This is a genomic window from Streptomyces sp. NPDC001515, assembly GCF_053597115.1.
The window spans coordinates 1-54,772 of record NZ_JBSFHN010000006.1 but is presented as its reverse complement, the minus strand read 5'-3'; the positions used below and the strand labels follow the sequence as shown (position 1 = coordinate 54,772).

General features: G+C 72.4%; 55 protein-coding genes and 1 riboswitch (1 of these 56 cut by a window edge). Of the genes, 33 read left to right on the top strand and 22 right to left on the bottom strand.

Annotation, left to right across the window (positions count from 1 at the left end; all coding sequences use genetic code 11):
- The 3 genes from rsgA to ACWCXC_RS09050 form a co-directional block, all read right to left on the bottom strand.
- Positions 1–229 carry the 5' end (the start) of a ribosome small subunit-dependent GTPase A gene (gene rsgA / locus ACWCXC_RS09060; protein ID WP_450887673.1) on the bottom strand. Its footprint begins 788 nt before the window's first position, so only the first 229 of its 1,017 coding nucleotides appear in the window; its start codon is at positions 227–229; the stop codon falls past the left edge of the window.
- A 3-nt stretch (positions 230–232) separates the two neighbouring features.
- Positions 233–1,561 (bottom strand): 3-phosphoshikimate 1-carboxyvinyltransferase, encoded by a 1,329-nt coding sequence (gene aroA, locus ACWCXC_RS09055; protein WP_450684248.1) that lies wholly within the window; start codon positions 1,559–1,561, stop codon positions 233–235.
- A gap of 107 nt (positions 1,562–1,668) precedes the next feature.
- Positions 1,669–2,382 carry a M50 family metallopeptidase gene (locus ACWCXC_RS09050; RefSeq protein ID WP_450887670.1) on the bottom strand — a complete coding sequence of 238 codons (714 nt, stop codon included), beginning with the start codon at positions 2,380–2,382 and terminating at the stop codon, positions 1,669–1,671.
- Between the two features lie 65 nt (positions 2,383–2,447).
- Here ACWCXC_RS09050 and ACWCXC_RS09045 point away from each other — a divergent pair, with 65 nt between their 5' ends.
- The 9 genes from ACWCXC_RS09045 to ACWCXC_RS09005 all read left to right on the top strand — a co-directional run bounded on the left by ACWCXC_RS09045 (position 2,448) and on the right by ACWCXC_RS09005 (position 10,663).
- Positions 2,448–3,263 carry an SOS response-associated peptidase gene (locus ACWCXC_RS09045; RefSeq protein WP_450685017.1) on the top strand — a complete coding sequence of 272 codons (816 nt, stop codon included), beginning with the start codon at positions 2,448–2,450 and terminating at the stop codon, positions 3,261–3,263.
- Positions 3,264–3,313: 50 nt separating this feature from the next.
- Positions 3,314–3,964, top strand: coding sequence for an alpha/beta hydrolase family protein (locus ACWCXC_RS09040; RefSeq protein WP_450685018.1), 651 nt, complete (start codon positions 3,314–3,316; stop codon positions 3,962–3,964).
- A 273-nt stretch (positions 3,965–4,237) separates the two neighbouring features.
- Positions 4,238–4,894, top strand: coding sequence for a sigma-70 family RNA polymerase sigma factor (locus tag ACWCXC_RS09035; protein ID WP_383635423.1), 657 nt, complete (start codon positions 4,238–4,240; stop codon positions 4,892–4,894).
- Positions 4,891–5,211: a mycothiol system anti-sigma-R factor gene (gene rsrA, locus ACWCXC_RS09030; RefSeq protein WP_450685019.1), complete on the top strand. Its 321-nt coding sequence runs from the start codon at positions 4,891–4,893 to the stop codon at positions 5,209–5,211. The genes ACWCXC_RS09035 and rsrA overlap by 4 nt, the downstream gene beginning before the upstream one ends.
- Positions 5,212–5,313: 102 nt before the next feature.
- Entirely contained in the window at positions 5,314–6,663 is a 1,350-nt protein-coding gene (locus ACWCXC_RS09025) for an HD-GYP domain-containing protein (protein WP_450887667.1), read from the top strand.
- Positions 6,660–7,928: an HD-GYP domain-containing protein gene (locus ACWCXC_RS09020; protein ID WP_450887665.1), complete on the top strand. Its 1,269-nt coding sequence runs from the start codon at positions 6,660–6,662 to the stop codon at positions 7,926–7,928. Before ACWCXC_RS09025 ends, ACWCXC_RS09020 begins: the two co-directional genes overlap by 4 nt.
- Positions 7,929–8,019: 91 nt before the next feature.
- On the top strand, positions 8,020–9,012 hold the full coding sequence (locus ACWCXC_RS09015) for a tetratricopeptide repeat protein (RefSeq protein WP_450685022.1): 993 nt from the start codon (positions 8,020–8,022) through the stop codon (positions 9,010–9,012).
- A 70-nt stretch (positions 9,013–9,082) separates the two neighbouring features.
- Positions 9,083–9,724, top strand: coding sequence for a peptide deformylase (def, locus tag ACWCXC_RS09010; RefSeq protein ID WP_450685044.1), 642 nt, complete (start codon positions 9,083–9,085; stop codon positions 9,722–9,724).
- A 207-nt stretch (positions 9,725–9,931) separates the two neighbouring features.
- Positions 9,932–10,663 carry a D-Ala-D-Ala carboxypeptidase family metallohydrolase gene (locus ACWCXC_RS09005; protein ID WP_450685023.1) on the top strand — a complete coding sequence of 244 codons (732 nt, stop codon included), beginning with the start codon at positions 9,932–9,934 and terminating at the stop codon, positions 10,661–10,663.
- Between the two features lie 53 nt (positions 10,664–10,716).
- Here ACWCXC_RS09005 and ACWCXC_RS09000 read toward each other — a convergent pair whose 3' ends face one another.
- On the bottom strand, positions 10,717–11,691 hold the full coding sequence (locus ACWCXC_RS09000; protein ID WP_450685024.1) for a helix-turn-helix domain-containing protein: 975 nt from the start codon (positions 11,689–11,691) through the stop codon (positions 10,717–10,719).
- A gap of 81 nt (positions 11,692–11,772) precedes the next feature.
- Here ACWCXC_RS09000 and ACWCXC_RS08995 point away from each other — a divergent pair, with 81 nt between their 5' ends.
- On the top strand, positions 11,773–11,985 hold the full coding sequence (locus ACWCXC_RS08995) for a hypothetical protein (RefSeq protein WP_450685025.1): 213 nt from the start codon (positions 11,773–11,775) through the stop codon (positions 11,983–11,985).
- On the opposite strand, the gene ACWCXC_RS08990 is transcribed toward ACWCXC_RS08995, so the two are convergent.
- The 6 genes from ACWCXC_RS08990 to ACWCXC_RS08965 form a co-directional block, all read right to left on the bottom strand.
- On the bottom strand, positions 11,982–12,998 hold the full coding sequence (locus ACWCXC_RS08990) for a ribonucleotide-diphosphate reductase subunit beta (protein WP_450685026.1): 1,017 nt from the start codon (positions 12,996–12,998) through the stop codon (positions 11,982–11,984). The genes ACWCXC_RS08995 and ACWCXC_RS08990 overlap by 4 nt on opposite strands.
- On the bottom strand, positions 12,998–15,379 hold the full coding sequence (locus tag ACWCXC_RS08985) for a ribonucleoside-diphosphate reductase subunit alpha (protein ID WP_450887662.1): 2,382 nt from the start codon (positions 15,377–15,379) through the stop codon (positions 12,998–13,000). The genes ACWCXC_RS08990 and ACWCXC_RS08985 overlap by 1 nt, the downstream gene beginning before the upstream one ends.
- A 141-nt stretch (positions 15,380–15,520) precedes the next feature.
- Positions 15,521–15,643, bottom strand: a riboswitch (cobalamin riboswitch).
- A gap of 54 nt (positions 15,644–15,697) precedes the next feature.
- Entirely contained in the window at positions 15,698–16,210 is a 513-nt protein-coding gene (locus tag ACWCXC_RS08980; RefSeq protein ID WP_450887660.1) for a GNAT family N-acetyltransferase, read from the bottom strand.
- A gap of 112 nt (positions 16,211–16,322) precedes the next feature.
- Positions 16,323–17,951: a monocarboxylate uptake permease MctP gene (gene mctP / locus ACWCXC_RS08975; protein WP_450887658.1), complete on the bottom strand. Its 1,629-nt coding sequence runs from the start codon at positions 17,949–17,951 to the stop codon at positions 16,323–16,325.
- Positions 17,948–18,202, bottom strand: coding sequence for a DUF3311 domain-containing protein (locus ACWCXC_RS08970; RefSeq protein WP_450887656.1), 255 nt, complete (start codon positions 18,200–18,202; stop codon positions 17,948–17,950). Before ACWCXC_RS08970 ends, mctP begins: the two co-directional genes overlap by 4 nt.
- A 260-nt stretch (positions 18,203–18,462) precedes the next feature.
- Positions 18,463–19,233 carry a GntR family transcriptional regulator gene (locus ACWCXC_RS08965; RefSeq protein ID WP_450685045.1) on the bottom strand — a complete coding sequence of 257 codons (771 nt, stop codon included), beginning with the start codon at positions 19,231–19,233 and terminating at the stop codon, positions 18,463–18,465.
- 282 nt (positions 19,234–19,515) lie between these two features.
- On the opposite strand from ACWCXC_RS08965, the gene ACWCXC_RS08960 reads away from it, so the two are divergent.
- The 4 genes from ACWCXC_RS08960 (at position 19,516) to ACWCXC_RS08945 (ending at position 24,352) form a co-directional block, all read left to right on the top strand.
- Entirely contained in the window at positions 19,516–20,817 is a 1,302-nt protein-coding gene (locus ACWCXC_RS08960) for a sugar ABC transporter substrate-binding protein (RefSeq protein WP_383634829.1), read from the top strand.
- 135 nt (positions 20,818–20,952) lie between these two features.
- Complete coding sequence (locus ACWCXC_RS08955) at positions 20,953–21,948, top strand: carbohydrate ABC transporter permease (protein ID WP_450685031.1); 996 nt, start codon at positions 20,953–20,955, stop codon at positions 21,946–21,948.
- Positions 21,945–22,802, top strand: coding sequence for a carbohydrate ABC transporter permease (locus ACWCXC_RS08950; protein ID WP_450685032.1), 858 nt, complete (start codon positions 21,945–21,947; stop codon positions 22,800–22,802). Before ACWCXC_RS08955 ends, ACWCXC_RS08950 begins: the two co-directional genes overlap by 4 nt.
- A gap of 8 nt (positions 22,803–22,810) precedes the next feature.
- The gene (locus ACWCXC_RS08945) at positions 22,811–24,352 is read left to right on the top strand and encodes a glycoside hydrolase family 3 protein (RefSeq protein WP_450685033.1); all 1,542 of its coding nucleotides are present in this window, start codon (positions 22,811–22,813) and stop codon (positions 24,350–24,352) included.
- A gap of 74 nt (positions 24,353–24,426) precedes the next feature.
- Here ACWCXC_RS08945 and nagB read toward each other — a convergent pair whose 3' ends face one another.
- On the bottom strand, positions 24,427–25,212 hold the full coding sequence (nagB, locus tag ACWCXC_RS08940; protein ID WP_450887843.1) for a glucosamine-6-phosphate deaminase: 786 nt from the start codon (positions 25,210–25,212) through the stop codon (positions 24,427–24,429).
- Positions 25,213–25,494: 282 nt separating this feature from the next.
- Between nagB and ACWCXC_RS08935 the strand changes: the two genes are divergently transcribed.
- Both ACWCXC_RS08935 and ACWCXC_RS08930 read left to right on the top strand, forming a co-directional pair.
- A complete protein-coding gene (locus ACWCXC_RS08935) occupies positions 25,495–26,565 on the top strand; it encodes an SIS domain-containing protein (protein ID WP_450887652.1) in 1,071 nt (356 codons plus the stop codon).
- Between the two features lie 365 nt (positions 26,566–26,930).
- Complete coding sequence (locus tag ACWCXC_RS08930) at positions 26,931–28,397, top strand: sensor histidine kinase (RefSeq protein ID WP_450685047.1); 1,467 nt, start codon at positions 26,931–26,933, stop codon at positions 28,395–28,397.
- A 179-nt stretch (positions 28,398–28,576) separates the two neighbouring features.
- Here the strand turns inward: ACWCXC_RS08930 and ACWCXC_RS08925 are convergent, their stop codons facing one another.
- Positions 28,577–28,834, bottom strand: coding sequence for a WhiB family transcriptional regulator (locus ACWCXC_RS08925; RefSeq protein WP_003953983.1), 258 nt, complete (start codon positions 28,832–28,834; stop codon positions 28,577–28,579).
- Between the two features lie 320 nt (positions 28,835–29,154).
- Positions 29,155–30,123, bottom strand: a complete 969-nt coding sequence (locus ACWCXC_RS08920; RefSeq protein ID WP_450685035.1) for a diacylglycerol/lipid kinase family protein — start codon at positions 30,121–30,123, stop codon at positions 29,155–29,157.
- Between the two features lie 234 nt (positions 30,124–30,357).
- Between ACWCXC_RS08920 and ACWCXC_RS08915 the strand changes: the two genes are divergently transcribed.
- On the top strand, positions 30,358–30,747 hold the full coding sequence (locus tag ACWCXC_RS08915; RefSeq protein WP_450685048.1) for a hypothetical protein: 390 nt from the start codon (positions 30,358–30,360) through the stop codon (positions 30,745–30,747).
- A gap of 10 nt (positions 30,748–30,757) precedes the next feature.
- Here the strand turns inward: ACWCXC_RS08915 and ACWCXC_RS08910 are convergent, their stop codons facing one another.
- The 3 genes from ACWCXC_RS08910 to ACWCXC_RS08900 form a co-directional block, all read right to left on the bottom strand.
- Positions 30,758–31,738: an RNA polymerase sigma factor SigF gene (locus ACWCXC_RS08910; protein WP_450685036.1), complete on the bottom strand. Its 981-nt coding sequence runs from the start codon at positions 31,736–31,738 to the stop codon at positions 30,758–30,760.
- Complete coding sequence (locus tag ACWCXC_RS08905) at positions 31,735–32,148, bottom strand: ATP-binding protein (RefSeq protein ID WP_383634845.1); 414 nt, start codon at positions 32,146–32,148, stop codon at positions 31,735–31,737. The genes ACWCXC_RS08910 and ACWCXC_RS08905 overlap by 4 nt, the downstream gene beginning before the upstream one ends.
- Positions 32,149–32,380: 232 nt before the next feature.
- A complete protein-coding gene (locus ACWCXC_RS08900; protein WP_450685037.1) occupies positions 32,381–32,641 on the bottom strand; it encodes a UBP-type zinc finger domain-containing protein in 261 nt (86 codons plus the stop codon).
- 35 nt (positions 32,642–32,676) lie between these two features.
- Between ACWCXC_RS08900 and ACWCXC_RS08895 the strand changes: the two genes are divergently transcribed.
- Positions 32,677–34,275: a Na+/H+ antiporter gene (locus ACWCXC_RS08895; protein WP_450685038.1), complete on the top strand. Its 1,599-nt coding sequence runs from the start codon at positions 32,677–32,679 to the stop codon at positions 34,273–34,275.
- Here ACWCXC_RS08895 and ACWCXC_RS08890 read toward each other — a convergent pair.
- The 4 genes from ACWCXC_RS08890 to ACWCXC_RS08875 form a co-directional block, all read right to left on the bottom strand.
- Complete coding sequence (locus ACWCXC_RS08890) at positions 34,254–35,210, bottom strand: 1-aminocyclopropane-1-carboxylate deaminase/D-cysteine desulfhydrase (RefSeq protein WP_450887648.1); 957 nt, start codon at positions 35,208–35,210, stop codon at positions 34,254–34,256. The genes ACWCXC_RS08895 and ACWCXC_RS08890 overlap by 22 nt on opposite strands.
- A gap of 40 nt (positions 35,211–35,250) precedes the next feature.
- Positions 35,251–35,841: an N-acetylmuramoyl-L-alanine amidase gene (locus ACWCXC_RS08885; RefSeq protein WP_450685040.1), complete on the bottom strand. Its 591-nt coding sequence runs from the start codon at positions 35,839–35,841 to the stop codon at positions 35,251–35,253.
- Positions 35,842–35,990: 149 nt separating this feature from the next.
- Positions 35,991–37,187: a globin domain-containing protein gene (locus tag ACWCXC_RS08880; protein ID WP_450685041.1), complete on the bottom strand. Its 1,197-nt coding sequence runs from the start codon at positions 37,185–37,187 to the stop codon at positions 35,991–35,993.
- Between the two features lie 93 nt (positions 37,188–37,280).
- Positions 37,281–37,736, bottom strand: coding sequence for an RrF2 family transcriptional regulator (locus ACWCXC_RS08875; protein WP_450685042.1), 456 nt, complete (start codon positions 37,734–37,736; stop codon positions 37,281–37,283).
- 179 nt (positions 37,737–37,915) lie between these two features.
- Between ACWCXC_RS08875 and ACWCXC_RS08870 the strand changes: the two genes are divergently transcribed.
- From ACWCXC_RS08870 to ACWCXC_RS08850, 5 genes are all read left to right on the top strand, one after another.
- Positions 37,916–39,322 carry a family 2B encapsulin nanocompartment shell protein gene (locus ACWCXC_RS08870; RefSeq protein WP_450685043.1) on the top strand — a complete coding sequence of 469 codons (1,407 nt, stop codon included), beginning with the start codon at positions 37,916–37,918 and terminating at the stop codon, positions 39,320–39,322.
- Positions 39,323–39,479: 157 nt separating this feature from the next.
- Complete coding sequence (locus ACWCXC_RS08865; RefSeq protein ID WP_450887645.1) at positions 39,480–40,523, top strand: family 2 encapsulin nanocompartment cargo protein polyprenyl transferase; 1,044 nt, start codon at positions 39,480–39,482, stop codon at positions 40,521–40,523.
- A 406-nt stretch (positions 40,524–40,929) separates the two neighbouring features.
- Positions 40,930–41,598, top strand: coding sequence for a DUF6304 family protein (locus ACWCXC_RS08860; RefSeq protein WP_450682716.1), 669 nt, complete (start codon positions 40,930–40,932; stop codon positions 41,596–41,598).
- 173 nt (positions 41,599–41,771) lie between these two features.
- Positions 41,772–42,752 carry a DUF1648 domain-containing protein gene (locus ACWCXC_RS08855; RefSeq protein ID WP_450682717.1) on the top strand — a complete coding sequence of 327 codons (981 nt, stop codon included), beginning with the start codon at positions 41,772–41,774 and terminating at the stop codon, positions 42,750–42,752.
- A 2-nt stretch (positions 42,753–42,754) separates the two neighbouring features.
- Entirely contained in the window at positions 42,755–43,114 is a 360-nt protein-coding gene (locus ACWCXC_RS08850) for a GntR family transcriptional regulator (RefSeq protein ID WP_450682718.1), read from the top strand.
- A gap of 97 nt (positions 43,115–43,211) precedes the next feature.
- On the opposite strand, the gene snpA is transcribed toward ACWCXC_RS08850, so the two are convergent.
- Positions 43,212–43,886 carry a snapalysin gene (snpA, locus tag ACWCXC_RS08845; protein WP_450682719.1) on the bottom strand — a complete coding sequence of 225 codons (675 nt, stop codon included), beginning with the start codon at positions 43,884–43,886 and terminating at the stop codon, positions 43,212–43,214.
- 279 nt (positions 43,887–44,165) lie between these two features.
- Here snpA and ACWCXC_RS08840 point away from each other — a divergent pair, with 279 nt between their 5' ends.
- The 6 genes from ACWCXC_RS08840 to ACWCXC_RS08815 all read left to right on the top strand — a co-directional run bounded on the left by ACWCXC_RS08840 (position 44,166) and on the right by ACWCXC_RS08815 (position 49,647).
- Positions 44,166–45,119, top strand: coding sequence for a LysR family transcriptional regulator (locus tag ACWCXC_RS08840; protein WP_450682720.1), 954 nt, complete (start codon positions 44,166–44,168; stop codon positions 45,117–45,119).
- A 102-nt stretch (positions 45,120–45,221) separates the two neighbouring features.
- Complete coding sequence (locus ACWCXC_RS08835) at positions 45,222–46,223, top strand: NAD-dependent epimerase/dehydratase family protein (RefSeq protein WP_450682792.1); 1,002 nt, start codon at positions 45,222–45,224, stop codon at positions 46,221–46,223.
- A 71-nt stretch (positions 46,224–46,294) separates the two neighbouring features.
- Positions 46,295–47,674 carry a choice-of-anchor A family protein gene (locus ACWCXC_RS08830; protein ID WP_450887642.1) on the top strand — a complete coding sequence of 460 codons (1,380 nt, stop codon included), beginning with the start codon at positions 46,295–46,297 and terminating at the stop codon, positions 47,672–47,674.
- Between the two features lie 18 nt (positions 47,675–47,692).
- Entirely contained in the window at positions 47,693–48,037 is a 345-nt protein-coding gene (locus ACWCXC_RS08825; RefSeq protein ID WP_450887640.1) for a DUF952 domain-containing protein, read from the top strand.
- Positions 48,034–48,969, top strand: a complete 936-nt coding sequence (locus ACWCXC_RS08820) for an SDR family oxidoreductase (protein WP_450887638.1) — start codon at positions 48,034–48,036, stop codon at positions 48,967–48,969. Before ACWCXC_RS08825 ends, ACWCXC_RS08820 begins: the two co-directional genes overlap by 4 nt.
- Before the next feature lie 54 nt (positions 48,970–49,023).
- Positions 49,024–49,647 (top strand): nucleotidyltransferase domain-containing protein, encoded by a 624-nt coding sequence (locus ACWCXC_RS08815; protein ID WP_450887636.1) that lies wholly within the window; start codon positions 49,024–49,026, stop codon positions 49,645–49,647.
- 19 nt (positions 49,648–49,666) lie between these two features.
- Here the strand turns inward: ACWCXC_RS08815 and ACWCXC_RS08810 are convergent, their stop codons facing one another.
- Positions 49,667–50,302, bottom strand: a complete 636-nt coding sequence (locus ACWCXC_RS08810) for a TetR/AcrR family transcriptional regulator (protein ID WP_450682725.1) — start codon at positions 50,300–50,302, stop codon at positions 49,667–49,669.
- A 112-nt stretch (positions 50,303–50,414) separates the two neighbouring features.
- Here ACWCXC_RS08810 and ACWCXC_RS08805 point away from each other — a divergent pair, with 112 nt between their 5' ends.
- From ACWCXC_RS08805 to ACWCXC_RS08790, 4 genes are all read left to right on the top strand, one after another.
- Positions 50,415–51,881, top strand: a complete 1,467-nt coding sequence (locus ACWCXC_RS08805; protein WP_450887633.1) for an MFS transporter — start codon at positions 50,415–50,417, stop codon at positions 51,879–51,881.
- Between the two features lie 161 nt (positions 51,882–52,042).
- The gene (locus ACWCXC_RS08800; RefSeq protein WP_450887631.1) at positions 52,043–52,744 is read left to right on the top strand and encodes a VanZ family protein; all 702 of its coding nucleotides are present in this window, start codon (positions 52,043–52,045) and stop codon (positions 52,742–52,744) included.
- 9 nt (positions 52,745–52,753) lie between these two features.
- Positions 52,754–53,449 carry a response regulator transcription factor gene (locus tag ACWCXC_RS08795; protein WP_450887629.1) on the top strand — a complete coding sequence of 232 codons (696 nt, stop codon included), beginning with the start codon at positions 52,754–52,756 and terminating at the stop codon, positions 53,447–53,449.
- Entirely contained in the window at positions 53,442–54,575 is a 1,134-nt protein-coding gene (locus ACWCXC_RS08790; RefSeq protein WP_450887627.1) for a sensor histidine kinase, read from the top strand. The genes ACWCXC_RS08795 and ACWCXC_RS08790 overlap by 8 nt, the downstream gene beginning before the upstream one ends.
- The last annotated feature ends 197 nt before the right edge of the window (positions 54,576–54,772 follow it).

Here is a 54,772-nt window from a genome sequence, read left to right as displayed (position 1 = left end):
AGACGGTGTCGCCCACCACCGCGGCCTTGCGGCCCAGTTCGCGGGCCTTCATCGCCATGACCGTGCGGCCGTCGACCAGGCAGGTCAGCCGGCCGCGGTCCACGGTCAGGACCATGCCGTCCTCGGCGTCCTCGTGCTTGGGACGGATGTTCGTCCGCGGCCGGTTGCCCTTGCGGTTGGGGCGGACGCGGACGTCGTCCTCGTCGGGGTTCTTGCCGTAGCGGCGCATCTCTCAGGCCCCGAGCATTCCGGTCCACATCTGCGGGAAGTCGGGCAGGGTCTTGGCGGTCGTCGCCACGTTCTCGATCTCCACTCCGGGGACGGCAAGGCCGATGATCGACCCCGCGGTGGCCATCCGGTGGTCGTCGTACGTATGGAAGGTACCGCCGTGCAGCGGCCGGGGCCGGATGCGGAGGCCGTCCGCGGTCTCGGTGACGTCGCCGCCGAGCTCGTTGATCTCCTTGGTGAGGGCGGCCAGCCGGTCCGTCTCGTGGAGCCGCAGATGGGCCACGCCGCTCAGGGTGGACGGGGAGTCGGCCAGGGCGGCGACGGCGGCGATGCCCGGGGTCAGCTCGCCCACCTCGCCGAGGTCGACGTCGATGCCGTGGATCCGGCCCGATCCGGTGAAGGTCAGACCGTGCTCGGTCAGCTCGCAGGAGCCGCCCATCGCGGTGAAGATCTCGCGCAGCGCGTCACCGGGCTGGGTGGTGCGCAGCGGCCAGTCGGGGACGGTGACCCGGCCCCCGGTGACCAGCGCCGCGGCCAGGAACGGCTGGGCGTTGGACAGGTCCGGCTCGATGGTCAGATCGCGGCCCAGCAGCGCCGAGGGGGAGACCCGCCAGACGTTCGGCTCGCCGCCGGTCTCCGGCTCGTCGACCTGGGCGCCGACGGCCCGCAGCATGTCGACGGTCATCCGGATGTGGGGCAGGGAGGGCAGCCGCTCGCCGGTGTGGCGGACCTCGACGCCCTGGTTGAAGCGCGGCGCCGACAGCAGCAGCGCCGAGACGAACTGGGATGACGAGGAGGCGTCGATCGCCACCGGTCCGCCGTCCAGCGCCCCGCCGCCGTGCACGGTCATCGGCAGCCGGCCCCGGCCGTCGTCGTCGATCCGGGCGCCGAGGCCCCGCAGGGCGTCGATGACCCCGGTCAGCGGGCGCTCGTGGGAGCGGGGGTCGCCGTCGAAGCGGACCGGGCCGTTCGCCAGCGTCGCCACCGGCGGCAGGAAGCGCATCACCGTGCCGGCGTTGCCGACGTCGACGGTGACCGCGCCGCGCAGACCGGCCGGGATGACCCGCCATGCCTCGCCGGAGCCGCCGCCGGACGAGCTGGAGGACACCGTCTCCTCGATGCCGACGCCCATCGCGCGCAGCGCGTCGGCCATCAGCAGGGTGTCGCGCGAGCGCAGCGGGCGGCGCAGCCACCCCGGTTCGGCGGCGAGCGCGGCCAGCACCAGCGCGCGGTTGGTGACCGACTTCGATCCGGGCACGGTGACGGTGGCGTCGACGGGGCCGCTCGCGTGAGGGGCGGGCCACAGGGCAGGGTGCACGGAACTTTCGGTCATGGCCTCACTTTAGTGGCTCCGAACGAACCTCGATTTCGATCAAATGCGATGAAATCCGGACGTAACCCTGACGTGGCAGGGAGCCGCCGCGCGTCCCTCGTACCGGTTCACAGCCCCAGCAGCCAGCGCCCGCCGCCGATCAGCGAGCAGAGGGACACCGCGTGGAACAGGAACAGCCACAGTGCCGCCGGAACGTCCGTCAGCCGGGAGAGCTGGTCCGCGTCCGAGTCCGGGGCGCCGCCGCGCCGCCGCTTGGACTGGAGCTCGAAGGGCGGCCGCACCCCGCCCATCAGCAGGAACCACACCACGCTGTACGCGAACAGCGACTGCCAGGCCGCGGAGGCCAGCCACGACATCAGCAGGAAGAGCGAACCGGTGAAGATCACCGCCAGCGCCCCGTACACATTGCGGATCATCACCAGCATCACCGCGAGCAGCGCCGTGGCCAGCCAGAGCAGCAGGGTGATCCGTCCGTTCACCAGCAGCCAGGCCCCGCCCAGTCCGAGGAGCGAGGGTGCGGTGTAGCCCGCCGCGGCCGTCAGGACCATGCCGATGCCGGTCGGCCTGCCCCGGCTCACCGTCAGCCCGCTGGTGTCCGAGTGCAGCCGGATGCCCGAGAGCTGCCGCCCGGTGAGCAGGGCGATCAGTCCGTGGCCGCCCTCGTGGGCGATGGTGATCGTGGTGCGCGTGAGCCGCCATATGACATTCGGTACGACGGCGGACATCGCCGCCGCGGCCGTCACCACCACCAGCCACTGCTCCGGGGCGGGCTGGGTGCCGAAGACGCGGTCCCACAGGTGACCGAGGTCGGTGCTGTCCATGGTGCGGGCGGCTCCTTGCGCTGTTGGCGTCCGGGCGGGGTGGCGGTCGTGGCAGTCTGGCACTTATGTGCGGACGGTATGCAGCGAGTCGGCGGCCCGAGGACCTGACCGGACTCTTCCAGGTGGAGAAGTGGGAGCCGGCCGAGGAGCTGGAACCCGATTACAACGTGGCGCCGACCAAGGAGGTCTACGCCGTACTGGAGCGTCCTCTCAAAGACGCCGACGACCCCCGTCCGGTTCGCCAGCTGCGCGCCCTGAGGTGGGGGCTCGTCCCCTCCTGGGCCAAGAACCCCGACGGCGCCGCCCGGATGATCAACGCACGCGCCGAGACGCTCCACGAGAAGCCGTCCTTCCGCCGCCCCTTCTCCGCCCGGCGCTGCATCCTGCCCGCCGACGGCTATTACGAGTGGGTGACCGGCGCCGAGGAACGGCAGCTGGAGGAGAAGGGCCGCAGGAAGCGCCCCCGCAAGCAGCCGTACTTCGTGACCCCCGCCGACGGTTCGGTCTTCGCCATGGCCGGGCTGTACGAGTTCTGGCGCGACCGGACCCTGCCGGACGACCACCCCCGGGCCTGGTGGGTCACCTGCTCGGTCATCACGACCGAGGCCGAGACCACCCCGCTCGCCGTCGCCCCCGCCGACGGCCCGTCCGCCCTCGCCGACATCCACCCCCGGATGCCGCTCATGCTCACCCCCGACCGCTGGGACGCCTGGCTGGACCCCGCCCGCACCGACACGGACGAACTGCGCGGACTGCTCACGCCCCCGCCCGGCGGCCTGATGCGCGCCTACCCGGTGCCCACCGCCGTCAGCAACGTCCGCAACAACGGCCCCGAACTCCTGGAGGAACTGGCCGCCCCCGAGGTGGGCACCCTCTTCTGAACGACGCGCCGGACCCCGGCCCGCCGACCCCGGCTTGGTTGGATGGGCGGGTGAAAGCCTCCGAGACACAGCCCCGCACCGAGACGGTCGAGACCGAGGCCGGGGCCGCCCGGATCACCTGGGTGCCCGCCGCACGCCCCCGCCTGGTCCTCGCGCTCGGCCACGGCGTCGGCGGCGGCATCGAGGCCCGCGATCTGAGGGCCCTGGCCGCCGCCCTCCCCGCGCACGGGGTGACCGTCGCCCTGGTGGAGCAGCCCTGGCGGGTCGCCGGGAAGAAGCTCGCGCCGGCCCCCAAGACCCTGGACACCGCTTGGCGCGGGCTCTGGCCGGCGCTGGCCGCCCCCGGGCTCCCCGTCGTCGCGGGCGGCCGCAGCGCCGGGGCCCGGGTCGCCTGCCGCACCGCGGCCGGGCTCGGCGCCCGCGCGGTCCTCGCCCTGAGCTTCCCGCTGCACCCGCCCGGCCGCCCCGAGAAGACCCGCGCCGACGAACTCCTCGGCACCGGCCTGCCCACGCTCGTCGTCCAGGGCGGCAACGACCCGTTCGGCCGTCCCGGCGAATTCCCGCCGGGCGACTACCGGACGGCCGAGGTGCCGTACGGCGACCACGGCTTCGCCGTCCCGAAGAAATCCGGTCTGACCGAGGCTCAGACGATGGAGGTGCTCACCACCGCGGTGGCCGACTGGCTGGCCGGAATCGAGTGATCCACACCTCGGGAATGCCGGGTGGACGACCGCTGTTGTTCCGGACGTCGGTACACCAACGTCGTATGTGGAGAGGGAGTCCGTCGCATGGGTTCGACCATCTGCCCGCGCCGCTCGAACGCCGCTGACCTGGAGTGGACGGTGCTGCATGCGGCCAGGACCACTCCCGAGCGGACCCGGAGCGGCTCGAATCGACCCGCCGCCGCGGACCAAGGTCGACTATTCTCCGATGCGAGCGGCCCCGGTCTCGCGGCCGCCACAGCGTTGGAGGAGGTGGGTCCGGTCACAGGGACCGACACAGGGACCGACGACGGCCGCCCGCAGGAGACGACCGCCGAGCGGAACGCGCGCTTCGAGCGCGACGCGCTGGGCTTCCTCGACCAGATGTACTCGGCCGCGCTGCGCATGACGCGCAACCCCGCGGACGCCGAGGACCTGGTCCAGGAGACCTACGCGAAGGCTTACGGTTCCTTCCACCAGTTCCGTGAGGGCACCAACCTCAAGGCGTGGATGTACCGCATCCTCACCAACACCTTCATCAACTCGTACCGCAAGAAGCAGCGCGAACCCCAGCGCAGCGCCGCCGAGGAGATCGAGGACTGGCAGCTGGCGCGTGCCGAGTCGCACATGTCGACCGGTCTGCGGTCCGCCGAGTCCCAGGCGCTCGACCACCTTCCCGACTCCGACGTGAAGGCCGCGCTGCAGGCGATCCCCGAGGAGTTCCGCATCGCGGTCTATCTCGCCGATGTAGAGGGCTTTGCCTACAAGGAGATCGCGGACATCATGGGAACCCCCATCGGTACGGTGATGTCCCGACTGCACCGGGGCCGCCGTCAACTGCGCGGCATGCTGGAGGACTACGCCCGTGACCGCGGGCTCGTCCCGGCCGGCGCGGGTGAGTCGGACGATCGGAAAGGCTCGGGCTCATGAGCTGTGGAGAGCCGCACGAGACGGAGTGCGCAGAGGTCCTCGACCACCTCTACGAGTTCCTGGACCGGGAGATGCCGGACAGTGACTGCACCAAGTTCGAGGTGCACTTCGGCGAGTGCTCGCCCTGCCTGGAGAAGTACGGCCTGGAGCAGGCCGTGAAGAAGCTCGTCAAGCGCTGCTGCGGCCAGGACGACGTCCCGGCCGATCTGCGCTCGAAGGTGATGGGGCGGATCGAGCTGATCCGGTCCGGGCAGGTGGTGCCCGACCAGGACGTCGCGGTGGCCGACAGCGAACGGCCGACCGCCGCCAAGGACTGAGCATCACCCGAACGTGCTAATCGCCGGCGACTCCGCTCGGCCGCCGGCCCCCGCTCGTTAGCCTGGCGCCTCCATTGGCGACCTGGGGGGCGGGCGGATCGCGTGAGAGCCACACGGCGCGCGGCGTGGACGCACATCCTGGCCGTCGCCCTCCTCGCCTCCGGGTGCGCCCTGCCCGCGCTGCTCCCCGGCGCGGGCACCCCCTGGGCCACCGTCGGACTGCTGGCCGGGCTCTACCTCCTGTGCGAGCTGCCCGGCCGCCTCCCCTTCTCCGGCGGCGCAGTGCCGGTCACCGCCGGATCGTTCTTCCCGCTGCTGCTCGCCGCCGCCTTCCTGCTGCCGCCCGCCGCCGCCGCGCTCGTCGCGGTCCCCGGCTCCCTGGCCGGCCGCGTCGAGAAGACCCCGGCCGCCGCCCGCCGCGTCTGGCGGGCGGCGCAGCTCGCCGTCTCCGTCTGGGCGGCCTCGGCCGTGCACGCCCTGCTCGGCGGGGGCGGCGCTCTGCCCGGCGCCCTGCTCCCCGCCTCTGCCGCGGCGGCCGTCTTCAGCCTCGTCCTGACCGCCCTGGACGGCTCGATCCTGGTCGTCGCCGAACACCTGCCGCCGGCCCGCGCCTGGAGCGGACTGCTGCCGCGCGCCCTGGGCCCGCACCTGGTCCACGGACTCGCCGGACTGATGATGGCGGTCCTCTGGACCAGCTCCTACGGGCCGCCGGCCGCGCTCTTCGTCCTGCTTCCCATGTACCTCTCCTGCTGGGTCTTCGCCCAGTACCACCGGGAGGAAGCCGCGCACCGGGCGACGATCCGGGCCCTGGTGCAGGCCGTCGACATCAAGGACACCTACACCCGGGGCCACGGCGAACGCGTCGGCCGCGCGTCCGTCCTGATCGCCCGGGAGCTGGGCATGGCCCGCGACCGCGTCGAGCTGCTGCGCTTCGCCGGGATCCTGCACGACGTCGGCAAGCTCGGCGTGCCCACCCGGGTGCTGCGCAAGGACGGCCCGCTCACCCCCCAGGAGCGCCGGGTGATCGAACTGCACCCGGAGTACGGCCACGAGATCGTCCGGGGCATCGGCTTCCTCGGCGAGGCGCGCGCCGCGATCCTCCACCACCACGAACGGCTCGACGGCAGCGGCTACCCCTACGGGCTGTCCGGCCGGCGGATCCCCGAGTTCGCCCGCGTCGTCGCCGTCGCCGATGCCTTCGACGCCATGACCTCGACCCGGTCCTACCGGCCGGGCCGGCCGGTCCCGGCCGCCCTGGAGGAACTCAAACGGTGTGCCGGCACCCAGTTCGACCCGCAGATGGTCCGGGCGCTCGCGCGCGGCCTGGAACGGCACGGCTGGGCGCCCGACGCGGTCACCGGCGACGAACTCCCCGGCCCCCGGCACGCGGCGCGCCGTGTCCGCCCGGACGCCCCGGCGGACCTGCCGCCGTCCCGGACGTCCGAGCGGTGAGCGCCGCCCTGTGCGTACGGGGCGCGGCCCTCGCGCTCTGTCTCGCCGCGCTCGCGCACACCCTCTGGAACGGCGTCCACCAGCCGGGCCACGCCCTCGCCTTCGGGGTGCTCATCACCGTCGGCGAGCTGGCCCGGTGGGGCGCCCTGCCGCAGGAGCGGGAGCCCGCGCCGCTCGGGGCCGCCGGCGCCCTCGCGTACGCGCTGCTCGGCCGCAGCGGCGGGGAGCCCACCGGCCACGGCGCGCTCCAGGTGATCGCCGTCCTCGTCGCGGCCCAGCTCGTCGCCTCCGTCCCGCACATCGCACGCGGCAGCGGGCCGGGACCCGACCGGGCGGCCCGCAGGATTCTCACCGTGGCCTTCGCCGCGGTCTGCTTCCAGCCGCTCCACCACTCCGGCCGCTCGGCGTCCTGGTTCGGCGACGGACCGTCCTACGCGGCCTTCCTGCTGGTGCTGCTCGGACTCACCGCCCTGTGCGACGCGGTGCTCGGTGCCCTGCTCGTACGCTCCCGCGCGGTGCCGCGAGGGTCGCGCGCCGCGGGCGCCACCCCCCTCCCGTACGGCCCGCTGCTCCGCGAGGAACTGCGCGGGCTGCTGGGCATCGGCTCGGCGGTCTGCGCCACGGGCGCGGTGATGGCGCTCGGGGTGGCCGCCGCCGGGCTGTGGGCGCTGCCCGTGCTGTGCGTTCCCCTGCTGCTCACCCAGGTGTCGTTCCGCCGCTTCACGGCGGTGCGCACCACCTATCGGCAGACCATCGCCTCGCTGGCCCGCGCCACCGAGATCGCCGGATACACCCCGCACGGCCACGCCCTCCGGGTGGCCGGGCTCTGCACGGCCGTGGGGCGGGAGATGGGGCTCCGCGGCAGCGAGCTGACCGTCCTGGAGTACGCGGCCCTGATGCACGACATCGGCCAGCTCTCGCTCGTCGACCCGGTCCCGGACGGGGCGACCGCGCTGCTGCCCACCGCCGAGCAGCGCCGGATCGCCCTGCTCGGCGGGGCGGTGGTGCGGCAGACCGGGGTGGACCCGCGGGTGGCCGTGGTCGTGGAGCGGCAGGCCGACCCCTACCGCGAGCAGCCGCTGTCCGCCAGGATCGTCCGGGCGGTGAACGCATACGACGACCTGAGCGGGGAAGGTCTCAGCGGGCCGCTCGGCGCGCTGGAACAGCTCAGGCTCGGGACGGGCCGCGACTACCAGCCCCAGGTCGTGGAATCGCTCGCCCGGGTTCTCGCCAGGGGCGGTCTGACCCCTGTCCCACCTGGGTAACCCATGGGTAATGAGCGGGTGCCCTGCCGGGCATGGTTGGATGCGAAGAGAGCGGAAAAACGAGGGTGTCCAGTCGGGACAGGCGGGAATCGTGAGGATCTTCGGGAAGGTACGGCATCGGCCCTCCGCCTCTTGGCGGCAGGCCACGGACCGCGCGTTCACGCTGATCGGCGACGGCCGGTACGAGGACGCGGGCGCGCTGCTGACACGCGCGGCGGACCTGGAGCCCTGGCTCTCCGAGTCGTGGTTCAACCTGGCGCTGCTGCACAAGTTCCGGCACGACTGGGAGCAGGCCCGTGCCGCGGGCCTGCGGGCCGTCGCGCTGCTGGACAAGGAGTCCGGGGCCCCGGACTGGTGGAACGTGGGCATCGCCGCCACCGCCCTCCAGGACTGGCCGCTGGCCCGCCGCGCCTGGCAGGCGTACGGGCTGCGGGTGCCCGGCGGCGGGCAGCAGTCGCCCGCCTCGGCGAACGAGCCGGTCGGGATGGACCTGGGCAGCGCCGCCGTGCGGCTGTCGCCGGAGGGCGAGGCCGAGGTGGTCTGGGGCCGCCGGCTGGACCCGGCCCGGATCGAGGTGCTGTCGATCCCGCTGCCGTCCTCCGGCCGCCGCTGGGGCGAGGTCGTCCTGCACGACGGGGTGCCGCACGGCGAGCGGATCACCGCCGCCGGGCCCGCGTACCCCGTCTTCGACGAGATCGAGCTGTGGGCGCCGTCGCCCGTGCCGACCTGGGTGGTGCTGCTGGAGGCGGCGACCGAGGCGGACCGGGACGCGCTGGAGCAGCTGGCCTCCGACGCCGGATTCGCCGCCGAGGACTGGTCCTCCTCCGTCCGGCTGCTCTGCCGGTCCTGCTCGGAGAGCCGGATGGAGAGCGACGAGGGCGACGGCGAGCACCTGGACCCGCACGACCACAGCGAGCCGGGCCACCCCGGCCCGCTCGGCCACCGCACGGCCGGCGAGCTGTGGGTGCCGGAGCGCGAATGCGGTCTGGCGGCCCCCGCCGGGCTGGTGCGCGGGCTGCTGGACGGCTGGGTCGCCGACAGCCCGGACAGCCGTGAGTGGCGGGATCTCGAAGAAGTCTGCTGACGGGTGCCCGTAGGCTGTACGGGCACCGGGTTCCGGTGCCGGTGCCGGGTGAGAAAGGCGTATGGCGGAGATGGCGCAGCAGGAGACGGACGAGCGGACCACCGGTGTCGACGAGGAGGGCTTCCTCATCGACACCGAGGACTGCGAGGCGCGGGAGACGGCCCACCGCGAGCGCGGTACGTCCCGTCCGATCACGGTGGTGGGCAACCCGGTCCTGCACAAGGAGTGCAAGGACGTGACCGTGTTCGACGAGGAGCTGGCCCGGCTCATCGACGACATGTTCGCGAGCCAGCGGACGGCGGAGGGCGTGGGCCTGGCCGCCAACCAGATCGGCGTCGACCTGAAGGTCTTCGTCTACGACTGCCCCGACGACGACGGGGTGCGGCACACCGGGGCCATCTGCAACCCGGTGCTGGAGGAGCTGGCGCCCGAGCAGCGCGTCCTGGACGACTCCAACGAGGGCTGCCTCTCGGTCCCGAGCGCGTACGCCTCGCTGGCGCGCCCGGACTACGCCGTGGTGCGCGGCCAGGACGCCGAGGGCAATCCGGTGCGGGTGCGGGGCAACGGCTACTTCGCCCGCTGCCTCCAGCACGAGACGGACCACCTCTACGGGTACCTGTACATCGACCGGCTCTCCAAGCGCGACCGCAAGGACGCGCTGCGGCAGATGGCGGAGAACACCCCGCGCTACGAGACCGTCCCGAACGACTGAGACCGTGTGAACGGCTGGGACCGTGGTGAACGTCCGTGACCACGGTGAACGGCCGGTCGCGTCCGCAGGCCCCGTCCCGGAACCCCGGGGCGGGGCCTGCGGCCTCCCACTCGACGGTCAACTTCCGTTCCTACGCGCGTAGTTGACGCGCGTTGACTCCTCCGACAGGCTTTCCCCCCACAGAGTCTCCACCAGAGGGAGCCCCCCATGCTCAGACGTTCCGCACGCCTCCTGCTCGGCCTTGTCATGATCATGGCATCCGCTGTGGGCGGGGTGGTGGTCACCGCCTCGTCGGCCCAGGCCGACGGCTGCTACACCTGGACCCGGACCCTGGCGCCGGGCGCCACCGGCAACGATGTCGTCCAGCTCCAGATCCGGGTGGCCGGATACCCCGGCTACAACTCCGTGCTCGCCATCGACGGCTCCTACGGGCCCGCCACCACGGCCGCCGTCAAGCGCTTCCAGGCCGCCTACGGACTGGCCGCCGACGGCATCGCCGGACCCGCCACGCAGTCCAAGATCTACGCCCTCCAGGACAACGACTGCACCCCCGCCCACTTCACGTACGCCGAGCTCAACCGGTGCAACAGCACCTGGTCGGGCGGGGCCGTCGCGGCCGGGACGGCCAAGGCCAACGCGCTGAGCACCATGTGGAAGCTGGAGGCGCTGCGGCACGCGCTCGGCGACCGCCCCATCACCATCAACAGCGGCTTCCGCTCGTACTCCTGCAACAGCGCGGTGGGGGGTGCCTCCAACAGCCGCCATCTGTACGGTGACGCGGCCGACCTCGGCGGGATCGCGTTCTGCACCCTCGCCAAGCAGGCCCGCTACCACGGCTTCCGGGGCATCCTCGGCCCCGGCTACCCCGACCACAACGACCACGTCCACGTGAACCAGGGCCCGACGCACTTCTGGTCGGCGCCCAACTGCGGCATCTGACACCGCGGAGGGGCCCGCCGGGCGTCCGGCGGGCCCCTCCCGTGCGTCCGCGCTCAGGCCGCCTCGGTCAGACCGTCCGGGCCGCGGAAGGTCCTGCGGTACGCCTGCGGGGTGGTCCCGAGCGAGCGGACGAACTGGTGGCGCAGGGCCGCCGCGTTCCCGAAGCCCGTCCGCCCGGCGATCGTGTCCATCGTCTCGTCGGTGGTCTCCAGCAGGTGCTGCGCCAGCAGGACCCGCTGGCGCAGCAGCCAGCGGTAGGGGGTCGTACCGGTCTCCTGCTGGAAGCGGCGGGCGAAGGTGCGCGGGGACATGTGGGCGTGGGCGGCCAGCTGGTCCACGGTCATCTCCCGGTCCAGATGGCGCTCCATCCACGCCAGGGTGCCGCCGACCGTGTCGCAGCGGTCACGGGGCAGCGGGCGCTGGATGTACTGCGCCTGGCCGCCGTCCCGGTGCGGCGGCACCACCATGCGGCGCGCGATCGTGTTGGCGGCGTCCTGGCCGTACGCCTGCCGGACCAAGTGAAGACAGGCGTCGATCCCCGCCGCCGTGCCCGCCGAGGTGATCACCGAGCCCTCGTCCACGTACAGCACGTCCGGCTCCACCCGGGCGCGCGGGAAGCGGCGGGCCAGGACGTCCGCGTGCTTCCAGTGCGTGGTGCAGCGCCGGCCGTCGAGCAGGCCGGCCGCGCCCAGCAGGAACGCCCCGGAGCAGACGCTCAGCACCCGCGCGCCCCGGTCCACGGCCCGCCGCAGCGCCTCCAGGATCTCCTCGGGGAACTCCCGGTCGCCGAAGCGGCTGCCGGCCGGGATCGCGATCAGATCGGCCTCCTCCAGGCGGTCGAGGCCGTACGGGGTGTGGATCGTGAACCCCGCGTGGGTGCGCAGCTCGGGGCCCTCGGCGGAGACCACCGCGAAATCGTGCACCGGAAGGCCCTCGTCGCTGCGGTCCAGTCCGAAGACCTCGCACAGCACGCCGAGTTCGAAGGGATGGACGTCATCGAGCATCAGGGCGGCGACATTCTTCAGCATGCCCCCAGTGTGGCAGTAATTCGATGCCGAATGACAGTCCTGCCACTGATGTTCTCGTGCGCGAGCGGCGAGAGTAGAGCCATGAACACATTCGTGAACATCCTGGGCATATCCGCCGTCATCGTCGTCGTCCTGACCCCCGCCCTCCTCGGCATCGCCCGGGAGCGGCGCATCGACCGCGCCCTGCGCGAGGCGGAACGCACCCGCGCCACCGAACCCCCCGGAACGGCGGACGCCGCGCGGCCGGTGGCGGCCGCACGGCGTCCGTACGTCAGGAGCTGGGCGCGGGTCTAGAAGTCGTCGTCGAACCCGACCGTGCCCTCCACCGCCACCTGGTACGCGGAGGGGCGCCGCTCGAAGAAGTTCGTCAGCTCCTGGACGCCCTGGAGCTCCATGAAGGAGAACGGGTTCTCCGAGCCGTACACCGCCGGAAAGCCCAGCCTGGTCAGCCGCTGGTCGGCGACGCACTCCAGGTACTGGCGCATCGAATCGGTGTTCATCCCCGGCAGCCCGTCCCCGCACAGATCGCGGCCGAACTGCAGCTCCGCCTCGACGGCCTCCCTCAGCATGGCCGTGACCTGCTGCTCCAGGGCCTCGTCGAAGAGGTCGGGCTCCTCCTTGCGGACGGTGTCCACCACCTCGAAGGCGAAGTTCATGTGCATGGTCTCGTCCCGGAACACCCAGTTGGTGCCCGTGGCGAGACCGTGCAGCAGCCCGCGCGAACGGAACCAGTACACGTAGGCGAACGCGCCGTAGAAGAACAGCCCCTCGATGCACGCAGCGAAGCAGATGAGGTTCAGCAGGAAGCGGCGGCGGTCGGCCTTCGTCTCCAGCCGGTCGATCTTCTCGACCGAGTCCATCCACCGGAAGCAGAACTGCGCCTTCTCCCGGATCGACGGAATGTTCTCCACCGCCGCGAACGCCGCCGCCCGGTCCTCCGGATCGGGGAGATACGTGTCGAGCAGCGTCAGATAGAACTGGACGTGCACGGCCTCCTCGAAGAGCTGCCGCGACAGGTACAGCCGCGCCTCGGGGGAGTTGATGTGCTTGTACAGCGTCAGCACCAGGTTGTTGGCGACGATCGAGTCCCCGGTCGCGAAGAACGCGACCAGCCGGCCGATCATGTGCTGCTCGCCCGGCGAGAGCTTGGCGAGATCGGCCACGTCGGAGTGGAGGTCGACCTCCTCCACCGTCCAGGTGTTCTTGATCGCGTCCCGGTAGCGCTCGTAGAAGTCCGGGTAGCGCATCGGCCGCAGGGTCAGTTCGAAGCCCGGGTCGAGCAGGTTCTTCTCGTCGGTGGCGCTCATTACTGGCAGGCCTCGCAGGACTCGGGGTTTTCGAGGGAGCAGGCGATCGCGTCCGCGTCGGGCGCCGGAGCCTGCGCGGGGACGGCGGCGGCGGCGGACGCCGCGCGGGCGATCCGGGTCGCCGGACGGGACCGCAGGTAGTACGTCGTCTTGAGCCCGCGCTTCCAGGCGTACGCGTACATCGAGGAGAGCTTGCCGATCGTCGGCGTCTCCAGGAACAGGTTGAGCGACTGGCTCTGGTCGAGGAACGGTGTACGGGCCGCCGCCATGTCGATCAGGCCGCGCTGCGGGATCTCCCACGCCGTGCGGTACAGCGCCCGCACCTCCTCGGGGATCCACGCGAAGCCCTGCACCGAGCCGCTCGCCTCGCGCAGCGCCTCACGGGTCCGCGCGTCCCAGACGCCGAGCGCCTTCAGCTCCTCCACCAGATAGCCGTTGACCTGGAGAAACTCACCGCTGAGCGTTTCGCGCTTGAAGAGGTTGGAGACCTGCGGCTCGATGCACTCGTACACCCCGGCGATCGAGGCGATCGTCGCCGTCGGCGCGATGGCGAGCAGCAGCGCGTTGCGCATCCCGCTCTTCGCGATCCGGGCGCGCAGCGCGTCCCACCGCTCCGGCCAGGCCCGCTCGGCGTCGTAGTGGTCGGGGTGCAGCACCCCGCGGGCGGCACGCGTCTCGGACCAGGCGGGGAGGGGGCCGGAGCGCTCCGCGAGATCGCACGACGCCTCGTACGCGGCGAGCATGATCCGCTCCGAGATCCGCGTGGACAGCGCGCGGGCCTCGGGGGAGTCGAAAGGCAGCCGCAGCTTGAAGAAGACGTCCTGGAGCCCCATCGCGCCCAGCCCCACCGGGCGCCAGCGGGCGTTGGACCGGCCGGCCTGCTCGGTCGGGTAGAAGTTGATGTCGACGACCCGGTCCAGGAAGGTCACGGCGGTGCGGACGGTGGCGTCCAGCCGCTCCCAGTCGATCGTGCCGCCTTCGACGAACGCGGCGAGGTTGACCGAGCCCAGGTTGCAGACGGCCGTCTCGCCGTCGTCGGTGACCTCCAGGATCTCGGTGCACAGGTTCGAGGAGTGCACCACGCGGCCCGGCTCCGCCGTCTGGTTCGCGGTCCGGTTGGAGGCGTCCTTGAACGTCATCCAGCCCTGGCCGGTCTGGGCCAGCGTCCGCATCATCCTGCCGTACAGCTCACGGGCCGGCAGGGTCCTGCGCGCCAGGCCCCGGGCCTCGGCGTCCCGGTAGGCCGCGTCGAACGCCTCGCCCCACAGGTCCACCAGCTCCGGCACGTCCGACGGGGAGAACAGCGACCAGGTGCCGTCCGCCTCCACCCGGCGCATGAACTCGTCCGGGATCCAGTGCGCCAGGTTGAGGTTGTGCGTGCGCCGCTGGTCCTCGCCGGTGTTGTCGCGCAGCTCCAGGAACTCCTCGATGTCCGCGTGCCAGGTCTCCAGGTAGACCGCCGCCGCGCCCTTGCGCCGGCCGCCCTGGTTGACCGCCGCCACGGAGGCGTCGAGCGTCTTCAGGAACGGCACGATGCCGTTGGAGTGCCCGTTGGTGCCGCGGATCAGCGAACCCCGGGCGCGGATGCGGGAGTACGGCAGACCGATGCCGCCCGCGTGCTTGGAGAGCCGGGCCACCTGGTGGTAGCGGTCGTAGATCGAGTCCAGCTCGTCGCGCGGCGAGTCCAGCAGATAGCAGGAGGACATCTGCGGATGGCGGGTGCCGGAGTTGAAGAGCGTGGGGGAGGAGGGCAGATAGTCCAGCCGGCTCATCAGCCCGTACAGCGCGGCGACCTCGTCCAGGGCGCGCGCCGATTCGTCCTCGGCCAGTCCGGCGGCGACGCGCAGCATGAAGTGCTGCGGCGTCTCGATGACCTGACGGGTGTGCGGGTGGCGCAGCAGATAGCGGCTGTGCAGGGTGCGCAGCCCGAAGTAGCCGAAGCGGTCGTCGGCGCCCTCGGCGAGCGCCCCCTCCACCAGCGCGTCCAGCGCGTCGGCGTGCCGCGCCACGAACGCGGCGGTGCGGTCCGCGATCAGCCCCTCGCGGTGGCCCACGGCGACCGAGGCGGAGAACGAGGTGGCGCCCTGCCCGGCCGCCTCCTCCGCGACGGCGCGGGTCAGCAGGCGGGCGGCGAGCCGGGAGTAGGCGGGGTCCTCGGAGATGAGCCCGGCGGCGGCCTCGGTGGCCAGCGAGCGCAGCTCGGCCTCGTCCGCGTGGGCGCTGCGGCCGCGCAGCGCGGCGGCGGCGACCCGTCCGGGGTCGGTGTCGGGCAGGTCCGCGGTGAGCGCGGTCAGGGTCCGCAGCAGCGCGGCCCCCGGTCCGTCGCCCGTGCTTCCCGTTGACTCGGCCGCTGAGACCGGATCGGCTGGCGCGATGGTCACCTGGTGCTCTCCCTCGCTCGGCTCGGGGCCGTCGGGTGCGCGGGGGCAGCCGGGCGGAGCGGGGCCCGGACAGGGCGGCACTCCGTGCGGCGTCCACCGGCCCATCCACGAGGCCCGGACGTCTGGGCACCCGGTTCGGTCGAGCCGGGTGCGCTGTCGGCAGGTCCTCGGACTGGAGGTGCGCGAAAGCGCACCGAACACACCGTTGCGGGACAGTTCCGGATTCGCACCGGATTCCCCTGCGGCGACAGCGAGCATGAGCATACATGTGGGGGCCGCCGGATGAGGCGGCCCCCACATGTTGTGTCGCATGGGTGCTCAGACGGAGGAGTGCAGCTCCAGCCGGTAGGTCAGCAGCCTCAGGTCGTCGATCGGATCCCAGTCCCGCTCGGGGGTCCGTACGAAGCCGAGGCGTTCGTAGATCCGGTGCGCCCCGCGCATGGCCGGCTGGGTCGACAGCACCAGGCCCGTGACGCCCTCGGTGGCCCGTGCGCGGGCTATGCAGGCCCGTACGAGCGCCTCGCCCGCGCCCGCCCCGCGCGCCTCGCGGGCGACCGCCAGCATCCGGAACTCCGCCTCGTCCGGTCCCGCGATGTCCGCCCAGGGATTGCCCGGCGCCGCGTAGGTGACTCCGCCCAGCACCCGCCCCCCGGCGTCCGCCGCGACCAGCACCTCGGCCTCGGCGGCCCGCCGGGCCACGTCGCGCAGGTGCACCAGATACGGGTCGTCGGCACCGAAGTCCAGCAGCCCGTCCCCGAGATAGGCCTCGGCGGTGATCTCGCCGAGGAGGGCGTGCTCCGAGGGGTCCACCGGTCGGATCGTCATGTCCATGTGCGGAGTCTGCCCCACGCCCCGGCACGGTCCGCGACCGGGTTCCGCGCCCGCGCGCGAACGGGCCGTCGCGCCCCCGGCAGCCGGGGGCGCGACGGCCCGTGACCGTGCGTCAGTGCCCGCCCGGCGCACCGGCGGTGGCCGGCGGGAGCACCTCGGTCACCCCGGGGTCGCCCGCGTCCGCCGTGTAGTCCTCCGGGGAGGTCTCGTCGATGCCGGCGGGGGCCTTCAGGGCGTTCAGGACGAACGTGAGGACCACCACGACCACGACGTTGAGCACGAAGGCGGTCAGACCGATGTAGCCGATCTCGCCGAGGCCCGGGATCTCCTTGGAGGAGCCGCCGAAGTGCTTCTGCGTGGGGCTCGCCACCCCGTACGCGGCGGCGGTGCCGTAGACCATGCCGACCGCCCAGCCGGCCAGCAGCGCCCAGCGGTGGAACCAGCGGGTGAAGAGGCCGCCGACCAGGGCCGGCATGGTCTGGAGGATCCAGATCCCGCCCAGCAGCTGGAAGTTGATCGCGACCGTCTTGTCCATGGTGAGGACGAAGGCGAGGGCGCCGACCTTCACCAGCAGCGACACCAGCTTGGAGACCTTGGTCTCCTGCTCGGGCGTCGCGTCGGGCTTCAGGAAGTCCTTGTAGATGTTGCGGGTGAACAGGTTGGCCGCCGCGATGGACATGATCGCGGCGGGCACCAGCGCGCCGATGCCGATGGCGGCGAAGGCCACGCCCGCGAACCAGTCCGGGAACATGTTCTCGAATAGCTGCGGGATCGCCAGCTGGCCGTTCTCCACTTTCACGCCGGCCGCGATCGCCATGAAGCCGAGCAGGGCGAGCAGGCCCAGCATCAGCGAGTACAGCGGCAGGATCGTGGTGTTGCGGCGGATCACGTCACGGCTGCGGCTGGAGAGCGTCGCCGTGATCGAGTGCGGATACATGAACAGGGCCAGCGCGGAGCCGAGTGCCAGCGTGGCGTACCCCCAGTGCCCGGCCTCGGGCGGGGCCAGCGCCCCGGTCGGCTTGCCGCCGGGCGGTCCGGCGAACTTGTCCGCGGCGGCCGAGAAGATGTCGTCGAAGCCGCCGAGCTTGATCGGGATGTAGATGATCGCCACGGCGATGACCAGGTAGATCAGCCCGTCCTTGACGAAGGCGATCAGCGCCGGCGCGCGCAGCCCGGAGGAGTAGGTGTACGCCGCGAGCACCGCGAACGCGAGCAGCAGCGGCAGGTCCTTGACGAACCAGTTGGTGTTCTCGCCGCCGCCGACGCCCATCACGTCCAGCACCGCCTGGATGCCCACGAGTTGGAGCGCGATGTAGGGCATGGTCGCCAGGATGCCGGTGACGGCGACCGCCAGCGACAGGCCCTTGGAGCCGAAGCGGCCGCGGACGAAGTCCGAGGTGGTGACGTAGCCGTGCTTGTGCGACACCGACCAGAGCCGGGGCAGGAAGGTGAAGATCAGCGGGTAGACCAGGATGGTGTACGGCACCGCGAAGAAGCCGGCCGCGCCCGCCGCGTAGATCGCCGCCGGGACGGCGACGAAGGTGTACGCGGTGTAGAGGTCGCCGCCGAGCAGGAACCAGGTGACCCAGGTGCCGAACGACCGTCCGCCCAGGCCCCATTCGTCGAGGCTGGCCTCGTTCTCGGCCTTGCGCCAGCGGGCCGCCATGAAGCCCATGACGGTGACGGCCACGAAGAAGAAGATGAAGACGCCGAGCGCGACGCCGTTCACGCCGTCCTTCATGACGACGCACCTCCCTTGCGGGCGCGCTGGTCACGCTGCCACAGCTTGTACGCGATCATGGTGAGCGCCGTGGAGATGAGCACCCAGAGCATCTGGTACCAGTAGAAGAACGGGATTCCGATGAAGGTCGGGTCGACCTTCGCGTACGAGCCCACCCACAGCATCGCCACGAACGGCGCGACGAGGCAGAGGGCGATGACCACCCGGACCGGGGTGATGGCGGGTGGTTTCTCGTCAGGATCTGCTGACATGGCGGCGACTCCGTCCCCTCGCTGAGCACCTGTAATGCGCAGGAAATCTAGGGCAGTGTCCCGGCTACCGTCACCCCCCGTCCGCATTGCGGTCCGGCAACGGTCACGGCGTCGCGTACGAGGGGTCGAAATGGCCTTATCCGTCGGGGGGTTGGTCCAGACCAATGGGGGTGAGGGGGGTCGCGTGCGGGCAGCGGAAGGCCCCCGTGGGAGGGTTCCCACGGGGGCCGGTCGGGGTGGCCGGAAGTGGCCCTGCCGGATCAGTCCAGCGGGCGCTTCAGGCGGGCCACGAACTTGTACCGGTCGCCCCGGTACACCGACCGCACCCACTCGACGGGTTCGCCCTGCTCGTCCAGCGAGTGGCGGGACAGCATCAGCATCGGCAGACCCACGTCCGTACCGAGCAGGCCGGCCTCGCGCGGGGTGGCCAGCGAGGTCTCGATGGTCTCCTCGGCCTCGGCCAGCCGCACGTCGTACACCTCGGCCAGCGCCGTGTAGAGAGAGGTGTACTTCACCAGCGAGCGGCGCAGCGCCGGGAAGCGCTTGGCCGAGAGGTGGGTGGTCTCGATGGCCATCGGCTCGCCGCTGGCCAGGCGGAGCCGCTCGATCCGCAGCACCCGCCCGCCCGCGTTGATGTCGAGCAGTCCGGCCAGGGTGTCGTCGGCCGTCACATAGCCGATGTCCAGGAGCTGGGACGTGGGTTCCAGTCCCTGGGCGCGCATGTCCTCGGTGTACGAGGTCAGCTGAAGGGCCTGCGAGACCTTCGGCTTGGCGACGAAGGTCCCCTTCCCCTGGATGCGCTCCAGCCGGCCCTCCACGACCAGCTCCTGGAGCGCCTGGCGCACCGTGGTGCGCGAGGTGTCGAACTCGGCGGCCAGGGTCCGCTCCGGGGGCACGGGCGTGCCCGGCGGCATGGTGTCCGTCATGTCGAGGAGATGTCGCTTCAGCCGGTAGTACTTCGGGACGCGTGCGGTGCGCGTGCCCGCACCCGCGCCCGTCTCGTTCTCCGCACTGCCCCCGTCGGCACCCATGGCCCGCCTTCCCGACTGCTGCGTTGCTGCCGTCACCGGCTCCTCCGTCTGTCGCGGCTCACATGGTGGCACGGTCCGGTCACGGCTCGTCGCCCTCCCTCAGGTGTCGGTCCTATAACGGACGCGAGTGCACTTCTTATACACCCTTGACACCCCTAAAGGTCTAGGCCAAGCTCCCGGTACTGGTCTAAACCATTAAAGACCAGGTCCCAGCCCCAGCAGTACTCGTCGGCGTTGTCTTGCGTGGTGGCAGGGGGTTGCAGCATCCCTGAGGAGGGTGGCGTGAAGCGCAAGCTCATCGCGGCGATCGGCGTCGCGGGCATGTTGGTTTCCATCGCGGCGTGTGGTTCGGACGACGACAAGGCGTCGTCGAAGGACCCGAAGGACCGCAAGGAAACGCTCACTGTCTGGCTGATGTCGGACGCGCAGAGCACGTGGCCCGAACTGGTCAAGGACGTCAACAGCCAGTTCAAGGCGAAGTACCCCAACGTCAAGGTCAACGTCCAGTACCAGACGTGGGCGGACAAGGCCAAGAAGCTGGACGCGGCCCTGGCCGGCGACAAGTACCCGGACGTGGTCGAGCTCGGTAACACCGAGACCATGACCTACATCCTCAACGGGGCGCTCGGCGAGATCGACCCGAAGAAGTACGAGAACTCGGACACCTGGATCAAGGGTCTGAAGGACACGTGCTCCTTCGAGGGCAAGCAGTACTGCGTGCCTTACTACGCCGGCGCCCGCGTCGCGATCTACAACAAGGACATGTTCAAGGCCGGCACCGGCAAGGACACCCTCCCCGCCACCCAGGACGAGCTGACCGCCGCGCTCGACAAGATCGGCGAGAAGTACGGCAAGGACAAGGCGTTCTCGCCGCTGTACCTGCCGGGCCGCTACTGGTACGCCGCGATGTCCTACGTCGCCGCCGAGGGCGGGTCCATCGCCAAGTACGACGAGGGCAAGAAGGAGTGGAAGTCCACTCTGTCGACGCCGGAGGCCCAGAAGGGCATCACCGACTTCGTCGAGCTCGTCAAGAAGTACAACCACGGCGACAAGACCAAGGACGAGGCGGACCACGCCAACGTCATGGCCAACGAGAAGACCGCTCTTCTCTACGGCAACGGCTGGGAGGCCGGCAGCGTCGTCGACTCCAAGGCGAACGGCAACCCGAAGCTGAAGGACAAGATCCTCACGGCGGGTATGCCCGGCCCGAACGGCAAGGCGCTCCCCTCCTTCATCGGCGGTTCCGACCTCGCCACCATCTCCAAGTCGAAGATCCAGGATCTCGGCGAGGAGTGGATCTCGATGTTCACCTCCGAGAAGTCGGAGGAGGTTCTCGCCTCGAAGAACATCCTTCCGAACAACACCAAGCAGCTTGAGCCCCTGAAGGCCAAGCCGGAGACCGCGGCCATCGCCAACGCCGTGCCGGACGCCTGGTTCACCCCGATCGCCCCCGGCTGGACCGCGATCGAGAAGAAGGAAACGCTCGAGATCATGCTGCTCGACATCATCAAGGGCAAGTCGGTCGAGGAGGCCACCAAGGCCGCCGACGCGGAGATCGACTCGATGATCAACAAGGAGTCCTGAGCCCCGAGCTCACGGAGTCCGAGCCGGTGAGCGTCTGAGGCGCCGACTCGTCTGATCGTCCACGGGGGTGGTGGGCCCGAAAGGGGCTGCCACCCCCGTCCTCCGGTACCCGGTCCGAAACGGAAGGCAAGCACAATGAGTGCCGCCGATATGAAAGCAGCCGACCCGCCGGTGTCCGTCCCGCGGGCCCCTGAGGGTGCGGATCCTCAGCTCGCGAGAAACGTGAACCGTAAACCGCGGAAGGCCGGCGCTCTGCTGCCGTACCTCCTCATAGCACCGGCGTTCATCGCCATCGCCGCAGTCTTCGTCTGGCCCTTCATCAAGACCGTGATCATGTCCTTCCAGGACGTGGGCCGGCGCGAGCTGTGGTCCGGCGCGGACGCCCCCTGGGTCGGCTTCGACCAGTTCACCAACATCCTCGGCGACGGCGAGTTCTGGGACGTCGTCTGGCGGACGATCATCTTCATGGTCGTCTGCGTGTTCGCCACCATGGCCGGCGGCCTCGGCCTGGCCATGATCATGCAGCGGATGTCCACCTGGGTCCGGCTGCTGCTGACCGCCGCGCTGGTCGCCGCCTGGTCGATGCCGCTGCTGGTCGCCACCTCCATCTTCCGGTGGTTCGCGGACTCCGACTACGGCGTCCTCAACATGGTGCTCGACAAGTACCTCGGGATCGACGCCCAGGGCCACAACTGGTTCCTCGACCCGAAGCAGGGCTTCGTCATCATCGGCGCGGTCGTCGTCTGGGGAGCCATCCCCTTCGTCACCGTGACGCTCTACGCCGCGCTCACCCAGGTCCCCAAGGAACTGGAGGAGGCCGCGGCCCTGGACGGTGCCGGCACCACCGGGGTCTTCCGCTACGTCACCTGGCCGGTCATCAAGCCCGTCTTCCAGATGGTCGCCACCCTCTCCGTGCTGTGGGACTTCAACGTCTTCGCCCAGATCTTCCTGATGCGCGGCAACAAGCCGGAGCCGGAGTACTCCGTCCTCGGCATCTACTCGTTCGAGAAGGCCTTCGAGTCCAACTCGTTCAGCCAGGGCGCTGCCATCTCGCTCATCACGGTCCTGCTGCTGTCCGGCGTCGCCGTGTACTACCTGCGCCAGCTGCTCAAGATCGGAGAGGTCGAGTGAGCACCTCCACCCCCCAGGTCCTCCGCCCGGACCGCAAGAAGAGCCGGATCGGCTACAACATCGCCGGCCTCGTGGCCTTCGTGCTCATGGCCTTCCCGGTCTACTGGCTGGTCATCAGCGCGCTGCGCCCCAACGCGGAGATCCGCAGCTACGACCAGACGCTCTGGCCGACGTCGATCACCTTCGACAACTTCTCCCGCGCCATCAAGCAGCCGAACTTCGGCACGGCCATCGAGTCCAGCCTGATCGTCTGCGGCGTCGCCGTCCTCGGCGGCATGCTGCTCGCTACCATCGCCGCGTTCGCCATCGGCCGGTTCCAGTTCCGCGGCCGCAAGTTCTTCATGATCGTGCTGCTCGTCGTCCAGCTGCTGCCCCCGACGGCGATGCTGATCCCCATCTACATCCAGCTGAACGACCTCGGCGGGCTGAACGAGTACTGGGGCGTCATCGTCATCTACCTCGTCTCCACCCTGCCGTTCGCCACCTGGATGATCCGCGGCTTCGTGATCAACATCCCGCAGGAGCTGGAGGAGTCGGCCATGGTCGACGGCTGCAGCCGGATGGGCGCCTTCTGGCGCGTCACCTTCCCCCTGCTGGCCCCCGGCCTCGCCGCCGCCTCGATCTTCTCGCTCATCACCGCCTGGAACGAGTACCTGCTCGCCTACGTCGTCCTCCAGGACAACGACAAGTACACCCTCAACGTGTGGCTGATGAACTTCACGACCTCGCGGGGCATCGACTACGGCGCGCTGATGGCCGCGTCCACACTGATCGCCATTCCGGTCGTGGCCTTCTTCCTGCTGGTGCAGAAGCACATGGCAACCGGCCTCACCTCCGGCGCCGTGAAGGGATAACGCCTCCCATGACCACCCTCGTCTCCCACACGGACACCGTCACGCGCGACGCCCTCGCGGTGCTCCAGCCGGGCTTCACCGGCACCACCGCGCCCGAGTGGCTGCTGCGCCGGGTCGCCGAAGGACTCTCCTCCGTCGGCCTCTTCGGCCGCAACATCGAATCGCCCGAGCAACTCGCCGCGCTCACCGCCCAGCTCCGGGCCGAGCGCGACGACGTCCTCGTCGCGATCGACGAGGAGGGCGGTGACGTCACCCGGCTGGAGGTGCGCCACGGTTCCTCCTTCCCGGGCAACCTGGCGCTCGGCCACGTCGACGACACCGACCTGACCCGCGACGTCGCCCGGGAGCTGGGCCGCCGGCTCGCCGCCTGCGGCGTCAACCTCAACTGGGCGCCCTCCGCGGACGTCAACTCCAACCCCGGCAACCCGGTCATCGGCGTCCGCTCCTTCGGCGCCGACCCGCACCTGGTCGCCCGGCACACCGCCGCCTACGTCGAGGGCCTCCAGGCCGCCGGCGTCGCCGCCTGCACCAAGCACTTCCCGGGGCACGGCGACACCGCGGTCGACTCCCACCACGCGCTGCCGCGCATCGACGTGGACCTGGAGACCCTGCACGCCCGGGAACTGGTCCCGTTCCGGGCGGCCATCGAGGCCGGCTCCAAGTCCGTGATGAGCGCCCACATCCTGCTCCCGGCGCTCGACCCGGACCGCCCCGCCACCCTCAGCCCGCAGATCCTCACCGGTCTGCTGCGCCGGGAGCTGGGCTACGACGGCCTGATCGTCACCGACGCCGTGGAGATGCAGGCCATCGCCTCGACGTACGGGATCGAGCGGGGCTCCGTCCTCGCGATCGCGGCGGGTGCCGACGCCCTGTGCGTCGGCGGCGGCCTCGACGACGACGAAACGGTCCTGCGGCTGCGCGACGCCCTCGTCGCGGCCGTCCGCACCGGTGATCTGCCCGAGGAGCGGCTCGCCGACGCCGCTGCCCGGGTGCGGGCCCTCGCGTCCTGGACGCAGCGGGCCCGGGGGGCTGTTCCGGAGCCGGGCGCGGCAGCGCAGGAGGGGACCGCGCCCGGCACCGGACACGGCGTCCCGTCCGACATCGGCCTGATCGCCGCGCGCCGCGCGGTGAAGGTCACCGGCTCCGCCGAACCGCTGACCGGCCCGGCCTACGTGGCCGCGTTCACCCCGGTCGCCAACATCGCCGTCGGCGACGAGACCCCCTGGGGCGTCGCCGCCGAACTGGCCCGGCTGGTGCCCGGCACCGGAACCGACACCTACGCCGACGGGGCCGAGGACCCGGCGGCCGCGGTGCTCGCGGCGGCGGGGGAGCGGCGCATCGTCGCGGTGGTGCGCGACGCGCACCGCCACGCGTGGATGGCCGGGGCGCTCGACGCGCTGCTGGCGAGCCGTCCGGACACGGTCGTGGTCGAGATGGGCGTGCCCCAGGCCGAGCCCCGGGGCGCCCTGTTCATCGCCACGCACGGCGCCGCGCGGGTCTGCGGCACGGCGGCGGCCGAGGTCATCGTGGCCGGTCACGCGGGGGCCTGACGCCTCCGGGGCCGCCCGAGACGAAGGGGCCGGGACACCGAACGGTGTCCCGGCCCCTTCGCGTGGCCGCCGGTTCAGAGGCCCTGCCAGGCCGGCTTCGCCGCGTAGGTGGCGCGGAAGTAGTCGGCCAGCTTCAGCTTGGAGGCCGCCGCCTCGTCGACGACGACCGTCGCGTGCGGGTGAAGCTGGAGCGCCGAGGCGGGCACGATCGAGGCGACCGGACCCTCCACCGTCTGGGCCACCGCGTCCGCCTTGCCCTCGCCGGTGGCGAGCAGGATCGGGTGGCGGGCCTCCAGGATCGTGCCGATGCCCTGGGTGATGACGTGGTGCGGCACCTGCTCGATGTCGTCGTCGAAGAAGCGCGCGTTGTCGATCCGGGTCTGCTCGGTCAGCGTCTTGATCCGGGTGCGGGAGGCCAGCGAGGAGCACGGCTCGTTGAAGCCGATGTGGCCGTCGGTGCCGATGCCGAGCAGCTGGAGGTCGACGCCGCCCGCCTCGGCGAGCGCCTTGTCGTACGCCTCGCAGGCGGCCTGGACGTCCTCGGCGGTGCCGTCGGGGCCCATGAAGGACGCCTCGGAGAGGCCGAGCGGCTCGACGACCTCGCGCAGCACCACGGAGCGGTAGGACTCCGGGTGGCCGGCCGGCAGCCCGACGTACTCGTCGAGCTGGCAGATCCGGGCGCGCGAGGCGTCCACGGCGCCGGAGCGGACCTTGGCGGCCAGCGCCTGGTAGATGGGCAGCGGGGTCGAGCCGGTGGCAACGCCGAGAAGGGCGTCGGGCTTGCGGCGGAGCAGGGCGCCGATGGCCTCTGCGATCAGTTCGCCGCCTGCCTTGGCGTCCGGGACGATGACAACTTCCACGCGGGGCCTGCCGATCTGGAGTGAAGACATGTGGTATAGACCAATCAAAGGCATAATCTAGCAGAACTCGCGCGCCCGGACACGGTCGCGGGGGGCCCGTCGGGCGAACGGCGGAAGGCCGTTCGGGCGAGCCGCGCCCTGGGTCCGCTGGTGGCCCCCCGGCCCCCGTGGTCGACTGGAGCCTGTCCGGCCCTTCCCGTCCGCCGGCCCTCCGGGCGGACGGCGCGTAGGGGCGGACAGGCCCTGGACCCACGCATCGCGACCGCCCGGGAGGCACCGGACATGACCGCCACGTATCCGGCGGACGAGAACGAGCGCCCCGGCCGGATCATGGCCGGCGAGATGGCCGAGCAGCCCGCGATGCTCCGCCGCGTCCTCGCCCGGGGAGCCCCCGCCATCCGCGCGGTCGCCGCCGAGATCGCGGCGCGCGGCCCCCGTTTCGTCCTGCTCACCGCCCGCGGCAGCTCCGACAACGCCGCGCTGTACGCGAAGTACCTGCTGGAGATCAACCTCGGGCTGCCCTGCGGACTGGCGTCGATGTCCACCACCACCGCGTACGGCGCGCGGCCCGACCTGAGGGACGTCCTGGTCGTCACCGTCAGCCAGTCCGGCGGCTCGCCCGACCTGGTCGCCTCCACCCGCGCGGCGCGCGAGGCGGGCGCCGTCACGCTGGCCGTGACCAACAGCCCGGACTCGCCGCTGGCCGCGGTCTCCGAATACCACATCGACGTCCTGGCGGGCCCGGAGAAGGCCCTCCCGGCCACCAAGACGTACACCGCGTCGCTGCTCGCCCTGTACCTCTTCACGGAGGGCCTGAGGGGCGGTGACGGGGCGGCTGCCGGGGTCCTGCCGGACCTCGCGGAGGCGGTCCTGGCCCGCCGGGACGAGGTGCGCGCCCTGGCGTCGCGCTACCGCTTCGCCGAGCGGATGGTCCTCACCTCGCGCGGCTACGGCTACCCGACGGCCAAGGAGGCCGCCCTCAAGCTCATGGAGACGAGCTACATCCCCGCGCTCTCCTACTCCGGCGCGGACCTCCTGCACGGCCCGCTCGCCATGGTCGACAACATCTCCCCGGTGATCGCCGTGGTCCCCGAGGGCCGGGGCGGCGAGGCCCTGCGGCCCGTGCTCGACCGGCTGCGCGGACGGGGCGCCGATCTCTTCGTGGTCGGGGCGCGGCCCCGGGTGGAGGAGGCGTCGGCGGGCTTCGTCCTGCCGACGGCCGGGGTGGCGGAGGAGGTCCAGCCGGTGCTGGAGATCCTGCCGCTGCAACTGCTCGCCCACGAGGTGACGATCGCCCGGGGCCAGGACCCCGACGCGCCGCGCGCGCTCGCGAAGGTCACCGAGACCCGCTGAGAGGGCCCGCCGCGAGGGCCCGGGAAACACCCGCGGGCCGCGGCGCCTGGCCGGGACCCTCAGCCCGACCGGCACCGCAGCCCGGAGTAGGACCGCCCTCCCGGGCGATCGGCTCGGCCGGCGGTGTGCGGTGCCCCCGGCCGGGGGGAGGCTTCCGCGCGGTCAGGGCAGAGAGCGCGGCTGCCTCGTTCCGCCCTCCTGTGCGGGGAGAGCGGAGTCTGTGTCTTCTGCATTGTGGACTAGACCATTAACCCCTGTCCATCTGTGGGGTGGGAGAATTTCCCGCCCGCCCATGGGCACGGACGGGCGGGCCGCCCGGTTCGATGCCGTGCGCGGGCGCGGGTACGCTCGCACCCGTGCCCTCCATGAACGACCTCGTACGCCAGCACACCGCCCTGAGCGATTCCGACCTGGAATGGCTCCACCTGCTGGTCTCGGAGTGGCAGCTGCTCTCCGACCTCTCCTTCGCCGACCTCGTTCTCTGGGTCCCCACCCGCGACGGCACCCGCTATGTGTCCGTCGCCCAGATGCGGCCCAACACCGGTCCCACCTCCTACCAGGACGACATGGTCGGCCATCTGGTGCCGCGCGGCCGCAGGCCGCTGCTGGACGCCGCCCTGGACGAGGGCCGGATCGTGCGCGAGGGGGACCCGGAGTGGCGCGAGGAGGTGCCCGTACGGGTCGAGTCGATCCCCGTGCGCCGGGAGGGCCGGGTCCTCGGCGTCATCGCCCGCAACACCAACCTCCTCACCGTCCGCACCCCCTCGCGGCTGGAGCTCACCTATCTCCAGTCCGCCTCCGACCTGGCCCAGATGATCGCGGCGGGGGCCTTTCCCTTTCCCGGCCAGCAGGTCGACATGGACGCCTCGCCCCGGGTCGGCGACGGACTGATCCGGCTCGACGCCGACGGCGTGGTGCAGTACGCCAGTCCCAACGGCCTCTCCGCCTACCACCGGCTCGGTCTCGCCTCCGACCTGGTCGGCCAGCACCTCGGCGGCATCACCGCCGAACTCGCCCCCTCCCGGGGCCCGGTGGACGAGGCCCTGGTCAAAATGGCCAGCGGCTACGCGCCCCGGGAGTTCGAGGTCGAGTGCGCCGGCGGGGTCATCCAGCTCCGCGCCATCCCGCTCAAGCCCAAGGGCGTCCGCATCGGCTCCCTGGTCCTGCTCCGTGACGTCACCGAACTGCGCCGCCGCGAACGTGAGTTGATCACCAAGGACGCGACCATCCGGGAGATCCACCACCGGGTGAAGAACAACCTCCAGACGGTGGCCGCCCTGTTGCGGCTCCAGGCCCGCCGGATGGAGTCCCCGCAGGGCCGCGAGGCGCTCAACGAGGCGGTCAGGCGCGTCGGTTCGATCGCCATCGTCCATGAGACGCTGTCCCAGAATCTGGACGAGCGGGTGGAGTTCGACGAGATCGCGGACCGGGTCATCGCGATGGTCGCGGAGATCTCGCCGGGCAAGGTGACCTGCCGCCGCACCGGACGCTTCGGGGTGCTGGACGCGGAGGTGGCCACCCCGCTCTCGATGGTCCTCACCGAGGTGATGCAGAACGCCCTGGAACACGCCTTCGGCGTCGCGGAGTCCGGCACCGTCGAGGTCTCGGCGGTCCGGGGCGGCTCGCCCACCGAGGCGCGGCTGCTCATCACCGTCCAGGACGACGGCTGCGGTCTGCCCGAGGGCTTCGACCCGCAGCGGGCCGGCAATCTCGGGCTCCAGATCGTGCGGACCCTGGTGGAGGGGGAGCTGGGCGGCACCTTCGGCATGGTCCCGGCCCCGGAGCGCGGCACGCAGGTCGTCCTCGACATTCCGGTCCGCGCCGCGAAGTAGCGTCCGCCGCCTCCTCCGCGCGGCGGCGCGCACGGCAGAGAGCCCGGACCGTGGGTGACGGTCCGGGCTCTCTGGTCAAGCATGCGCTTCGGGGGTACTGCGCGCTGCGACTCGGGGGGCGGGATGGTGCGTACGCGCTGTACGCGCCGCCTGGCTGAGGTTCGTAGCGGTGGCGTCGGTCAGGCGCTGGCGTTGCGCGCCCGGTTACGAGCGGCGCGGCGCTTCATTGCGCGGCGCTCGTCCTCGCTGAGGCCACCCCAGACGCCGGAGTCCTGGCCGGACTCGAGCGCCCACTGCAGGCACTGCTCCATGACGGGGCAGCGACGGCAGACGGCCTTGGCTTCCTCGATCTGCAGCAGCGCAGGACCGGTGTTGCCGATGGGGAAGAACAGCTCGGGGTCTTCCTCACGACAAACGGCGTTGTGACGCCAGTCCATGGCTGCTACCTCTCCTTGGTATTACGTAACTGTTGCTTGTGAATGTGAACGCTTTCACGAATCCCTCCGCACGAGTCGGGCCAACGCCCAGATGAACTGGTTGTGGACCTGTGCGGTGAGGAGGGGTTCTGGCTCTCAGTGGAGGCCGATGTTGCGGGCCGTCCCGATCGCCATGTAGAGATTCGCAAACCTCGGCGACGGATACAACCCCTTCTGGAAAGTTTTTTTTGATTCCTCGGTGTCGGCTAGGTCACAGCCGTACTTCTAGAGGGTGGAGCCCAGTCCAAACGTTCGAGTTAAAGGACTTTGGTCCCTTCCACTCACACAATCACACGCAGTGCACGGCGAACGCCTGTGAACGTCACACTCGTACGCAGTCCCAAGTGGTCGCCGTCCATCTGGAAGGGCAGTGGCGCCTTGGAATGCAAGGTGAAGTCCGTCAGGTCGTGCAGGGAAACGGCGTGCTTGCCGCGCGGCCCCTTCTCGGGGCTCGACGTCAGCAGCTGGGTCGCGTACCGGGCGACCGCCGGAGTGGAGAGTCTCCGCAGGCCGAGGACGTCCAGGGCGGTGTCGAAGGTGGCCCCGGGGGAGGCGTATATCGGCTTGTTCCCCAGGTAGGTCCAGGGCGCCGTGTTGCAGATTATGGAGAGCACGAGATCGGTGACCGGATCCTCTCCGGGCACCTCCAGTGTGATCGAACCCTTGCGCCGGTTCGGTTCTTCGAGGAATTGCCGGACCACCTGGCGGACATAGAGCGCGTGCGTCGACCGCTTGCCGCGTTCCCGCCGCTGTTCGACCCGGCCGACCACGCCGGCGTCGAATCCGAGGCCGGCGCAGAACGTGAACCAGCGCGCGGGGACGGATTCGTCCTCGGATCCCGGGGTGCCGGCCGCGAGACCGAGCCCCACCGTGCGCTCCGTACGGTTCGCCAGCGCGTCCAGGATCGCGCCGGTCGCCTCCACCGCGTCGTTGGGCAGTCCCAGGGCGCGGGCGAAGACATTGGTGGAGCCGCCGGGGACCACGGCCAGCTTCGGCAGGTGGTCGAGGTCGGGGCCGTTGTGCAGCAGCCCGTTCACGACCTCGTTGACCGTGCCGTCCCCGCCGAGCGCCACCACGAGATCGATGTCGTCGCTCTCCGCGGCCTGCCGTCCCAGGTCCCGCGCGTGCCCGCGGTACTCCGTGGTCACGGCCTCCAGCTTCATCTCGCTGGCCAGCGCGTGGATGAGCACGTCACGGGTCCGCGCACTGGTGGTGGTAGCAGCTGGATTGACCACGAGAAGTGCGCGCATGTCCGCCAGGGTACCTACCGCGGCGTACGGGCCTGAAGTCCTGCCCGCACGGCATCACGCTGCGTGAGGGTGCGGGCGCGGTGGGCCCGCACGACGGAGCCGTACGGGGGGCGCGGCGACCCCGGCTTCGCTTTCGCGGCCCCGGGATGCCAACCTGCTGGGGTGAGTACTCAGGAGAACGCGCCCTCGCCGCCGCCGATGGCCGAGCCCCCCAAACCGGCCAGGATCGCGCTCGTGGCCGGACTCAACGTGCTGGAGGGCGCCGCCCTCGTCGTCGGCGGCGTCTACATGCTCGTCATGGGACTGCTCGGGCGCCCCGACAGCCCGCAGCAGGCCGAGATGGGCGGGCTGACGCTGATCGCGCTCGGGCTGATCCCGCTGGCCGCCGCCCGGGGTCTGCTCCGCCGGCGCGCCTGGAGCCGGGGACCGGCCCTGATCACCCAGATCATCGCGCTGCCGGTGGCCTGGACGCTGCTGCGCTCGCACGGCGCGCTGATCCCGGCCGGGATCGTGCTCGCCGCCGTCGCGCTCACCGCGCTCTTCCAGCTGGCCAGGCCCGCGACCATCCAGGCCCTCGGCATCCGCAGGCCGGGTACGGACCCCGGCGCGGACACCGGGGCCTGAACCCGGCGGCCTACTCCTCGACCAGCAGCCGCTCGCGCAGCTGGGCCAGGGTGCGGGCCAGCAGCCGGGAGACGTGCATCTGCGAGATGCCGACCTCCTGCGCGATCTGCGACTGGGTCATGTTGCCGAAGAACCGCAGCAGCAGAATCCGCTTCTCGCGCGGCGGCAGGTCCTCCAGCAGCGGCTTCAGCGACTCGCGGTACTCGACGCCCTCCAGCGCCTCGTCCTCCGAGCCCAGGGTGTCCGCGACGGCGGGGGACTCGTCGTCCGTGTCCGGCACGTCCAGCGACAGCGTGCTGTACGCATTGGCCGATTCCAGCCCCTCCAGGACCTCTTCCTCGGAGATCCCCAGCCGCTCCGCCAGTTCGTGCACCGTGGGCGAGCGGCCGTGCAGCTGGGAGAGTTCGGCGGTCGCCGAGGTCAGCGAGAGCCGCAGCTCCTGGAGGCGGCGCGGCACCCGCACCGCCCAGCCCTTGTCCCGGAAGTGCCGCTTGATCTCGCCGACGACCGTCGGCGTCGCGTATGTCGAGAACTCGACGCCGCGCTCCGGGTCGAACCGGTCCACCGACTTGATCAGACCGATCGTGGCGACCTGGGTGAGGTCGTCCAGCGGCTCGCCGCGGTTGCGGAAGCGCCGGGCCAGATGCTCCACCAGCGGCAGATGCATCCGCACCAGCCGGTTGCGCAGCTCGGCCTTCTCGGGCGAGCCGTCGGGCAGCCTGCCCAGCTCGATGAACAACGCCCGCGCCCCGCTGCGGTCGTGTGGGTCGTGGTGTCCGTGCTCGCTCATCTGGCCTGCCCGCTCCGCCTGCGACTGCTCCACCGCGACCGTACGGCCCGCGGGCCTCTGCGCCCCGTCCACCGCACGGGCGAGGTCCGCCCCGTCCACCGGATGCGGCAGGGCCTGCTGCTCGGGGATGCCCGCCGGGCGCGCCACCCCCGGTCGGATCGTCTCGTCCCGCACCGGACCGTCCCCGTTCCCGTCGCTCACGCCGGCCCGGGTCCCGCGCCGCGCTGTTTGTACAGGCTGATGCTGACCGTGTTGTCGTCGCCGACCGAGGAGTCGACCTTTCCGGCCAGCGCGGAGAGCACCGTCCAGGCGAAGGTGTCGCGCTCCGGCGCCCGGCCGTCGGTGGTCGGAGCCGCCACCGTCACCTCGAGCGAATCGTCGACGAGCCGGAACACGCAGCTGAGGACGGAGCCGGGCACGGCCTGCTGGAGCAGGATCGCGCAGGCCTCGTCGACCGCGATGCGAAGGTCCTCGATCTCGTCGAGCGTGAAGTCCAAACGGGCTGCGAGGCCGGCCGTGGCCGTTCTCAGCACCGACAGGTAGGCACCCGCAGCGGGCAGCCGGACCTCTACGAAGTCCTGATTCCCGGGCTCGCCTGCGATCTGGGACACCCTCACCTCCAAGGTGGCACAAACTCGTTCGAGGATCCGGGAAGGGCGCCCCGGAGCCATGTGGTACGTCTTCGGTTCTTGGTCCGGCGACGCTATCGCGATCCATGATGCCGTGTCGCCGAAACCCCGTCCCATGACTGTCACTCATGGTAAGCCCATGCGTACGCACGGTGCCTAGGGGTGTGTGGCGGTCAATGCCGAACAACAGGCGCCGGTTTGACGTACCCAGACGTCACACGATCGAACCGTCCTCGAAGCACCAGCGCCAGCTCTCGCCGGGTTCGAAGCTCCGCATCACCGCGTGACCGGTCTTCTCGAAGTGCCCCGTCGCATGCCGTCCCGGCGAGGAATCGCAGCAGCCGACATGGCCGCAGATCAGGCAGAGTCGCAGCTGCACGGGGTGGGTGCCCGCCTCCTCGCACGCCGGGCAGGTCGCGGCGAGGGGCGCGGGCTCGGGGCGCGGCAGGTCCGATACGTGCGGGCACTCACTCATGATGGCCAGGTTACGACGGATGCGAGGACCGTGAGATGGACGCTCTGCCCCTGGTGGCACTGGTCGCGGCGAGCGCCGCGACGGCGGGACTGGCCCGCCGCACGCCGGTGCCCGCCCCCCTGCTGCTGGTTGCCCTGGGGCTGATCGGGGCGTACGTGCCGGGTGTGCCCACCTACACCCTGGACGCGCACATCGTGCTGCCGCTCCTGCTGCCGCCGCTGCTCTACACCGCCGCGGTGGACAGCTCCTACCTGGACCTGCGCGCCAACATCCGCCCGGTCGCGCTGCTCTCGGTCGGCTATGTGCTGTTCGCGACCGTGGCGGTGGGGTGGCTGGCGTACCGGCTGGTGCCCGATCTGCCGCTCACCGCGGCCCTGGTGCTCGGCGCGGTGATCGCCCCGCCGGACGCGGTGACCGCCGCCGCCATCGCCCGCAGGGTCGGTCTCCCGGCCCGCGTCACCACGATCCTCCAGGGCGAGTCCCTGGTTAACGACGCCACCGCGATCACCGCCTACAAGGTGGCCCTGGCCGCCGCCGTGGGCGAGGGCATGAGCTGGGGCGAGGGCGTCGGGGAGTTCCTGCTGGCCTCGGTCGGCGGGGTCGGCGTCGGCCTGCTGCTCATGGTCCCGCTGCACTGGCTGCGCACCCACCTCACCGAACCGCTCCTCCAGAACACCCTGTCGCTCCTCATCCCCTTCGTCGCCTACGCGGCGGCCGAGCGCGTGCACGCCTCGGGCGTGCTGGCCGTGGTCGTCGTCGCCCTCTATCTGGGCCACCGCTCCTGGCAGGTCGACTTCGCCACCCGGCTCCAGGAGGCCGCCGTCTGGAAGATGGTCGCGTTCGTCCTGGAGTCGGCCGTCTTCACCCTGATCGGCCTCCAGTTGCCCGTCGTCCTGAAGGGACTCGGCGCGTACGCCGTGGACGAGGCCCTCTGGTACGCGGTCGCGGTGTTCCTGGCGGTCGTCGTGGTCCGGTTCCTCTGGGTCTACCCCGCCACCTATCTCCCGCGCGCGCTGTCCGCGCGCATCAGGAGAAGGGAACCCGAGACCAACTGGACCTCGCCGCTGATCGTCGGCTGGGCCGGGATGCGCGGGGTCGTCTCGCTGGCCATCGCCTTCTCCATCCCGATGGTCACCAGCGCCGGCGACGACTTCCCGGCGCGCAACCTGGTGCTGTTCCTCACCTTCACCACGGTCATCGGCACCCTGGTGATCCAGGGCCTCACCCTGCCCGTGCTCGTGCGCGTGCTGAAGCTCCCGGGCCGTGACGCGCGGGCCGAGACGCTGGCCGAGGCGCAGGCCCAGAGCCAGGCGTCCGCGGCGGCCGAGGCGCGTCTGGAGGAACTGCTCGCGGACCGGCGCAACCACCTGCCCCAGCCGCTCACGGACCGGCTGCGCACCGTGCTGGAGCGCCGCCGCAACGCCGTGTGGGAACGGCTGGGCGCGGCCAATCCGGTCACCGGGGAGTCCGCCGACGACACCTACCGGCGGCTGGCCGGCGAGATGATCGAGGCCGAGCGCGAGGTCTTCGTCCGGCTGCGGGACGAGCGGAGCATCGACGACGAGATGATGCGCACCCTGCTGAGACGGCTGGACCTGGAGGAGGCGGCGGCCTACCGGGAGGAGTCCGGCTGACCCGGCGCCTCGCCGGCCGGCTCCGGGCGGCCGGTGACGACCGCCGCGACCGCGGAGCCGGCCGGGAAGGCGCCCTCCTCGGCGAGTGCCGTGAGGGCGTACAGGAGTTTGGCCACATAGAGCCGTTCGACCGGCAGTCCGTGGCGGTCCTCGAACGCGTCGGCGAAGGCGTGCAGCGCGGGGGTCGTCCGGGCGTAGCCGCCGAAGTGGAAGCGTTCCTCCAGCCACCAGTCGCCGGCCGGACCGCCGAACGCCTCGCGCTGGAGGGCGCGTACGGCGTCGCCGAGGAAGCCGCCGCGCAGGACCGGGACGCCGAGGGCCCGCTGCCCGGGGGCCAGACCGGCGGCGAGTCCGGCCAGCGTGCCGCCGGTTCCGCAGGCGACCGCCACCACGTCCGCCGCCCCGCGCAGTTCGCGCCCCAGCTCCGTACAGCCCCGTGCGGCCAGGGCGTTGCTGCCGCCCTCCGGGACGACGACGCACTCCTCGTGGCCCTTCAGCAGCTCCGCCAGGACGGCGGGGTCGTCCTTGGCGCGGTAGGTCCGGCGGTCCACGAAGCGCAGCCGCATGCCGTCGGCCGCGCACCGGGCGAGCGAGGGGTTGAGGGGCCGGCCGGCCAGTTCGTCGCCCCGGACGATCCCGACGGTGCCGAAGCCCAGCAGCCGGCCCGCCGCGGCCGTGGCCCGCAGATGGTTGGAGTAGGCCCCGCCGAAGGTCAGCAGCGGCCGGCCGGCCGCCGCCGCGATGGTCGGGGCGAGTTTGCGCCACTTGTTGCCCGGCAGATCCGGGTGGATCAGATCGTCGCGCTTGAGCAGGAGCGTGACGCCGCGGTGGGCGAACCGTTCGTCGTGAACGGGCCGGAGGGGCGAGGGGAGCGCCGGCCGCAGCCCGGAGAGGTCCGGGTCCCGGCCCGGCGCTCCGGGAGGCGTGGCGGGCATGTGCCCATTGTCGCCGGTCGCCGCCGGTGCGGGCGCCCGGCTACTTCAGGCGTTCGTGGACGCGGGCGCGCATGGACGTCATGGAGAAGCCGCGCGGATCGACCTTGCCGGGCTGCCACTCGCGGTGGCCGATGACCGACCGGGAGGTCCAGCGGTGGTGGCGGCAGACGGCGGCCGAGGCCCGCGCGATGGCGTCGAGCTGGACGGCGGGCCAGGGGTCCTTGCCGTCGCCGAGGTTCTCGCACTCGAAGCCGTAGAAGTGCCGGTTGCCGTCGGTGTTGGACTCGTTGTCCGGCGGCAGGCCCTTCTCGGCGATCACCGCGCGCAGGACGTCGTCGTCGCCGAGACCGGCGTGGTTGGCCCGGCCGTAGCCCACGAGGTGGACCCGGCCGTCCTTGGCGATCACCCCGTGGCAGAGCGGGCCCGGCAGGGCCGGGTAGCCGTCGCGGCAGATCCGGACCGTGGAGGCGGTGCCCCGGGTGGCGGTGTGATGGATCATCACCCCGTTGACGGGTCCCCAGGCGCCCTTGTGGTTGCGGTTGTGCGTACGCCACTCGCCGACCTGGACCACGGTGAGCCCCTCGTTCTTCAGGGCGGCGAGGAAGGTGCTCGCGGACATGGGTGTGGACATGACCGACTCCTTCGTACGTGGGGGGAATATGTCCGTACAGGGCTTCTACCCGACCGCCGGGGCCCCGGACCACTCGGGCGGGTGGTCCGGGGCCCTGTTCGGATGCTGTGCGAGCCGATCCGGTCAATCCGCGTGCGCGGCGCGTTGTTTCAGTCCTGGGCGAGCCAGAGGTCCGGGCCGAAGACCTCGTAGTGGATGTCGGCGGCAGGGACGCCCTTGGCGAGCAGTTGGGTGCGGACGGCGCGCATGAAGGGCAGCGGGCCGCAGAGGTAGGCGTGGGTGCCGGGGGCGACCGCCACCCCGGAGAGGTCGACCAGTCCGGTGCGGTCGGCGGGGTGGCCCGGCTCCGGGTTCTCGTACCAGAAGTGCGCGGCGGCATCCGGCAGCTTCCCGGTGAACAGGGCGTGGTCGGCGCGCAGCGCGTGGTCGGCGGGGGAGCGGTCGCCGTGCACCACGGTCACCGGGGCGCTGTGGCCGGTTCCCGCCAGATGCTCCAGCATCGCCAGGATCGGGGTGCAGCCGATGCCCGCGGAGGCCAGCAGCAGGGGGGCGTCGGCGGACTTCAGGACGAGGTCGCCGTAGGGCGCCGAGACGCGGAGGGTGTCGCCCTCGTGGACGTGGGCGTGCAGATGGCGGGACACCTCGCCGTCGGGCGCCCGGTCGCCGGGCACGCGCTTGACGGTGATGGTGCGGTACGGGGAGCCGGGGGCGGAGGAGAGGCTGTACTGGCGTATCTGGTGGGCCCCGTCGGCCAGTTCGACCTGGACGGACACGTACTGGCCGGGGCGGAAGGCGGGGGCGGGCGAGCCGTCGGCGGGGCGGAGGCGGAAGCTCGCGACGTCCGGGGTCTCCTCGGTGCGGCCGATCACCTCCCAGGTGCGCCAGACGTCCCCGACGACGACGCCCTGCTGCGCGTAGAGCCGCTCCTCGATGGCGATGAGGGCGTTGGCCATGAGCCAGTAGACCTCGTCCCAGGCCGCCGCGACCTCGGGGGTGACGGCGTCGCCCAGCACCTCGGCGATGGCCGCGAACAGGTGGGTGTGCACGACGTCGTACTGGGCGGGGGTGACGCCCAGCGAGGCGTGCTTGTGCGCGATGCGGTCGAGCATCACGTCCGGCCGGGCGCCGGGGCGCTCGACCAGCTGGGTCGCGAACGCGGCTATGGACCCGGCGAGCGCCTGGCGCTGCGCCCCGGATGCCTGGTTGCCCCGGTTGAACAGGTCGCGCAGCAGCTCAGGGTGGGCGTCGAAGAGCTTCGTGTAGAAGAGATCGGCGATGTCCCCGATGGCCGCGCCGACGGCGGGCAGGCTGGCACGGACGGTGGCGGTCGACTGCTCGGAGAGCATCGGATCCTCCTCGGTTCTCTGAATTGGCATCTCAGATGCGCATTTAAGGGCAGTGTAGGAGCCCGTTCCCGGGGGCCTCACGGCGGGGGTGGGTCAGGCGTCCTGCGGGGGCCGCCGGCCGATGCCGAGCAGCAGGGGGCCGGTGGGGGAGGCGACCAGTTCCGCGACGGTGAGCGGGTCGAGCGAGGCGTGGAATGCCTCCGTCGCCGCGCGCAGCGCGTGGCGCAGCCGGCAGTCCGAGCGCAGCGGGCACGGTGTGGCGCCCTCGCACTCGACGACGTCCTCCGGGCCCTCCAGCTCGCGCACCAGCGCGCCGATGGAGGCGGTGCGGCCGGCTTCGGTGAGCGCGAGGCCGCCGCCCCGGCCGCGCCGCGCCTCGACGAGGCCGAGGTGCTGGAGGCGGGCCACCACCTTCGCGGCGTGCGAGTACGGCACCCGCATCGTCTCCGCCACTTCGCGGGTGGTCGGCGGGTGCTCGTCGGCGTCCGTGACCACGGCGAGACGCATCAGCACGCGCAGTGCCACGTCCGTGAATCTCGTCAGCCGCATGCCGGTCACCGTAAGTGAATACGCATACAGGATGCAAAATAGTGGGGTCGGAGTGCCGCGCGCCGTTGTGCCCATCCCAAAGGCCGATTAGTCACACTCTTTTGTGTAATGGCGTCCCGAGTCCTCATGCTGAAAGGCTTCTTCTCGCAGGTCAGCCGATGATTTCGAGAGGACGACAGATGTCCGTTGGTGAAGAGGTTCAGAACGCGCAGCTGCCCCCGCAGCAGAGTCTGGGGACGGCAGCGGCGCGGAACCTCGCGACGACCACCAAGTCCGCTCCGCAGATGCAGGAGATCACCTCGCGGTGGCTGCTGAAGATGCTGCCATGGGTGCAGGTGCAGGGCGGCACCTACCGGGTGAACCGCCGACTGAGCTACTCGGTCGGCGACGGCCGGGTCACGTTCGTGCAGACCGGGGACCGGGTGACGGTGATCCCCGCCGAGCTGGGGGAGCTCCCGGCCCTGCGGGACTTCGCGGACGAGGAGGCGCTGGCCGAGCTGGCCCGGCGGTGCGAGCAGCGCGAGATCCCGGCCGGCCAGGTCCTGGCCACCGCCGGGGACGAGGCGGACCAGGTTTTCCTGCTGGCGCACGGCAAGGTCGAGAAGACCGGCACCGGGCCCTACGGCGACGAGACCAAGCTGGGCGTCCTCGCCGACGGGGCGTACTTCGGCGACCACTCCCTCGTCGCCGGTGACGCCACCTGGGAGTACACGACGCGCGCCGTCACCGACTGCACGGTGCTGACGCTGTCCCGGGCCGATGTGCTCAACCTCGCCGAGCGCGCCCCGTCGCTGCGCGCCCATCTCGACGGGCTCCTCGCCCTGCCGCGGCAGCGCACCAACAAGTACGGCGAGGCGGAGATCGACCTCTCCGCGGGCCATGTCGGCGAGGCCGTCGTCCCGCACACCTTCGTGGACTACGAGGCCGCGCCGCGCGAGTACGAACTGAGCGTCGCCCAGACCGTGCTGAAGGTCCACAGCAGGGTCGCCGACCTCTACAACCAGCCGATGAACCAGACCGAGCAGCAGTTGCGGCTCACGGTCGAGGCGCTGCGCGAGCGCCAGGAGCACGAGCTCATCAACAACCGCGAGTTCGGTCTGCTCAACAACTGCGACTACGGCCAGCGCCTCCAGCCGCACGACGGGGCGCCCAGCCCCGACGACATGGACGAACTGCTCTCGCGCCGCCGGGGATCCAAGCTCTTCCTCGCGCACCCCCGTGCCATCGCCGCCTTCGGCCGCGAGTGCAACAAGCGCGGGCTGGTGCCCGAGAGCATCGACGTCGGCGGCCACCACGTGCCGGCCTGGCGCGGCGTCCCGATCTTCCCGTGCAACAAGATCCCGGTCTCCGACGCCCGCACGACGTCGATCATCTGCATGAGGACCGGCGAGCAGGAGCAGGGCGTCATCGGCCTCCAGCAGTCCGGCATCCCGGACGAGATCGAGCCCAGCCTCTCCGTCCGCTTCATGGGCATCGACGAGCAGGCGATCATCTCCTACCTCGTGACGGCCTACTACTCCGCGGCCGTCCTCGTCCCGGACGCCCTCGGTGTCCTGGAGAACGTCGAGGTCAGCCGCTGGCGGTGAGTCCGCGGGGCCCGGACCCGGTCCGGGCCCCGCCGGCCGCCGCCGGCGCACCCACCGCAACCACCACGTCCCGGCCCCGGCGGCCGGTGCCCGGGGCAGTCCACCGGGCCGGGCCACCGGGGGCCGGGACGGCAACGACCGGGGTGACCGTTTGACCATGACCCGTACCGACGCCGCGACCGAGGGCAACGAGGCCGCGGCGCTCCTGGAGTACACCCGGACCCTCGTCGATCCGCATCTGCGGGCCGCGATCGCCTCCCTGCCCGGTTCGATCCGCCGCGTCGCCATGTACCACTTCGGCTGGGAGAACGCCGACGGCAGCCCCGCCGCGGGCGGCGCCGGAAAGGCGATCAGACCCGCCCTCGTGCTGGCCGCGGCCCGCGCGCTGGGCGGCGACCCGGACGACGCCATGCGCGCGGCCGTCGCCGTCGAACTGGCCCACAACTTCACCCTGCTGCACGACGACGTCATCGACGAGGACCGCACGCGCCGTCACCGGGCCACGGCCTGGACGGTGTTCGGCATCCCCGACGCCGTCATCGCGGGCGACGCGATGCTCGCCCTGGCCCAGCGCCTCCTCGCCGAGGACCCCCGGCCGGTGTCCGGCCGCGCCTCGGCCCGCCTCTCCACGTGCGTCATCGAGCTGTGCGCCGGCCAGCAGGCCGACTGCGCCTTCGAGGAGCGCGGCCCGGAGGAGGTCTCGCTCGACGAGTGCCTGACCATGGCGACGGCCAAGACGGGGGCGCTGCTCGGCTGTGCCTGCGCGCTGGGCGCGCTCTGCGCGGGCGGCGACGAGCGGACCGTCGGCGCGATGGACGGCTTCGGCCGCGAGGCCGGACTGGCCTTCCAGCTCATCGACGACCTGATCGGCATCTGGGGCGACACCGCGCGGACCGGGAAACCCGTCGGGGCCGATCTCGCCGCGCACAAGAAGTCGCTGCCGGTCGTCGCCGCGCTGACCTCCGGCACCCCGGCGGCTGCGGAGCTGGCCGCGCTCTACCGGGGCCCGATGAGCACGGCGTCCGACGTCCGCCGGGCGTCCGAGGCGGTGGACCGGGCCGGCGGCCGGGACTGGGCGCAGGTCTGCGCGGCCGACCGGATGGCCCGCGCGGTGCACCACCTGTCCCGGGCCGTGCCCGATCTGTCGGCCGCGGGCGATCTGCTGGCCCTCGCGGAGTTCGTCACGCGCCGGACGCACTGACCGCGCGCCGGAGCGCGGTCGAGGAGCGCCCGCACCCCGGTCGGCACACGGCCGGGCGCGGGACGGAACGCGGCGGGGGCCAGGGGGAGACCAGCCGAAACCAGGGGAAGGAGGGAGACGGGCCGGAGCGGGCCGCGTCCCCGGGCGGGCCAAGGGTGCGGCGAAGGGAACGCGCGGAAGGGGCCGTTCGGGCGGCGACGCGGCGCCCGGCGGATGCCGGACGCGGCAGCCGCGCGCCGGGAGCGCGGCGGGAACGGGAGAGAGGGCGTCGGCGGAGTGGCGCAGAGCAGGCGGGAGGGTACGGCGAAGATGCGGCGCAGGAGGATCGGCCGAGGTCACAGGGGTGATCCGAGTAAGCGGAGGGCGGCCGGGGGCATGTCCGTGCCACGGGCTACAGTCCGTGCCCATGACAGATGAGTCGTGGGCCGGGTGGTACCGGGACCGACAGGGATCCGATGCCGTCATCCTCACCACCGACGGACAGCAACTGCGCCTGCGCATCAGGGGCGTCGACTTCGAGGGCGGCAGCTTCGACGCCCTGCGCCCCGTCATGGGCGTGGCCGGGGAGAGCGGGGTGTTCACTCTCACGGACGGGGCGCTCGACGACTGCCTCCTGGAGTGGGACCTGCCCTTCCCGGTGACCTCGGAGGGGGAGGTGCACCAGGCGACGCTGAGTTGCCTGTTGTCGCTGCGCAGGCCGGAGCCGTATCTCTCGCTGGAACTGCGGTACGGGGGTGCGGCGTTCCGGTCCCACCGGGCCGAGAGCGACTTCGCCTCCGCGCTCGCCACCATCCAGCGGGCCCTGCCGCCGGGGATCCGGCTCCAGACGTGCATCGCCTGTGCCTTTTCGGACTACTTCCCGGCACCCAGCCGGGGCCTGTCGGGCGGACTCGCCTGCTTCCGGGGCGCGAAGGACGCGTACCGCGAGGTGGCGGGCGAGGGCGATGTGCTGGGTCTGTGGGACCGGCGCAGCGGTTTCGTCCAGGAGGTCTGGAGCTGCCGGGAGTTCGAACCCCGCCCGGACACGGGCGCGGGCACCGGCCACCGGGGCGCGTTCCCCCTCGAAACGGCCTGAACCGGCGTCACACACCGCCCGCTTCGCCCGAACCGGCGTCACCCACGTCCCGTATCGGCCTGAACCGTTTTCCCGTCACCCCCGTATCGGCCCGAGGGCCGGTCCGCGCTCGCCGGACCGGCCCTTTGCTTCGCCTTCATTGTTCTACTAACATGCAAACAAGGGAGGTTTTAATGAACCGGAAGACCACGGGCAGCGCCGCTCTCGCCGCGCTGCCCTTCCTGCTGGCGCTCGCCGTCGACCTGATCCTGTTCGCCGTGTGGCGCGACCGGCTGCCCACCCGCATCGCCAGCCACTTCGTGGGCAACGGCCGCGCGGACGACTACGCGGGCCGGGGCTCGTACCTGGTCATCACCACCGTGCTGCTCCTCGGCATCGGGCTGATGTGGGTGCTGATGACCGCCAACGGAAAGGTGCGGGGCCGCTCCTACGCCCTGACGCTCGCGGGCGGGTACGCCACCGCCGCGCTCCTGGGCTATCTGATGGCCGCGCTCCTGTACATCAACGTGGACGCCGCCGTCGACGCCCGGGGAACCGCCCGGGACGTCTCGTTCCCGATGTGGCACCTGGCCGCCGCGCTGGGCGCCGCCGCCGTGGGCTTCGGCGTCGGACTCCTGCCGGCCCGGTTGTTCCCCATGCCCGAGGAGCCCCCGGCGGAGATGACGGGGGACGCCGAACGGGTCGTGCTGGCCGACGGGGAGGTCGCCGGATGGGCGCGCAGCGCCGGGTCCCGGTGGCTCCCGTGGGTGGCGGCGGCGGTCTGCGCCACCGGGGTCGTCCTGATCGTCACCACGGGCTGGATCGCCGGAGTGCCGGCGGTGGTCCTGGGCCTGCTCCTGGCGAACTTCGCCCGCCCGTACGTCACCGTCGACCGGCGCGGGATCACCGTCTCCGGACTGCTCCCGTGGCCGCGCGTCCGGGTGCCGCTCGACCGGATCGAGACGGCGGTCAGCCGCGACATCAGCCCCCTCGCGGAGTTCGGGGGCTGGGGCTACCGCATCCGCCCCGGGGGCACCGGGGTGATGATCCGCTCCGGCGAGGGCATCGTGGCGCGGCTGTCGGGCGGCCGGGACTTCGCGGTCACCGTCGACGACTCCGCGACCGGCGCGGCGCTCCTCAACACCCTCGTCGACCGCCGCCGGACAGGACACTGACCATGCTCTTCCGCGTCGACCCCACTTCCACCGTGCCGCTCGGCGACCAGATCGCGGCCTGTGTGCGCCGCGCCGTCGCGGACGGCACGGTGACCCCCGGCGAGCGCCTGCCCGCCGCCCGCGTCCTGGCCGAATCCCTCGGGGTGAACGTCCACACGGTCCTGCGCGGCTACCAGCGGCTGCGCGAGGAGGGCCTGATCGAACTGCGCCGGGGCAGGGGAGCCGTCGTCGCCGACGGGGCCTCCCCGCACCGCGCCCGCCTGCTGGACCGGCTGCGCGAGACGATCGCCGAGGCACGCGAACTGGGCCTGACGGAGGACGAGCTGCTGACCCTGGTCCGCACCGAACTCGCCTCCGGCTGACGCGCGCACCCCGGGCGCCCCGCGCCCCGTACGCCGAAGGGCCACCCGTCCTGCGAGGGGTGGCCCACCGGCATCGGCGCGGACGGTGTCTGGACGGTCAGGAACGCGCCCCCGCGAGCGCGGCCGCGAAGCCCCACTGCCAGAGGTAGTTGACCTGGTTGCGCTCGGAGGCGTTCGGGTACGGGTTGGTGCACGAGGTGCCCGGTCCGCCGCCGGACATCAGCTCGCTGCACGGGCCCGAGTAGTGGTCGGGCAGACCGAGCACGTGCCCGGTTTCGTGGGCCGTGACCCGGGTCGAGTTGTACTGCCGGTTCTGCGCGTAGTCCAGCAGGATGTAGCCGTTGCCGTGGCCGTCGGTGCTCGCGTACGAACCGCGCGGGTCGCTGCCCTCGTAGTACGCGAAGTCCGCGTTGGAGCCCTCCTGGAGACGCACGCTGGAGACCGAGCTGTTCCAGATCTGGGCGCTCGCGGCTATCTGGGAGCGGAAGCTCGGGGCGTTGGCTGCGCTGTAGACGATGGTGACGGCCTGGACGCCGGGGTTGGCCGCGCGCTTCTCGGCCACGGACTTGGCCACCGCTTCGAAGAACGCCCTGTTGCCGGCCTCGTTCTCCCGCGCCGCCGAGGAGGAGGCGTACGCGGCGGTCGGGGCGGCGGCGGACACGGGGGCCGGGGCGGGGGAGGCCGAGGCGATCGCGGGGCCGGTGCCCAGCGCGGCGGCGAGGCCGAGTCCGAGGCCGAGCACGGCCGACATGACGGTCCTGGGGTGTCTCATGGGGGGTGTCTCCTGCCAGTTACCGGTCGGGGGGACCCCGTCCGGTCAGCGGACGCGGACGGGGGCGGTACGCAGCGAGTGTCGGGGAACCGGGGCCCGCGCGGATGATGCCAACCACCGATAGCGCCGCCCTATCACCCGCGCCCGTACGCCCGCCGGCAGCGCCCCGCACCGGACGCACGGCCGGTCGACATCGCGCCACACACGCGCTGAATCCCCGGTGTGCGTTGGCGTAGCACCCTCTGGTGCCGGTGCGGGAGCCGCCCTACTCTCGACGGCATGGAGCTTGAGGTGAGACACCTCAGGGCGCTGTGCGCCATCGCCGACACCGGCAGCCTGCACCGGGCGGCCCGCACGCTCGGGGTCAGCCAGCCCTCCCTCACCACCCAACTGCGCCGCATCGAGAAGGCCCTGGGCGCCGAACTCTTCAGCCGCGAACGCACCGGCTGCCGCCCCACCCTCCTCGGCCGCGCCGTCATCGGCCGCGCCCGCCCCCTCGTCGACGGCATGAGCGCGCTGGTCACCGACGCCAAGGCCGAGGCGGACGCCGCCCGCGCGGGCGGTCCCCGGCTGCGCATCGGCTGCACCGCGAGCCGGGTCATCGGCGGCTGGCTGCGCCGCCTCCGCACCCGGCTCCCCGGCACCGACATCTCGCTGCGCGTCGACGTGTCCGCCCGCGCGCTGCTGGGCGCGGTCGACGCCGGCCGGCTCGACGTCGCCTTCGTGCACGAGGTGGAGGGCTGCCCGCTGCCCGTCCCCGAGGGGCTGGACCAGCGGGTGCTCCTGGAGCGCGAACCGCAGTTCGTCTCGATGGCCCGCGACCACCCGGCCGCCGCGCTGCCCGTCGTCGACCTCACCGACCTGGCCGCCGACCGGTGGATGGTCGACCCCACCGTGGACGGCGAATGGGACGGGCTGCGCCGGGTGTTCGGCGCCGCCGGGGTCGCCCCGACCGTGCTGCACGGCGACTACCTCACCGCCGCCTCGCTCATCGTCCTCGGCGAGGCGGTCGCCCCCTGCCAGCCCACCTCCGGCCCCCGCGACGACATGGCCATCCGCCCCCTGCGCGACGACCCCCTCGCCGTCCGGCTGCTGCTGGTCTCCCGGCCGGGCGCCGACACGACCGTCGTCTACGCCGAACTGGAGGCGGCCTACCGGGAGGCCGCCCGCCGCGCGGACGACTACCACGCCTGGCTGCTGCGCCACCGCAGCCCGCTCGCCCACTACGCCTGAGTGCCCGCGCGACCTCTTCGCGGCGGGCGCCGATTCAGCCCAGAGCGAGGACCGTTCCGGTGCGGCGCGCCGCCGGGCAGAGTCGGACGCATGAGGCTTCTGATCCTGGGCGGTACGGAATTCGTCGGCAGGGCGGTCACCGAGGCGGCGCTCGCGTACGGCTGGGAGACGACGCTGTTCCACCGGGGCCGCCACCCCGCCCCGCCCGGAGTCACCGAACTCTTCGGTGACCGCACGGAACCGGACGGACTGGCCGCCCTGGCCGCCGTTCCGCGACCGGAGGACGGCGTGCCGGTCTGGGACCTGGTCGTCGACACCTGGAGCGGCGCGCCCCGGGCCGTCCGGGACGCCGCCCGGCTGCTGTCCGGCCGCGCCGCGCGGTACACGTACGTCTCCAGCCGGTCGGTGTACGCCGATCCGGCACCGGCGGGCCTGACGGAGGACGGCCCGGTGGTGGCGGGCGCCTCGCCCGACGCGGGCGGCGACGTCGGGTACGCCGAGGCCAAGCGCGGCGGTGAACTGGCGGCGCTGGACGCCTTCGGCGACCGCGCGCTGCTGGCCCGCGCGGGCCTGATCCTGGGCCCCTGGGAGAACATCGGCCGGCTGCCGTGGTGGCTGACCCGGATCGCCCGCGGCGGTCCCGTGCTCGCCCCCGGCACACCGGACCGGGCCATCCAGTACATCGACGTCCGTGACCTCGCGAGCTGGCTCCTGGACGCCGCCGAGGCCGGGCTGCACGGACCGTACAACCTGACCAGCGCCTCCGGGCACGCGACGCTGGGCGAACTGCTCGACGCCTGTGTGCGCGCCACCGGTTCGGACGCCGAACTGCGCTGGACCGACGACGGCCGGATCCTTGCGGCGGGCGTCGAGCCCTGGACGGACCTGCCGGTCTGGCTGCCGCCGGGGGAGGTGTACGACGCGATCCACCGGGGCGACGTCGGCAAGGCGTACGCGGCGGGGCTGCGCTGCCGCCCGGTGGCGGAGACCGTCGCGGACACCTGGGCGTGGCTGCGCGGCATCGGCGGCACGGCTCCGCACCGCCCCGACCGTCCGCCGGTCGGACTCGACCCGGCCGTGGAGGCGAAGCTGCTGGCGGGCTGAGCACGCCGGGCCCGGGGCCGCCCGGCGTGGCATGCCACGCGAATGCCGTATAAACCTGCATATTGCGCTGTATGGGAACGAAGAAGAGTAGAAGCGGCAAAACATACCGCGTGGCGGTGACGGTGGCGGCGGCGACCGCCGTCGTGGGCGCTCTCGCCCCCACGGCGGCCGCCGATCCGCTGCCGGGCGGGCTCGGCCCCTGTCTCGGCGACGACTGCCCTTCGACCTGGCCGGACCCCAACAGCGATCCCGTCACCCACCACGACAGCAACATCAACATCTATGTGGGCGGCGACTATCTGGTCCGCGAGGCCGCCGCCGAGGCGGAGGGGAAGATCGTCGCCCTCGGCCGTTTCGACATGACGAAGCGGGAGGGCGCCTCGCAGATCTACAACGTCGGGGTGGCCGGCGTCGGTTCGCGGGTGCCGCCGCCCAACGGCTCCGACTATCTGACCGTCGGCGGCGATCTGACCGTCCAGAGCGGCAAGCGGCTCCTCGCCGAGGAGGGGGAGAACCACGGGGTGGTGCGCTACGCCGGGGACCTCGCCGGGACCGTGATCCCCGACCCGGTCCACGACGCGGACGCCACCGCGCCGTACACCGCGCTGCGCGAGGAGCTGGCGGCGGCCAGCCACTGCTACGCGTACGACGACGACGCCGACCGCCGGCGCCCGGCCAACGGCACGGTGGAGCGGGACGGTTCGGAGACCTACTTCACCGGCGACGGCACCTCCGATCTTCAGGTCTTCGCCGTGGACGCCGATGTGACCTCGGCCTCGGGCGGCCAGACGGGCATCGTCTTCCGCGAGATCCCGGACGGGGCGACGGTGCTGGTCAACGTGTACGGAAGCGCGCGCGGCATCAGCACGTACATGGGCTCGCTGCCCCGGACGGGCCTGCGCGAGCGCCTGATGTGGAACTTCCCGGACGCCACCGAGGTCGGCCTGAAGGGCACCGGGCAGTTCCAGGGCAGCGTGCTCGTCGGTCAGCCGTCCAGCATGACGACCGTCGCCGTCAGCGGGGTCAACGGCCGCTTCTACAGCGCCGGATCGCTCACCCACACCTCGGAGGGGGAGTCCGGCGGCCAGGAGTTCCACGCCTACCCCTTCGACGGCGATCTGCCGGACTGCGGCGAGGAGCCCTCCCCGTCGCCGAGCCCCACCGACTCCCCGACGCCCACCCCGACCCCCACTCCCACGGACACCCCCGCTCCGACGGACACCCCCGCCCCGACGCCTACCCCCACCGACACCCCCGGCCCCTCCCCGTCGGAGACCACCCCCGGCCCCCGCCCCACCCCGACGCACACCGCCCCGCCCCACCCCGGCGGCGAGCTGCCCGACACGGGAGCGCGCGGCGGTGAATGGGTGATCGGCGGGATCGCCGCCGCCCTGCTGGCCGCCGGAGCGGCGGCCACCGTGATGGCCCGCAGGACGCGCCGACGCGGCTAGAACCCTTAGCTTGGGCCCATGGCCGAACTGCTGCACCTGACGGAACGCCCGTTGTGGGAGGCGGCCCGCGGGACCGGGACGTACGAGATGTCCACCCGCGGCCGCACCCTGCGCGAGGAGGGCTTCATCCACTGCTCGCTGCCCCATCAGCTCGCCGGGGTGGCCCGGATGCTGTACGGCGCCGGGGAGGGCGGCGAGGACCTCGTGGTCCTCGTCATCGACCCCGCGCGCCTGTCCGCCCCCGTGCGCCGCGAAGCGCTGCGGCCCGGAGGCGAGGAGTTCCCGCACATCTACGGACCGGTCCCCGTCGGGGCGGTCGTGGAGGTGCGCCCCTGGCCGTACGAGGAAGGCGACCCCGCATGAACGACGTTCACCCGTCCGAGGACACCACCGACGGCATCACCGAGGGTCCGCCGACCGCCGTCACCGGAGCGAGCGGCGCGCTCGGCGGCCGGGTCGCTGCCCGGCTGGCGCGGGCCGGTGTGCCGGTGCGGCTGCTGGGCCGTGATCCGTCCCGGCTGCCCGAACTGCCGGGCGCCGTCGCCGCGCCGCCCGCGTCCTACGGGGACGGCGAGGCGATGCGCCGCGCGCTGGCCGGGGCCCACACGCTGTTCCTCGTCTCGGCGCACGAGAGCCCGGACCGGGTGCGCGAGCATACGACGGCGGTGGACGCGGCGGTCGCGGCCGGCGTCGAACGCATCGTGTACGTCTCCTTCCTCGGCGCCGCGCCCGACGCCACCTTCACCTTCGCCCGGGACCACTGGGAGACCGAGGCCCGCATCCGGGCCTGCGGGGTCCGGCACACCTTCCTGCGCGACAGCTGGTATCTGGCCGGCCTCCCGGCGATGACCGGGGCCGACGGCATCCTGCGCGGTCCGGGCGGCGACGGGCGGGTGGCCGCGGTGGCCCACGAGGACGTCGCCGACGCGGCGACGGCGGTCCTGCTGTCCGACACCGACCCGACCGGCCCGACGCACGACGGGCTGACGTACGACCTGACCGGCCCCGAGGCGTTCACCCTCGCCGAGGCCGCCGCGGAGCTGAGCCGCGCCAGCGGACGGACCGTCACCTATGTCCCCGAGACCAGGGAGGAGGCCTACGCCTCGCGTGCCCACTACGGGGCGCCGGACTGGGAGGTGGCCGGCTGGGTGACCTCGTACGAGGCCATCGCGGCGGGGGAGATGTCCACGGTCTCCGACGCCGTACCGCGTCTCACCGGCCGTCCGGCGACGAGCCTCGCCGCGTATCTGCGGCAGCACCCGGCGAGCTACCGCCATCTGCTGACCGACCACTGACCGCCCCCACCACGGGATCCGCCACCTCGGCCGCGCGGTCCGGACGGGAACACCATGCGTACGGAAACCCCCTGGGGCCCCTGGGAGCCGATGCCGCTCGACGAGGCGGTGCGGCTGCTCGCCCCGCTGCGCGAACCGTGGTGGATCGCCGGCGGCTACGCGATCGAACTGGCCGTGGGCCGCGCCTTCCGGGCCCACGCCGATCTCGACGTCCTGCTGCTGCGGCGGGACCAGCTCGCCGTGCAGCGCATCCTGCCCGGTGCGGAGTGGTGGGCGGCCGATCCGCCCGGCACGCTGAGGCCCTGGCCGCCCGGCGAGATCCTGCCGGCCGGGGTCCACGACATCTGGTGCCGACCGGGCCCGGACGCGCCGTGGCGGGTGCAGTTCATGCTGGACGACGTGGCGGACGGCGACTGGGTGTACCGCCGCGACCCGCGCATCCGCCTCCCGCTGGACCGCATCGGCCGGGTTACCGGCGACGGCGTCCCCCATCTCGCCCCCGAGGTCCAGCTCCTCTACAAGGCCCGGTCGCCACGGCCCAAGGACGAGCGGGACTTCGAGGAGGCGCTGGCCGTGCTGGACGAGGACGGCCGCTCCTGGCTGACCGAGACGCTCACGCTCGCCGAGGGCGCCGGTCACCCCTGGGCGGCCCGGCTGCGCGCCCGCGCCACGGGCTGACCACGGCCCGGCGGGTGTCTCACCGTACGTACGCACCGGCTTCGGCGGCGGCGACGGCCGCGGCGGCGGCCCGGTCGGCGGCGGCCTCGTCGAGCGGGTCGCCGCTCGCCAGCAGGCGGTAGTAGAGCGGGGCCGAGACCGCGCGGACCACCTCGTGGGGGTCGGTGCCGGCCGGCAGCTCGCCGCGTTCGACGGCGTCGGTGACACAGCCGGACCACTCCTCGATCCGGATCGCGTAGAAGCGGTGCAGCGCCTGGGCCGTGCGGTCGTCGCAGGTCGCGGCGGCGATCACCGAGCGGAAGAGGGCGCCCTGGCGCGGGTCGGTGAGGGTGGCGAGCACGAGGCGGGCGTTGGCCCTCAGGTCCCCGGCCAGGGAGCCGGTCCGGGCCCGGGGGACGGACTGCTCGGCCATGGCGTCGAGCAGGTCCGCGACGAGACCGGTGGGGGTGGACCAGCGCCGGTAGACCGTCGTCTTGCCGACCTCCGCGCGGCGGGCGACATCGGCGAGGTCGAGCCGGTCGAAGCCCTGCTCGGCCAGGGCGTCCCCGGCGGCGCGCAGGACGGACTCACGGACCCGGGCGGTCCGTCCGCCGGGCCGGACCGTACCGGGCTCGCCCTCCGCGCTCCGCGCGCTCTCCGCACCCTTCGGCGTCATAACGGGTCTCCAGTTCCATTAGTTCCGCATCCTCTGCTACGGTCGCTCCATCTTAACGGAACCACGGAACCGTTAAGTCTTTCCGTTCCCGGAACGCCCGAGGAGGACGACCATGTCCGCACCCAGCCGGACCCCGCGACGCGACACGGGCGCCCCGCCCGCCACGGCACCGGCCCCGCCCGCACCACCCCGGATGACCGGCAGGCAGCGGCTCGTCCTCACCCTGCTCCTGGGCGCACAGTTCATGATCGCCGTGGACTTCTCGATCCTGAACGTGGCGCTGCCGGTCGTCGGCGAAGGGCTCGGCTTCTCCCTGGCGAACCTCCAGTGGATCGCCACCGCCTTCGCCCTGGCCGCCGCCGGTTTCACCCTGCTCTTCGGGCGCGTCGCCGACCTCGTGGGCCGCAAGCGCCTCTTCGTCGGCGGCATGGTCGTCCTCGGCCTCTCCTCGGCGCTCGGCGGCCTGGCGACCACCCCCGAGGTGCTGCTCACCGCCCGGGTCCTCCAGGGACTGGCCACCGCCGCCGTCACCCCGGCCGGACTCGCCCTGCTGACCACGGCGTTCACGGAGGGACCGCTGCGCGAACGGGCCCTCGGCCTCAACGGCGCGCTCATGTCCGCCGGATTCACCGCCGGCGCCGTCCTCGGCGGGCTCCTCACCGATCTGCTCTCCTGGCGCTGGGCCTTCTTCGTCAACGTCCCCGTCGCCGCGCTCGTCGTCGCCCTGGCCCCGTCCGTCCTCACCGACTCCCGCCCCGCCGCCCGGACCCGCCTCGACGTCCCCGGCGCCACGACCGTCACCGGCGGCCTGCTGCTCCTCGTCTACGGGCTGACCCGGGCGGGCGAGACCGGCTGGACCACGCCCGCCACGCTCGCCGCGCTCCTCGCCGGGGCGGCGCTCCTGGCCGCGTTCCTGTTCATCGAGCACCGGGCCGCCGCCCCGCTCGTCCCCGTCCGCATCCTCCGCCGCCGCAGCGTCGTCTGGGGCAACGCCACCGGCCTCGTCGCGTTCGCCACCGAGACCTCGCTGGTCTTCCTGCTGACCCTCTACCTCCAGAAGGTCCTCGGCTACACCCCGCTCGCCACCGGACTCGCCTTCGGCGTCCTCGGCCTCGGCACGGTGACCGGCGGCACCCTCGCCGGCCGGGTCGTCGGCCGCCTCGGCACCCGCACGACCATCGTCACCGGCGGAGCCGTCCAGGCCGCGGCCACCCTCGCGCTCGTCGCCCTCGGCACCTCCGGCGCCTGGATCTGGCTGCTGCTCGCGGCCACGTTCGTCGGGGGCGTCGGCAACATGCTGATGATCGTCGGCTTCATGGTCACCGCCACCTCCGGACTCCCCGACGAGGAACAGGGCCTGGCCACCGGCCTCGCCACGATGACCCAGCAGGTCGGCATCACCCTCGGCATCCCGGTCATGAGCGCCGTCGTCACCGCCCGGACGGCCGGACTCGACGCCACCGGCCCGCACGCCGTCCTCTCCGGGGTCAGTGTCGCGGTCCTGGTCAACGCGGGCCTCGTCCTGGCGGGCGCCCTGCTCGCCGGAGCGTTCCTCCGCCCGCGCGCGGCCGGGAAGTGACGTTCGCCGCCCTCCTCCCGTCGGCTCGGTGCGTCCCGGAGCCCCCGCCCCGTACCGCACCCCGCCGGGCCGGCCCGTTCACCGCGAACGGGCCGGCCCCCTTCCGTGCGCGCCGGCTTTCGCATACGCCGCCGCAACACCCCATGGCCTGCGATGGACGCATGAACGACACGCTCGCCCCGCCCGCACCGCCCGGCCGGGTCCACCGGACGGTGCTCCTCGTCCTCGTCGTCCTCGGCACGGCCGCCGCCGCCCTCGTGCTGCGCGGACCGCTGATGATGGCCGCCCCGCGCTGCCTGTCCGGGAACGGGTACGTCTGCTACGGCACCTTCAACGGGGTGGTGCTCCTGACGCTGCTCGCCCTGCCGCTCTCCGCGCTCCTCACCTGGGCGCTCGCCCGCCGGCGGCGGACGGCGGGGGAGGCCGCGCCCTGGCGGACCTCGGTCGCCGAGGTGGCGATGGTCCACGGCACGGTCCCGTTCGTCTGGATGACGATGATGCCGGGGGCCGCCCCCGGGGTCGCGCCCGCCCGCGTCAGCCTGGTCCCGCTGAGGGACCTCGTCACCATGGGCCCCTTCGGCATCATCGGCAACCTGCTCGTCCTCGCGGCGGTGGGCGCCTTCGCCCCGGTCCGGTACGCGGCCCTCGCCTCGCTGCCGCGCGTCCTCGCCCTGGGCGCGGGCTGCTCGGCGCTGATCGAGACCGCGCAGTACGTGCTCCGCCTGGACCGGGTCTCCTCCGTGGACGACGTCCTCGTCAACACCACCGGCGCCGCCCTGGCCGCCCTGGTCTCGCGCCCCTGGTGGGCACGGCGGCACCCGGACCGCGTACCGACATCCCTGGACAACCCGGACCCGGCCTAGGCTTCCGGCATGCGCGTACTGATCGTGGAGGACGAGCCGTACCTGGCCGAGGCGGTACGGGACGGGCTGCGGCTGGAGGCGATCGCCTCGGACATCGCGGGCGACGGCGACACCGCCCTGGAACTCCTGTCCGTCCACACCTACGACGCCGCGATCCTCGACCGCGACATCCCGGGGCCCTCCGGCGACGAGGTGGCCCGGCACATCGTCGCCTCCGGGAGCGGCACCCCGATCCTCATGCTGACCGCCGCCGACCGGATCGACGACAAGGCCACCGGGTTCGGACTGGGCGCCGACGACTATCTGACGAAACCGTTCGACCTGCGCGAACTCGTCCTGCGGCTGCGCGCGCTCGACCGCAGACGCGCCCGCCCCCGCCCGCCCGTCCGCGAACTGGCCGGACTGCGCCTGGACCCCTTCCGCCGCGAGGTCTTCCGCGACGGGAACCGGATCGCCCTCACCCGGAAGCAGTTCGCCGTCCTGGAGGTCCTGCTCGTGGCCGAGGGCGGGGTGGTCAGCGCCGAGGACCTGCTGGCCCGCGCCTGGGACGAGAACGCCGATCCGTTCACCAACGCCGTGCGCATCACGGTCTCCGCCCTGCGCAAACGGCTCGGCGAACCCTGGGTCATCGCGACCGTGCCCGGCGTCGGCTACCGCATCGACGCCGGTCCGGAGCACGCGCCGGACCCCTCGGGCCATGCGTAGGGCGCCGCGCGTCCACCGCGCCGCCGACCGGGCGCACGGCACGAGCGTCCGTCTGAAACTCACCCTCAGCTACGCCGGATTCCTCATGCTGGCGGGGACCCTGCTGCTGGCGGCGGTGTGGCTGTTTCTCCTGCGGTACGTCCCCGAGCGGGCCCTGCTCGTCTCCGACGGCACGCCGCTGCCCGGGGTCTTCCCCGTACGCTCCAACCTCCTGCGGGTCTTCGCCCCCAGGGCCGCCGCCGTTCTGGCGTTCCTGCTGGTCCTGGGGCTGGGAGGCGGCTGGATCCTCGCCGGGCGGATGCTCGCGCCGCTCGCCGCGATCACGGACGCGGCCCGGACGGCGGGGACCGGCACCCTCTCGCACCGGATCGGGATGACGGGCCGCCGGGACGAGTTCCGTGAACTGGCCGACGCCTTCGACTCGATGCTCGGACAGCTGGAGTCCCACGTCGCCGAGCAGCGGCGCTTCGCCGCGAACGCCTCGCACGAACTGCGCACGCCGCTGGCCATCTCGCGCACGCTTCTGGACGTCGCCCGCAAGGATCCCTCCCGCGACCGGGACGCCCTCCTCGCCCGCCTGGACGCGGTCAACACCCGGGCGATCGACCTCACCGAGGCGCTGCTGCTGCTCAGCCGCAGCGACCGGATCCTCGACGCCCCCGAGCCGGCCGACCTCTCGCTCCTGGCCGAGGAGGCCGCCGAGACCCTGCTGCCCCTGGCCGAACGGCGCGGTCACACCCTGGACGTCACCGGGGGAGCGGCACCGGTGACCGGCTCGCCGGAACTCCTGCTGCGGATGGTGGCCAACCTGGTCCAGAACGCCCTCGTCCACAACCTCCCCGCCCACGGCACGGTGACCGTCCGCACCGGCACCGACGGCGACACGAGCGTCCTCCGCGTCGAGAACACCGGCCCCGTGCTCCCGTCCGCCCTGGTCCGCACGCTCACCGAACCGTTCCAGCGCGGCACCGAACGCGCCCGCACCGACGAACACGCCGGAGTCGGACTCGGACTCGCCCTCGTCGACAGCGTCGTCCGCGCCCACTCCGGCACCCTCACCCTCACCCCGCGCCCGGCGGGAGGGCTGGTGGTGACGGTCCGACTGCCGGGCGGCGGGGGAGGCTGAAACCGGGGCGTGGGGGTGTGGCCCTCGGGGTGGGAAAACGCGGGCGACGGCACCGGACAGGAAACACGGCGGCGACGGCACCGGGCGGGGGGCGGGGGGGGCGCGGCGGGGCGGCCCGGCCACGTGGGCGCCGAGCGCGCCCACTCCGCCGGTGTCGGTGCGGCCGGCGTCCAGGGCGCGGCGGCGGGCGCTGGCGA

Bases quoted from the DNA above. Each gene is read 5' to 3' on its own strand.
- aroA (WP_450684248.1), bottom strand. From the start codon at position 1,561: ATGACCGAAAGTTCCGTGCACCCTGCCCTGTGGCCCGCCCCTCACGCG.
- ACWCXC_RS09050 (WP_450887670.1), bottom strand. From the start codon at position 2,382: ATGGACAGCACCGACCTCGGTCACCTGTGGGACCGCGTCTTCGGCACC.
- ACWCXC_RS09045 (WP_450685017.1), top strand. From the start codon at position 2,448: ATGTGCGGACGGTATGCAGCGAGTCGGCGGCCCGAGGACCTGACCGGA.
- rsrA (WP_450685019.1), top strand. From the start codon at position 4,891: ATGAGCTGTGGAGAGCCGCACGAGACGGAGTGCGCAGAGGTCCTCGAC.
- def (WP_450685044.1), top strand. From the start codon at position 9,083: ATGGCGCAGCAGGAGACGGACGAGCGGACCACCGGTGTCGACGAGGAG.
- ACWCXC_RS09005 (WP_450685023.1), top strand. From the start codon at position 9,932: ATGCTCAGACGTTCCGCACGCCTCCTGCTCGGCCTTGTCATGATCATG.
- ACWCXC_RS09000 (WP_450685024.1), bottom strand. From the start codon at position 11,691: ATGCTGAAGAATGTCGCCGCCCTGATGCTCGATGACGTCCATCCCTTC.
- ACWCXC_RS08995 (WP_450685025.1), top strand. From the start codon at position 11,773: ATGAACACATTCGTGAACATCCTGGGCATATCCGCCGTCATCGTCGTC.
- ACWCXC_RS08990 (WP_450685026.1), bottom strand. From the start codon at position 12,998: ATGAGCGCCACCGACGAGAAGAACCTGCTCGACCCGGGCTTCGAACTG.
- ACWCXC_RS08980 (WP_450887660.1), bottom strand. From the start codon at position 16,210: ATGGACATGACGATCCGACCGGTGGACCCCTCGGAGCACGCCCTCCTC.
- mctP (WP_450887658.1), bottom strand. From the start codon at position 17,951: ATGAAGGACGGCGTGAACGGCGTCGCGCTCGGCGTCTTCATCTTCTTC.
- ACWCXC_RS08970 (WP_450887656.1), bottom strand. From the start codon at position 18,202: ATGTCAGCAGATCCTGACGAGAAACCACCCGCCATCACCCCGGTCCGG.
- ACWCXC_RS08965 (WP_450685045.1), bottom strand. From the start codon at position 19,233: ATGGGTGCCGACGGGGGCAGTGCGGAGAACGAGACGGGCGCGGGTGCG.
- ACWCXC_RS08955 (WP_450685031.1), top strand. From the start codon at position 20,953: ATGAGTGCCGCCGATATGAAAGCAGCCGACCCGCCGGTGTCCGTCCCG.
- ACWCXC_RS08945 (WP_450685033.1), top strand. From the start codon at position 22,811: ATGACCACCCTCGTCTCCCACACGGACACCGTCACGCGCGACGCCCTC.
- ACWCXC_RS08935 (WP_450887652.1), top strand. From the start codon at position 25,495: ATGACCGCCACGTATCCGGCGGACGAGAACGAGCGCCCCGGCCGGATC.
- ACWCXC_RS08930 (WP_450685047.1), top strand. From the start codon at position 26,931: ATGAACGACCTCGTACGCCAGCACACCGCCCTGAGCGATTCCGACCTG.
- ACWCXC_RS08925 (WP_003953983.1), bottom strand. From the start codon at position 28,834: ATGGACTGGCGTCACAACGCCGTTTGTCGTGAGGAAGACCCCGAGCTG.
- ACWCXC_RS08920 (WP_450685035.1), bottom strand. From the start codon at position 30,123: ATGCGCGCACTTCTCGTGGTCAATCCAGCTGCTACCACCACCAGTGCG.
- ACWCXC_RS08900 (WP_450685037.1), bottom strand. From the start codon at position 32,641: ATGAGTGAGTGCCCGCACGTATCGGACCTGCCGCGCCCCGAGCCCGCG.
- ACWCXC_RS08895 (WP_450685038.1), top strand. From the start codon at position 32,677: ATGGACGCTCTGCCCCTGGTGGCACTGGTCGCGGCGAGCGCCGCGACG.
- ACWCXC_RS08890 (WP_450887648.1), bottom strand. From the start codon at position 35,210: ATGCCCGCCACGCCTCCCGGAGCGCCGGGCCGGGACCCGGACCTCTCC.
- ACWCXC_RS08885 (WP_450685040.1), bottom strand. From the start codon at position 35,841: ATGTCCACACCCATGTCCGCGAGCACCTTCCTCGCCGCCCTGAAGAAC.
- ACWCXC_RS08880 (WP_450685041.1), bottom strand. From the start codon at position 37,187: ATGCTCTCCGAGCAGTCGACCGCCACCGTCCGTGCCAGCCTGCCCGCC.
- ACWCXC_RS08875 (WP_450685042.1), bottom strand. From the start codon at position 37,736: ATGCGGCTGACGAGATTCACGGACGTGGCACTGCGCGTGCTGATGCGT.
- ACWCXC_RS08870 (WP_450685043.1), top strand. From the start codon at position 37,916: ATGTCCGTTGGTGAAGAGGTTCAGAACGCGCAGCTGCCCCCGCAGCAG.
- ACWCXC_RS08865 (WP_450887645.1), top strand. From the start codon at position 39,480: ATGACCCGTACCGACGCCGCGACCGAGGGCAACGAGGCCGCGGCGCTC.
- ACWCXC_RS08860 (WP_450682716.1), top strand. From the start codon at position 40,930: ATGACAGATGAGTCGTGGGCCGGGTGGTACCGGGACCGACAGGGATCC.
- ACWCXC_RS08855 (WP_450682717.1), top strand. From the start codon at position 41,772: ATGAACCGGAAGACCACGGGCAGCGCCGCTCTCGCCGCGCTGCCCTTC.
- ACWCXC_RS08850 (WP_450682718.1), top strand. From the start codon at position 42,755: ATGCTCTTCCGCGTCGACCCCACTTCCACCGTGCCGCTCGGCGACCAG.
- snpA (WP_450682719.1), bottom strand. From the start codon at position 43,886: ATGAGACACCCCAGGACCGTCATGTCGGCCGTGCTCGGCCTCGGACTC.
- ACWCXC_RS08840 (WP_450682720.1), top strand. From the start codon at position 44,166: ATGGAGCTTGAGGTGAGACACCTCAGGGCGCTGTGCGCCATCGCCGAC.
- ACWCXC_RS08830 (WP_450887642.1), top strand. From the start codon at position 46,295: ATGGGAACGAAGAAGAGTAGAAGCGGCAAAACATACCGCGTGGCGGTG.
- ACWCXC_RS08825 (WP_450887640.1), top strand. From the start codon at position 47,693: ATGGCCGAACTGCTGCACCTGACGGAACGCCCGTTGTGGGAGGCGGCC.
- ACWCXC_RS08820 (WP_450887638.1), top strand. From the start codon at position 48,034: ATGAACGACGTTCACCCGTCCGAGGACACCACCGACGGCATCACCGAG.
- ACWCXC_RS08815 (WP_450887636.1), top strand. From the start codon at position 49,024: ATGCGTACGGAAACCCCCTGGGGCCCCTGGGAGCCGATGCCGCTCGAC.
- ACWCXC_RS08810 (WP_450682725.1), bottom strand. From the start codon at position 50,302: ATGACGCCGAAGGGTGCGGAGAGCGCGCGGAGCGCGGAGGGCGAGCCC.
- ACWCXC_RS08805 (WP_450887633.1), top strand. From the start codon at position 50,415: ATGTCCGCACCCAGCCGGACCCCGCGACGCGACACGGGCGCCCCGCCC.
- ACWCXC_RS08800 (WP_450887631.1), top strand. From the start codon at position 52,043: ATGAACGACACGCTCGCCCCGCCCGCACCGCCCGGCCGGGTCCACCGG.
- ACWCXC_RS08795 (WP_450887629.1), top strand. From the start codon at position 52,754: ATGCGCGTACTGATCGTGGAGGACGAGCCGTACCTGGCCGAGGCGGTA.
- ACWCXC_RS08790 (WP_450887627.1), top strand. From the start codon at position 53,442: ATGCGTAGGGCGCCGCGCGTCCACCGCGCCGCCGACCGGGCGCACGGC.